This is a genomic window from Enterobacter sp. SCRI0065 (assembly GCF_059766475.1).
This window is the reverse complement of record NZ_JCBAJB010000006.1, coordinates 171,616-227,706: the sequence shown is the minus strand read 5'-3', so window position 1 is coordinate 227,706 and position 56,091 is coordinate 171,616. Positions and strand designations below refer to the sequence as shown.

Annotated in this window: 60 protein-coding genes (1 of these 60 only partly in view); 17 read left to right on the top strand and 43 right to left on the bottom strand. The window is 53.5% G+C overall.

Annotated elements, in window-relative coordinates; all coding sequences use genetic code 11:
* Positions 1 to 317 precede the first annotated feature (317 nt).
* Positions 318 to 791: a prepilin peptidase gene (locus tag AC6EMZ_RS16995; RefSeq protein ID WP_498403888.1), complete on the top strand. Its 474-nt coding sequence runs from the start codon at positions 318 to 320 to the stop codon at positions 789 to 791.
* Here AC6EMZ_RS16995 and bfr read toward each other — a convergent pair.
* The 11 genes from bfr to fkpA form a co-directional block, all read right to left on the bottom strand.
* Positions 775 to 1,251 carry a bacterioferritin gene (gene bfr, locus AC6EMZ_RS16990; RefSeq protein WP_498403886.1) on the bottom strand — a complete coding sequence of 159 codons (477 nt, stop codon included), beginning with the start codon at positions 1,249 to 1,251 and terminating at the stop codon, positions 775 to 777. The genes AC6EMZ_RS16995 and bfr overlap by 17 nt on opposite strands.
* A 72-nt stretch (positions 1,252 to 1,323) precedes the next feature.
* The gene (bfd, locus tag AC6EMZ_RS16985; protein ID WP_059180778.1) at positions 1,324 to 1,518 is read right to left on the bottom strand and encodes a bacterioferritin-associated ferredoxin; all 195 of its coding nucleotides are present in this window, start codon (positions 1,516 to 1,518) and stop codon (positions 1,324 to 1,326) included.
* A 191-nt stretch (positions 1,519 to 1,709) separates the two neighbouring features.
* The gene (tuf, locus tag AC6EMZ_RS16980; RefSeq protein WP_498403884.1) at positions 1,710 to 2,894 is read right to left on the bottom strand and encodes an elongation factor Tu; all 1,185 of its coding nucleotides are present in this window, start codon (positions 2,892 to 2,894) and stop codon (positions 1,710 to 1,712) included.
* 66 nt (positions 2,895 to 2,960) lie between these two features.
* Complete coding sequence (gene fusA / locus AC6EMZ_RS16975; RefSeq protein ID WP_498403883.1) at positions 2,961 to 5,075, bottom strand: elongation factor G; 2,115 nt, start codon at positions 5,073 to 5,075, stop codon at positions 2,961 to 2,963.
* A 94-nt stretch (positions 5,076 to 5,169) separates the two neighbouring features.
* Positions 5,170 to 5,640, bottom strand: coding sequence for a 30S ribosomal protein S7 (gene rpsG, locus AC6EMZ_RS16970; protein ID WP_015960721.1), 471 nt, complete (start codon positions 5,638 to 5,640; stop codon positions 5,170 to 5,172).
* A 95-nt stretch (positions 5,641 to 5,735) separates the two neighbouring features.
* Positions 5,736 to 6,110 (bottom strand): 30S ribosomal protein S12, encoded by a 375-nt coding sequence (gene rpsL / locus AC6EMZ_RS16965; protein ID WP_498403882.1) that lies wholly within the window; start codon positions 6,108 to 6,110, stop codon positions 5,736 to 5,738.
* 124 nt (positions 6,111 to 6,234) lie between these two features.
* Complete coding sequence (gene tusB / locus AC6EMZ_RS16960; RefSeq protein WP_498403880.1) at positions 6,235 to 6,522, bottom strand: sulfurtransferase complex subunit TusB; 288 nt, start codon at positions 6,520 to 6,522, stop codon at positions 6,235 to 6,237.
* Positions 6,523 to 6,529: 7 nt separating this feature from the next.
* Entirely contained in the window at positions 6,530 to 6,889 is a 360-nt protein-coding gene (gene tusC / locus AC6EMZ_RS16955) for a sulfurtransferase complex subunit TusC (protein WP_498403878.1), read from the bottom strand.
* Positions 6,889 to 7,275, bottom strand: a complete 387-nt coding sequence (tusD, locus tag AC6EMZ_RS16950; RefSeq protein ID WP_498403877.1) for a sulfurtransferase complex subunit TusD — start codon at positions 7,273 to 7,275, stop codon at positions 6,889 to 6,891. Before tusD ends, tusC begins: the two co-directional genes overlap by 1 nt.
* Positions 7,275 to 7,997, bottom strand: a complete 723-nt coding sequence (locus AC6EMZ_RS16945) for a helix-turn-helix transcriptional regulator (RefSeq protein ID WP_498403875.1) — start codon at positions 7,995 to 7,997, stop codon at positions 7,275 to 7,277. Before AC6EMZ_RS16945 ends, tusD begins: the two co-directional genes overlap by 1 nt.
* Positions 7,998 to 8,162: 165 nt before the next feature.
* Positions 8,163 to 8,984, bottom strand: coding sequence for an FKBP-type peptidyl-prolyl cis-trans isomerase (gene fkpA, locus AC6EMZ_RS16940; protein ID WP_498403873.1), 822 nt, complete (start codon positions 8,982 to 8,984; stop codon positions 8,163 to 8,165).
* 238 nt (positions 8,985 to 9,222) lie between these two features.
* Between fkpA and AC6EMZ_RS16935 the strand changes: the two genes are divergently transcribed.
* Positions 9,223 to 9,441, top strand: a complete 219-nt coding sequence (locus tag AC6EMZ_RS16935; RefSeq protein WP_498403871.1) for a protein SlyX — start codon at positions 9,223 to 9,225, stop codon at positions 9,439 to 9,441.
* A 51-nt stretch (positions 9,442 to 9,492) separates the two neighbouring features.
* On the opposite strand, the gene slyD is transcribed toward AC6EMZ_RS16935, so the two are convergent.
* The 4 genes from slyD to kefG form a co-directional block, all read right to left on the bottom strand.
* Positions 9,493 to 10,086 (bottom strand): peptidylprolyl isomerase, encoded by a 594-nt coding sequence (gene slyD, locus AC6EMZ_RS16930; protein WP_498403870.1) that lies wholly within the window; start codon positions 10,084 to 10,086, stop codon positions 9,493 to 9,495.
* A gap of 94 nt (positions 10,087 to 10,180) precedes the next feature.
* Positions 10,181 to 10,381, bottom strand: a complete 201-nt coding sequence (locus AC6EMZ_RS16925) for a YheV family putative zinc ribbon protein (RefSeq protein ID WP_498403869.1) — start codon at positions 10,379 to 10,381, stop codon at positions 10,181 to 10,183.
* Between the two features lie 10 nt (positions 10,382 to 10,391).
* Entirely contained in the window at positions 10,392 to 12,197 is a 1,806-nt protein-coding gene (kefB, locus tag AC6EMZ_RS16920) for a glutathione-regulated potassium-efflux system protein KefB (protein WP_498403868.1), read from the bottom strand.
* Positions 12,197 to 12,751 (bottom strand): glutathione-regulated potassium-efflux system ancillary protein KefG, encoded by a 555-nt coding sequence (gene kefG / locus AC6EMZ_RS16915; protein ID WP_498403866.1) that lies wholly within the window; start codon positions 12,749 to 12,751, stop codon positions 12,197 to 12,199. The genes kefB and kefG overlap by 1 nt, the downstream gene beginning before the upstream one ends.
* Before the next feature lie 122 nt (positions 12,752 to 12,873).
* Between kefG and AC6EMZ_RS16910 the strand changes: the two genes are divergently transcribed.
* Together AC6EMZ_RS16910 and AC6EMZ_RS16905 are read left to right on the top strand one after the other, a co-directional pair.
* Entirely contained in the window at positions 12,874 to 14,778 is a 1,905-nt protein-coding gene (locus AC6EMZ_RS16910; protein ID WP_498403864.1) for an ABC transporter ATP-binding protein, read from the top strand.
* 15 nt (positions 14,779 to 14,793) lie between these two features.
* On the top strand, positions 14,794 to 15,732 hold the full coding sequence (locus AC6EMZ_RS16905; RefSeq protein WP_498403863.1) for a LysR family transcriptional regulator: 939 nt from the start codon (positions 14,794 to 14,796) through the stop codon (positions 15,730 to 15,732).
* Here the strand turns inward: AC6EMZ_RS16905 and mdcH are convergent.
* The 8 genes from mdcH to mdcA form a co-directional block, all read right to left on the bottom strand.
* Entirely contained in the window at positions 15,722 to 16,618 is an 897-nt protein-coding gene (mdcH, locus tag AC6EMZ_RS16900; RefSeq protein ID WP_498403861.1) for a malonate decarboxylase subunit epsilon, read from the bottom strand. The genes AC6EMZ_RS16905 and mdcH overlap by 11 nt on opposite strands.
* Positions 16,618 to 17,235, bottom strand: a complete 618-nt coding sequence (locus AC6EMZ_RS16895) for a malonate decarboxylase holo-ACP synthase (protein WP_498403859.1) — start codon at positions 17,233 to 17,235, stop codon at positions 16,618 to 16,620. Before AC6EMZ_RS16895 ends, mdcH begins: the two co-directional genes overlap by 1 nt.
* Positions 17,236 to 17,237: 2 nt before the next feature.
* Complete coding sequence (locus tag AC6EMZ_RS16890) at positions 17,238 to 18,197, bottom strand: AEC family transporter (protein WP_498403857.1); 960 nt, start codon at positions 18,195 to 18,197, stop codon at positions 17,238 to 17,240.
* Between the two features lie 130 nt (positions 18,198 to 18,327).
* Positions 18,328 to 19,128, bottom strand: a complete 801-nt coding sequence (gene mdcE, locus AC6EMZ_RS16885) for a biotin-independent malonate decarboxylase subunit gamma (RefSeq protein WP_498403981.1) — start codon at positions 19,126 to 19,128, stop codon at positions 18,328 to 18,330.
* Positions 19,128 to 19,961, bottom strand: a complete 834-nt coding sequence (locus tag AC6EMZ_RS16880) for a biotin-independent malonate decarboxylase subunit beta (RefSeq protein WP_498403855.1) — start codon at positions 19,959 to 19,961, stop codon at positions 19,128 to 19,130. The genes mdcE and AC6EMZ_RS16880 overlap by 1 nt, the downstream gene beginning before the upstream one ends.
* Positions 19,954 to 20,253: a malonate decarboxylase acyl carrier protein gene (gene mdcC / locus AC6EMZ_RS16875; protein ID WP_498403853.1), complete on the bottom strand. Its 300-nt coding sequence runs from the start codon at positions 20,251 to 20,253 to the stop codon at positions 19,954 to 19,956. The genes AC6EMZ_RS16880 and mdcC overlap by 8 nt, the downstream gene beginning before the upstream one ends.
* A 9-nt stretch (positions 20,254 to 20,262) precedes the next feature.
* Positions 20,263 to 21,120, bottom strand: a complete 858-nt coding sequence (locus AC6EMZ_RS16870; protein ID WP_498403851.1) for a triphosphoribosyl-dephospho-CoA synthase — start codon at positions 21,118 to 21,120, stop codon at positions 20,263 to 20,265.
* A complete protein-coding gene (gene mdcA, locus AC6EMZ_RS16865; RefSeq protein ID WP_498403849.1) occupies positions 21,120 to 22,775 on the bottom strand; it encodes a malonate decarboxylase subunit alpha in 1,656 nt (551 codons plus the stop codon). The genes AC6EMZ_RS16870 and mdcA overlap by 1 nt, the downstream gene beginning before the upstream one ends.
* Positions 22,776 to 23,004: 229 nt before the next feature.
* Here mdcA and AC6EMZ_RS16860 point away from each other — a divergent pair, with 229 nt between their 5' ends.
* From AC6EMZ_RS16860 to AC6EMZ_RS16850, 3 genes are read left to right on the top strand one after another with little or no spacing between them, the layout of a single operon-like run.
* Complete coding sequence (locus AC6EMZ_RS16860) at positions 23,005 to 24,027, top strand: hydrolase (RefSeq protein WP_498403848.1); 1,023 nt, start codon at positions 23,005 to 23,007, stop codon at positions 24,025 to 24,027.
* Complete coding sequence (locus tag AC6EMZ_RS16855; RefSeq protein ID WP_059180263.1) at positions 24,024 to 24,242, top strand: YheU family protein; 219 nt, start codon at positions 24,024 to 24,026, stop codon at positions 24,240 to 24,242. The genes AC6EMZ_RS16860 and AC6EMZ_RS16855 overlap by 4 nt, the downstream gene beginning before the upstream one ends.
* 30 nt (positions 24,243 to 24,272) lie before the next feature.
* Positions 24,273 to 25,142 (top strand): phosphoribulokinase, encoded by an 870-nt coding sequence (locus AC6EMZ_RS16850; protein ID WP_498403847.1) that lies wholly within the window; start codon positions 24,273 to 24,275, stop codon positions 25,140 to 25,142.
* 46 nt (positions 25,143 to 25,188) lie between these two features.
* On the opposite strand, the gene AC6EMZ_RS16845 is transcribed toward AC6EMZ_RS16850, so the two are convergent.
* On the bottom strand, positions 25,189 to 25,593 hold the full coding sequence (locus AC6EMZ_RS16845; protein ID WP_498403979.1) for an OsmC family protein: 405 nt from the start codon (positions 25,591 to 25,593) through the stop codon (positions 25,189 to 25,191).
* A gap of 308 nt (positions 25,594 to 25,901) precedes the next feature.
* Between AC6EMZ_RS16845 and crp the strand changes: the two genes are divergently transcribed.
* Positions 25,902 to 26,534, top strand: coding sequence for a cAMP-activated global transcriptional regulator CRP (gene crp, locus AC6EMZ_RS16840; RefSeq protein WP_139879030.1), 633 nt, complete (start codon positions 25,902 to 25,904; stop codon positions 26,532 to 26,534).
* Between the two features lie 58 nt (positions 26,535 to 26,592).
* Positions 26,593 to 28,680, top strand: a complete 2,088-nt coding sequence (locus AC6EMZ_RS16835; protein ID WP_498403977.1) for a YccS/YhfK family putative transporter — start codon at positions 26,593 to 26,595, stop codon at positions 28,678 to 28,680.
* Here the strand turns inward: AC6EMZ_RS16835 and argD are convergent.
* The 5 genes from argD to ppiA form a co-directional block, all read right to left on the bottom strand.
* Positions 28,677 to 29,897, bottom strand: a complete 1,221-nt coding sequence (gene argD / locus AC6EMZ_RS16830; protein WP_498403845.1) for a bifunctional acetylornithine/succinyldiaminopimelate transaminase — start codon at positions 29,895 to 29,897, stop codon at positions 28,677 to 28,679. The two genes, AC6EMZ_RS16835 and argD, sit on opposite strands and share 4 nt — an antisense overlap.
* 86 nt (positions 29,898 to 29,983) lie before the next feature.
* Positions 29,984 to 30,547, bottom strand: coding sequence for an aminodeoxychorismate synthase component 2 (gene pabA / locus AC6EMZ_RS16825; protein ID WP_498403843.1), 564 nt, complete (start codon positions 30,545 to 30,547; stop codon positions 29,984 to 29,986).
* A gap of 31 nt (positions 30,548 to 30,578) precedes the next feature.
* Entirely contained in the window at positions 30,579 to 31,181 is a 603-nt protein-coding gene (locus AC6EMZ_RS16820; protein WP_498403841.1) for a putative adenosine monophosphate-protein transferase Fic, read from the bottom strand.
* On the bottom strand, positions 31,171 to 31,338 hold the full coding sequence (gene ficA, locus AC6EMZ_RS16815; RefSeq protein ID WP_498403840.1) for a FicA/YhfG family antitoxin: 168 nt from the start codon (positions 31,336 to 31,338) through the stop codon (positions 31,171 to 31,173). Before ficA ends, AC6EMZ_RS16820 begins: the two co-directional genes overlap by 11 nt.
* Positions 31,339 to 31,445: 107 nt before the next feature.
* Complete coding sequence (gene ppiA / locus AC6EMZ_RS16810) at positions 31,446 to 32,018, bottom strand: peptidylprolyl isomerase A (RefSeq protein WP_498403838.1); 573 nt, start codon at positions 32,016 to 32,018, stop codon at positions 31,446 to 31,448.
* 274 nt (positions 32,019 to 32,292) lie between these two features.
* Here ppiA and tsgA point away from each other — a divergent pair, with 274 nt between their 5' ends.
* Positions 32,293 to 33,477 (top strand): MFS transporter TsgA, encoded by a 1,185-nt coding sequence (tsgA, locus tag AC6EMZ_RS16805; protein WP_498403836.1) that lies wholly within the window; start codon positions 32,293 to 32,295, stop codon positions 33,475 to 33,477.
* Positions 33,478 to 33,481: 4 nt separating this feature from the next.
* On the opposite strand, the gene AC6EMZ_RS16800 is transcribed toward tsgA, so the two are convergent.
* Positions 33,482 to 34,798, bottom strand: coding sequence for a cytosine deaminase (locus tag AC6EMZ_RS16800; RefSeq protein ID WP_498403834.1), 1,317 nt, complete (start codon positions 34,796 to 34,798; stop codon positions 33,482 to 33,484).
* A gap of 240 nt (positions 34,799 to 35,038) precedes the next feature.
* Between AC6EMZ_RS16800 and nirB the strand changes: the two genes are divergently transcribed.
* The 5 genes from nirB to AC6EMZ_RS16775 all read left to right on the top strand — a co-directional run bounded on the left by nirB (position 35,039) and on the right by AC6EMZ_RS16775 (position 40,524).
* A complete protein-coding gene (gene nirB, locus AC6EMZ_RS16795; protein ID WP_498403833.1) occupies positions 35,039 to 37,582 on the top strand; it encodes a nitrite reductase large subunit NirB in 2,544 nt (847 codons plus the stop codon).
* Positions 37,579 to 37,905 carry a nitrite reductase small subunit NirD gene (gene nirD / locus AC6EMZ_RS16790; RefSeq protein WP_498403832.1) on the top strand — a complete coding sequence of 109 codons (327 nt, stop codon included), beginning with the start codon at positions 37,579 to 37,581 and terminating at the stop codon, positions 37,903 to 37,905. Before nirB ends, nirD begins: the two co-directional genes overlap by 4 nt.
* Before the next feature lie 98 nt (positions 37,906 to 38,003).
* Complete coding sequence (nirC, locus tag AC6EMZ_RS16785) at positions 38,004 to 38,813, top strand: nitrite transporter NirC (RefSeq protein WP_498403831.1); 810 nt, start codon at positions 38,004 to 38,006, stop codon at positions 38,811 to 38,813.
* Positions 38,814 to 38,824: 11 nt separating this feature from the next.
* Positions 38,825 to 40,198, top strand: a complete 1,374-nt coding sequence (cysG, locus tag AC6EMZ_RS16780; protein ID WP_498403830.1) for a siroheme synthase CysG — start codon at positions 38,825 to 38,827, stop codon at positions 40,196 to 40,198.
* Between the two features lie 155 nt (positions 40,199 to 40,353).
* Positions 40,354 to 40,524, top strand: a complete 171-nt coding sequence (locus AC6EMZ_RS16775; protein WP_061706941.1) for a YhfL family protein — start codon at positions 40,354 to 40,356, stop codon at positions 40,522 to 40,524.
* A gap of 58 nt (positions 40,525 to 40,582) precedes the next feature.
* Here the strand turns inward: AC6EMZ_RS16775 and trpS are convergent, their stop codons facing one another.
* The 12 genes from trpS to AC6EMZ_RS16715 all read right to left on the bottom strand — a co-directional run bounded on the left by trpS (position 40,583) and on the right by AC6EMZ_RS16715 (position 50,607).
* A complete protein-coding gene (trpS, locus tag AC6EMZ_RS16770) occupies positions 40,583 to 41,587 on the bottom strand; it encodes a tryptophan--tRNA ligase (RefSeq protein ID WP_498403828.1) in 1,005 nt (334 codons plus the stop codon).
* Positions 41,580 to 42,341 carry a phosphoglycolate phosphatase gene (gene gph, locus AC6EMZ_RS16765; protein WP_498403826.1) on the bottom strand — a complete coding sequence of 254 codons (762 nt, stop codon included), beginning with the start codon at positions 42,339 to 42,341 and terminating at the stop codon, positions 41,580 to 41,582. Before gph ends, trpS begins: the two co-directional genes overlap by 8 nt.
* Complete coding sequence (gene rpe, locus AC6EMZ_RS16760) at positions 42,334 to 43,011, bottom strand: ribulose-phosphate 3-epimerase (RefSeq protein ID WP_498403824.1); 678 nt, start codon at positions 43,009 to 43,011, stop codon at positions 42,334 to 42,336. Before rpe ends, gph begins: the two co-directional genes overlap by 8 nt.
* A 41-nt stretch (positions 43,012 to 43,052) precedes the next feature.
* Positions 43,053 to 43,868 (bottom strand): adenine-specific DNA-methyltransferase, encoded by an 816-nt coding sequence (gene dam, locus AC6EMZ_RS16755; RefSeq protein WP_498403823.1) that lies wholly within the window; start codon positions 43,866 to 43,868, stop codon positions 43,053 to 43,055.
* A 67-nt stretch (positions 43,869 to 43,935) separates the two neighbouring features.
* Entirely contained in the window at positions 43,936 to 45,243 is a 1,308-nt protein-coding gene (damX, locus tag AC6EMZ_RS16750; protein ID WP_498403821.1) for a cell division protein DamX, read from the bottom strand.
* Between the two features lie 92 nt (positions 45,244 to 45,335).
* Complete coding sequence (aroB, locus tag AC6EMZ_RS16745; protein ID WP_498403820.1) at positions 45,336 to 46,424, bottom strand: 3-dehydroquinate synthase; 1,089 nt, start codon at positions 46,422 to 46,424, stop codon at positions 45,336 to 45,338.
* A 57-nt stretch (positions 46,425 to 46,481) separates the two neighbouring features.
* Positions 46,482 to 47,003: a shikimate kinase AroK gene (gene aroK / locus AC6EMZ_RS16740; RefSeq protein WP_498403818.1), complete on the bottom strand. Its 522-nt coding sequence runs from the start codon at positions 47,001 to 47,003 to the stop codon at positions 46,482 to 46,484.
* Between the two features lie 297 nt (positions 47,004 to 47,300).
* The gene (hofQ, locus tag AC6EMZ_RS16735) at positions 47,301 to 48,542 is read right to left on the bottom strand and encodes a DNA uptake porin HofQ (RefSeq protein ID WP_498403816.1); all 1,242 of its coding nucleotides are present in this window, start codon (positions 48,540 to 48,542) and stop codon (positions 47,301 to 47,303) included.
* Positions 48,451 to 48,855: a HofP DNA utilization family protein gene (locus AC6EMZ_RS16730; RefSeq protein WP_498403815.1), complete on the bottom strand. Its 405-nt coding sequence runs from the start codon at positions 48,853 to 48,855 to the stop codon at positions 48,451 to 48,453. The genes hofQ and AC6EMZ_RS16730 overlap by 92 nt, the downstream gene beginning before the upstream one ends.
* Positions 48,845 to 49,306 carry a HofO family protein gene (locus tag AC6EMZ_RS16725; RefSeq protein ID WP_498403814.1) on the bottom strand — a complete coding sequence of 154 codons (462 nt, stop codon included), beginning with the start codon at positions 49,304 to 49,306 and terminating at the stop codon, positions 48,845 to 48,847. The genes AC6EMZ_RS16730 and AC6EMZ_RS16725 overlap by 11 nt, the downstream gene beginning before the upstream one ends.
* A gap of 3 nt (positions 49,307 to 49,309) precedes the next feature.
* A complete protein-coding gene (locus AC6EMZ_RS16720; protein WP_498403813.1) occupies positions 49,310 to 49,828 on the bottom strand; it encodes a PilN domain-containing protein in 519 nt (172 codons plus the stop codon).
* The gene (locus tag AC6EMZ_RS16715; protein ID WP_498403811.1) at positions 49,825 to 50,607 is read right to left on the bottom strand and encodes a DNA utilization protein HofM; all 783 of its coding nucleotides are present in this window, start codon (positions 50,605 to 50,607) and stop codon (positions 49,825 to 49,827) included. The genes AC6EMZ_RS16720 and AC6EMZ_RS16715 overlap by 4 nt, the downstream gene beginning before the upstream one ends.
* 120 nt (positions 50,608 to 50,727) lie before the next feature.
* On the opposite strand from AC6EMZ_RS16715, the gene mrcA reads away from it, so the two are divergent.
* A complete protein-coding gene (gene mrcA, locus AC6EMZ_RS16710) occupies positions 50,728 to 53,280 on the top strand; it encodes a peptidoglycan glycosyltransferase/peptidoglycan DD-transpeptidase MrcA (protein WP_498403810.1) in 2,553 nt (850 codons plus the stop codon).
* A gap of 54 nt (positions 53,281 to 53,334) precedes the next feature.
* Here mrcA and nudE read toward each other — a convergent pair whose 3' ends face one another.
* Positions 53,335 to 53,895, bottom strand: a complete 561-nt coding sequence (gene nudE / locus AC6EMZ_RS16705) for an ADP compounds hydrolase NudE (protein WP_498403808.1) — start codon at positions 53,893 to 53,895, stop codon at positions 53,335 to 53,337.
* A gap of 322 nt (positions 53,896 to 54,217) precedes the next feature.
* Here nudE and AC6EMZ_RS16700 point away from each other — a divergent pair, with 322 nt between their 5' ends.
* Positions 54,218 to 56,091: the 5' portion of an intracellular growth attenuator family protein gene (locus tag AC6EMZ_RS16700; protein ID WP_498403806.1), read on the top strand. It continues 265 nt past the right edge of the window; 1,874 of the gene's 2,139 nt are visible here — the first part of the coding sequence; its start codon is at positions 54,218 to 54,220; its stop codon lies off the right edge, out of view.

The following is a 56,091-nucleotide window of genomic DNA, read 5'->3' as shown; positions in this document are numbered from 1 at the left end:
AGAGTGTAACCGTTCTTACGTAGCCCCCCAATTGGGAGCATTGTTAGGTAACTAAAATGCTGTTACCCAGGTTCAGATTGAACCAGCTGTCAATTACGACAAGCCCGCGCATTATACGTAAATCTGACCACAACGCAAGTGCCGTTTATAAAACAAGCGCTGGTGTGCTTGTTTGCGAAGTGGTTCGACATTCTCACGTAACGTTGTATGCCTCAGTCGATTTGTTTGAAGGCGCTTCGCAGAACTGCCTTTCACTGTTTGTTATGAACAGGCCCAGAGGAAGAGGATGCCGCAGTGATAACTGATGAGGCTGACGCATGCTAACCACTCTTCCCTTTTTGATTGCCTATGCCGGATTAACCTGTCTTCTGGTTCGCGAAGATATTCGTTCCGGGCTCTTACCGGATAAATATCTTTGTCCGCTCTTATGGGTAGGGCTTCTCTACCATCTCATCTTTCATTCCGGGTTTTTGGCCAGTGCGGTTGTCGGTGCCATGGCGGGATATGCTAGTTTTGCCTGCATTTATTGGGGGTATCGATTGATTTGCAAAAGTGAAGGGCTTGGCTACGGGGATGTGAAGTATCTTGCAGCTCTTGGAGCGTGGCACGGCTGGTGCATATTGCCATCGATGGTTCTGTCAGCGGCTCTGATGGCCATCATATATGTGCTCATCCGAATGCTGCTGCATCCTGATAAACAGGCACAAAAAAACCCACTACCGTTTGGTCCATTTATGGCGGCAGCAGGTTTATTGACAGGCTGGCAAACTCTTATCAATCTTCCACTTTGATTTGCGACTGAAGATAGTTTTGCAAACCAATTTTTCCGATGAGGTCCAGTTCGGTTTCAAGCCAATCAATATGGCCTTCTTCATCTGCCAGGATCTTAATCATCATATCCCGGCTGACGTAGTCATGGACGCTATCTGCATAAGCAATCGCTTCCCGAAGATCTTTAGCACCATCGAGTTCAAGTGTCAGATCCGAACGTAGCATCTCTTCAACGTCTTCACCGATGCCAAGTTTGCCGAGATCTTGCAGGTTAGGAATGCCTTCAAGAAAGAGGATACGCTCAATATATTTATCGGCGTGTTTCATTTCATCGATGGATTCATGGTATTCGACATCATTGAGGCGCGTCAGGCCCCAGTTTTTGAACATTCTTGCATGGAGAAAATACTGGTTGATCGCGACAAGCTCATTTCCCAATAATTTATTGAGATAACTTATGATTTTAACATCACCTTTCATTATATAGTCCCTCCGCTTCCACTTATTGAAGCGTAGATGGGGCTACAGGGATGTCAAAAAAAAGATAGTGTCTTAAGCGATCTCTTTGTATTCCGGGATCTGCATCAATTCGTCCTGCATAATTTCACGTGCCGCACGTACGCACTTACCGCATTGATTTCCTACCGGAACAAACTTGCGAAGCTGCTGGAAAGATTGAGGATGAAATTGTCGAACGGCCTGACGTATTTTTTTATCACTCACGCCATTACACAAACAAACGTACATAGAAACTCCCGTTCAATTTATGCACAAAGTGTAAGTGAGAATAATTATGATTACAATAGCAGATACGCTAGAAAACGCGTTATGGAAGGTCAAAAAATGCGAAAGAGTGTGACAAACAATAAACTTTAAATAGCAAAAAGGGCATCAAATGATGCCCTTTTAATACGCATTGCGTTAAAGGTTAGCAGCGATTAGCTGATAACTTTAGCAACAACGCCAGCGCCAACAGTACGGCCGCCTTCACGGATTGCGAAACGCAGACCGTCATCCATCGCGATTGGGTGGATCAGGGTAACAACCATCTGAATGTTGTCGCCAGGCATAACCATCTCAACGCCTTCTGGCAGTTCGATGGTACCGGTCACGTCAGTTGTACGGAAGTAGAACTGTGGACGGTAACCTTTGAAGAACGGAGTATGACGGCCGCCTTCATCTTTGGACAGGATGTACACTTCAGATTCGAACTTGGTGTGTGGCTTGATAGAGCCTGGCTTAGCCAGAACCTGGCCACGCTGGATTTCTTCGCGTTTGATACCACGCAGCAGAACACCACAGTTCTCGCCTGCACGACCTTCGTCCAGCAGTTTGCGGAACATTTCAACGCCAGTACAGGTAGACTTAGCAGTCTCTTTAATACCAACGATTTCAACTTCTTCGCCAACTTTAACGATACCGCGCTCTACACGACCGGTAACAACAGTACCACGGCCGGAGATAGAGAATACGTCTTCGATTGGCAGCAGGAATGGCTTGTCGATAGCACGTTCTGGTTCTGGGATGTAAGAATCCAGGTAGCCAGCCAGCTCAACGATTTTAGCTTCCCACTCTGCTTCGCCTTCCAGCGCTTTCAGAGCAGAACCACGGATGATTGGAGTATCATCGCCTGGGAAATCGTACTGAGACAGAAGTTCACGAACTTCCATTTCTACCAGTTCCAGCAGCTCTTCGTCATCAACCATGTCGCACTTGTTCAGGAACACGATGATGTAAGGAACGCCTACCTGACGACCCAGCAGGATGTGCTCACGAGTCTGAGGCATAGGGCCGTCAGTCGCAGCAACAACCAGGATCGCGCCGTCCATCTGCGCAGCACCGGTGATCATGTTTTTAACATAGTCGGCGTGGCCTGGGCAGTCTACGTGTGCGTAGTGGCGAGACGGGGTGTCATACTCAACGTGAGAAGTGTTGATGGTGATACCACGAGCTTTTTCTTCTGGTGCGTTATCGATCTGATCGAATGCACGAGCAGAACCACCGTAGGTTTTAGCCAGAACGGTAGTGATTGCAGCAGTCAGGGTAGTTTTACCATGGTCAACGTGGCCGATAGTACCGACGTTGACGTGCGGTTTTGTACGTTCAAATTTTTCTTTAGACACGGCTATATTCCTTACTATAGTACCCCCTCACCGAGGGGGCACGGGATTTTGTTTTAACCCTACGGCTTATTTGCCACGGGCTTCAATTACGGCCTGAGCAACGTTGTTCGGCGCATCATCATACTTCAGGAATTCCATGGAGTAAGATGCACGACCTTTGGTCAGTGAACGCAACTGAGTTGCGTAACCGAACATTTCAGACAACGGAACTTCAGCATGAATCTGAACACCAGTAGCGTTAGATTCCTGACCTTTCAGCTGACCACGACGACGGCTAAGGTCACCGATAACGTCACCAGTGTTCTCTTCTGGAGTTTCAACTTCAACCTTCATGATAGGTTCAAGCAGAACTGGTTTTGCTTTCTTAAAGCCATCTTTGAAGGCAATAGAAGCGGCCAGTTTAAACGCCAGTTCAGAGGAGTCAACGTCGTGGTAAGAACCGAAGTGCAGACGCACACCGAGATCTACTACTGGGTAACCCGCCAGAGGACCAGACTTCAGCTGCTCCTGGATGCCTTTATCAACAGCAGGGATGTATTCACCAGGAATTACACCACCTTTGATGTCGTTGATGAACTCATAACCTTTCGGATTTGAGCCCGGCTCCAGTGGGTACATGTCGATAACAACATGACCAAACTGACCACGACCACCAGACTGCTTAGCGTGTTTACCTTCGATATCAGTAACTTTCGCACGAATCGCTTCGCGGTAAGCAACCTGAGGTTTACCCACGTTAGCTTCAACGTTGAATTCACGCTTCATACGGTCAACGATGATGTCGAGGTGCAGTTCACCCATACCAGCGATGATGGTCTGGTTAGATTCTTCATCAGTCCATACGCGGAATGATGGATCTTCTTTAGCCAAACGACCCAGAGCCAGACCCATTTTTTCCTGGTCAGCTTTGGTTTTCGGTTCTACAGCGATAGAAATTACCGGTTCAGGGAATTCCATACGCTCCAGAATGATCACGTTGTCCGGATCACAGATGGTGTCACCAGTAGTCACGTCTTTCAGGCCGATTGCAGCAGCAATGTCGCCCGCGCGAACTTCTTTGATCTCTTCACGCTTGTTAGCATGCATCTGAACGATACGACCAAAACGCTCACGAGCCGATTTAACTGGGTTATATACGGTATCACCAGAGTTAACCACGCCAGAATAAACGCGGAAGAACGTCAGGTTACCCACGAATGGGTCGGTAGCGATTTTGAACGCCAGCGCAGCAAACGGTTCATCATCGGTAGCATGACGTTCAGCTGGGGTATCTTTACCGTCGTCCAGCATACCGTTGATTGCCGGTACGTCAGTTGGTGCTGGCAGGTAATCAATTACCGCATCCAGCATTGCCTGTACGCCCTTGTTTTTGAATGCAGAACCGCAAGTTACGAGAATGATCTCGTTAGCCAGCACTCGTGCACGCAGCGCAGTTTTGATTTCTTCTTCGGTCAGCTCTTCGCCGCCCAAATATTTATCCATCAGCTCGTCAGAAGCTTCAGCTGCGGATTCAACCAGGTTCTGGTGCCATTCATTGGCCAGCTCAACCATGTCAGCAGGGATGTCTTCGTATTCGAAGGTCACGCCCTGATCGGCATCGTTCCAGTTGATGGCTTTCATTTTCACCAGGTCAACAACACCGGTGAAACCTTCTTCAGCGCCAATCGCCAACTGAAGCGGAACAGCTGTCGCGCCCAGACGGGATTTAATCTGGCCTACAACTTTCAGGAAGTTAGCACCCATGCGGTCCATTTTGTTAACGAACGCAATGCGTGGAACTTTATATTTGTTAGCCTGACGCCATACGGTTTCAGACTGTGGCTGAACACCACCAACTGCGCAGTAAACCATTACAGCACCATCAAGAACACGCATGGAACGTTCAACTTCGATAGTGAAGTCAACGTGGCCCGGGGTGTCGATGATGTTTACGCGATGCGGTTCATACTGCTTAGCCATACCTGACCAAAATGCAGTAGTCGCTGCGGAGGTGATAGTAATACCACGCTCCTGCTCCTGTTCCATCCAGTCCATGGTAGCTGCGCCGTCATGAACTTCACCGATTTTATGGTTTACACCGGTGTAGAACAGAATACGTTCGGTAGTAGTGGTTTTACCGGCGTCGATGTGCGCACTGATACCGATGTTACGGTAGCGTGCGATGGGTGTTGTACGAGCCATTTGATTCCTCGTTTGTTTCTTTGGCGTTCAGTTAAGTAACCCAGACGGGCAACTTCTAAGAAGTACCCGTCTGGTGACTACGACTCCGAAGGGATTACCAACGGTAGTGTGCGAACGCCTTGTTGGCTTCTGCCATACGGTGAACGTCTTCACGTTTCTTAACTGCAGTACCTTTGTTGTCTGCAGCATCAGAAAGTTCGTTCGCCAGACGCAGAGCCATGGATTTATCACCGCGTTTACGAGCAGCTTCAACGATCCAACGCATTGCCAGGGCATTACGACGAACCGGACGAACTTCAACTGGAACCTGGTAAGTAGAACCACCAACGCGGCGAGACTTAACTTCTACAGTCGGGCGTACGTTGTCGAGAGCGACTTCGAAGGCTTCCAGCGCATTCTTATCAGAACGTTGAGCCAGGGTCTCAAGCGCGCTGTATACGATTGCTTCTGCGGTAGATTTTTTACCATCTACCATCAGGATGTTTACAAATTTTGCCAGCAGTTCTGATCCGAACTTAGGATCTGGAAGGATTTTACGCTGGCCAATGACGCGACGACGTGGCATGGGAATACTCCGTTGTTAATTCAGGATTGTCCAAAACTCATAGAGTTTAGTTTGACATTAGTTAAAACAGTTTGGCCTTACTTAACGGAGAACCATTAAGCCTTAGGACGTTTCACGCCATACTTGGAGCGAGACTGTTTACGGTCTTTAACGCCGGAACAGTCGAGTGCACCACGAACGGTGTGATAACGAACACCCGGAAGGTCTTTTACACTACCGCCACGGATCAGGATCACGGAGTGTTCCTGCAGGTTGTGACCTTCACCACCGATGTAGGAGGTCACTTCAAAACCGTTGGTCAAACGCACACGGCATACTTTACGCAGTGCGGAGTTTGGTTTCTTAGGGGTGGTGGTATATACACGGGTACATACACCACGTTTCTGCGGGCAGGCTTCCAGCGCAGGCACGTTGCTTTTTGCAACTTTGCGAGCGCGTGGTTTGCGTACCAGCTGGTTAACTGTTGCCATTAAATAGCTCCTGGTTTTAGCTTTTGCTTCGTAAACACGTAATAAATCGACCTCATACAATATGAGGACGCGAAATTCTAGGGCTACGCCGAAAAGGTGTCAAGAAATATACAGCGATCTCGGGTTACCAACTCATTTGAGTTGGATGCTTAACCGCTAGTTTGACGAAATCAGTATAGCTAACGACGTCAATTTTGGTGGAAATTTGACCAACAAGACCGCGGGCATCAACGTCTTCTCTTAGCGCAAAGACATTAATGGGGGCATTGTTGAGAATTTCAACAAAGCGATTCCCTTCGATGGCCGCCAAAACACCATCCTGGATGAGCAACAGGTCGTCGCCATCACGCAGCATTCTGAGCATGCCTTCGATATCACACTGCCACGGTGAATGGCGCAAAGTATGGAGCATAGCGGCCTCAGAAAGTCAGAACAGTATCGAATTGGGAAAGTTGTTCGCGCAGGGCGTCGGATTCAAGCACGGTGACATTTAGCACAAAAGGTACGTTTTTATCCAGGCCTCGCTCTTTTAAAGAGGCTGCACAGACCCAGAAAGTGTCGATGTCATACAGTGGCAGCACTTTAAACGTCGAAATGTAATCGCGCGACAGCACTGCCTGCGGCTGCTGGCCGGCAAGAATTTGAAACACACCATCGCCGATAAAGAAAACGCCAATATCTTCGGTAAGGGCTGACGTAGCCAAAAGCGCATCCAACCCTTCCCTACCGGCAGCATTACCGTGAGGGGCCGATGCAAAAACATAAGCAACGCGATTCATCAGAATTGTACCATTCGATCGCAGGTTAACGCCGCTTGCGCCAGCGCACCTAGCCCACTAAGAGAAAATCCAGGCTGTAGGTTTGCCCCTACCAGCCCAAGGCGTTCTGCTTCTGCATGATCCGTTACACCACGACGCAGCGCCGCAGCGACGCAGATATGCAGCTCAACGCCGTTCTTTTCGCTTAGCGCTTGCCATGCGCGAACCAGATCGAATTCATCAGAAGCCGGAGAGGTCAACTGATTGGCGTTATACACGCCCTCACGATAGAAGAAAACGCTTTCCAGCTCATGACCTGCATTCAACAACGCCTCTGCGAACTGCAACGCGCTGCTTGCCTGCTGAGTACCGTAGGCCGGGCCTGTGACCATCAGGGCAAAACGCATTACTTGTCTTGTCCCTGGAAATCACCGCTTTTGAACTGGCGAATATAGAGATAAACCGTGTGCTTGGAGATGTTCAGGCGATCGGCGACCTGGTTAATGGCATCTTTGATATCAAAAATACCTTTTTCATAGAGATTCAGCACGATCTGACGATTCTTAGCATTGTTGGACACGTTGCGATCGGCATTCACCTCTTCAATCGTGAATTCCAGCGTTTGGGTGACCAGATCTTCCACGGATGAAGCAAAGTTCACCGAAGAGTTAACTTCCGGCGTCTCAGGAGGAATGAACGTACTCATAATTTGTGAAAATGGCACATCAAGGTTCATGTTGATGCACAGCAATCCAATCACGCGATGATCGCGATTACGAATAGCGATCGTTTCTGACTTCATCAGTACGCCGCTTTTGGCACGGGTGAAATAACATTTCGAGACGCTGCTGTCCGCGCCGGTCATGTCGTGCAGCATACGCAATGCAAGGTCGGTTATTGGCGAGCCAATTTTACGGCCAGTGTGCTCACCATTCGCGATTCGGATGGCGGAACATTTTAGATCTTGCAGGGAGTGCAATACGATTTCGCAGTGGGAGCCTATGAGCATCGCTAACCCGTCCACCACCGCTTCGTAAGATTTCAGAATATCGAAATCGGTCTGATCGAAAGGACGTTGATCCAGTAAATCAAGTTCACTGGTTTCATTGGTTAAAAGCGACCTGGACATGAAAAAAACACTCCTTTTCAGGAGCCTGTCATTAGGTTGTCAGGGCAGGCTCATATTTACACGGACAACTAAATTAATACAGCGTAGGTAACGCTTTCCAGTGTTAATTATATCTGCCCCACAATAAAAAAAACCGCCGCCTTAAAGGCGGCGGTTTTTAGCGTTTTACTTCTTCGCTGCGTCGGCAGCTTTATCATCTGCCGCAGCTTCAGGCTTAGCATCTGCTTTCGGTGCTGGTTTGATATCCAACAACTCTACAGAGAAGACCAGAGTGGAGTTCGCAGGGATACCTGGAACGCCCGTTTTGCCGTAAGCCAGATCCGGTGGAATGACCAACTGGATTTTGCCGCCTTTCTTGATATTTTTCAGACCTTCAGTCCAGCCAGGGATAACGCCGTCCAGACGGAAAGAAAGAGGCTCACCACGGGTGTAAGAGTTATCAAACTCTTTACCGTCGATCAGAGTACCTTTGTAGTTAACAACAACGGTGTCGCTATCTTTAGGCGCATCGCCAGTACCTTCTTTCTCTACTTTGTAGAGCAGACCGGTAGAAGAGGTTTTTACGCCCTTCTCTTTAGCAAAAGTATCGCGGTAGGTTTTACCCTTCACTTCGTTGTCTTTTGCATCTTTTTCCATCTTGCCCTGAGCTGCGCCTTTCACGCGAGCTTCGAACGCCTGCAGGGTCTGTTCAATTTCCTGATCGGACAGTTTGCTCTTATCTGCAAACGCATCCTGAACACCGGCGATCAGCTGATCTTTATCCAGCTTGATGCCCAGCTTTTCTTGCTCTTTCAGAGAGTTTTCCATGTAACGACCCAGAGAGGCGCCCAGCGCATAGGCTGATTTCTGGTCGTCGTTTTTGAACGCCGCATTGCTTTGTGCAGTCGCAGCAGGTTTCGCAGCGGTATCAGCAGCGAATGACAGCGGCGCATTCAGAGCGACAGCCATAGTCGTCGCCAGCAGCGTTACTTTAAACAGTGATTTCATCCATATCTCCAGGACCTGAGGCCTCTCGCCCCAGTATTAAACGTAAATGAGAAGCGTACTATAGAACGTTGCAGAAGAAATCTACAGACAGACTCCCCCTAATCTCTCCACTTTTCAGACTATTTTTGTGTAATTAAGTTTCGCGCCAAAGGGATGGATACTGCATAAGGGTACAAACTCGGGTAAAATCTGGCTCCGCCAATGTCTGATGGCACACGAGATAACGAGGAGGTCAATCATGCAAGAGACGACTATTGAAGCGCGGCTGGCCGAGCTGGAAAGCCGCCTGGCATTCCAGGATGTGACTATTGAAGAACTCAACCAGACCGTGACAGCTCACGAACTGGAAATGGCAAAACTGCGCGATCTTCTGCGCCTGCTGACCGAGAAAGTGAAGGCGACACAGTCGTCACACATTGCCTCAATGTCGGAAGAAACACCGCCACCACATTATTGAGACGTAAAAAAAGCGGGATATTCCCGCTTTTTTATTTTCCGAGATTCGGAATTAGTGGCAACCGCAACCGCCGTTACCGCCACAACCGCCTTTGCCATGCTCATGACCGTGGTCATGGTCGTGGCCGTGACCACCGCAGCAACCGTCATGGTCGTGATCATGGTCGTGGTCGTGACCGTTAGCGCCGTGAACGTGGCCATGAGCCAGTTCTTCTTCGGTCGCTTCGCGGATTGCAATCACTTCAACGTTGAACTTCAGGTTCTGGCCAGCCAGCATATGGTTACCGTCAACCACAACGTGCTCGTCTTCCACTTCGGTGATTTCAACCGGAACTGGACCCTGGTCGGTCTCCGCCAGGAAACGCATGCCAACCTGCAGTTCGTCAACGCCCATGAACACATCTTTAGGAACGCGCTGAACCAGGTTTTCGTCATACTGACCGTAAGCGTCGTTCGCGCCTACAGCAACGTCAAATTTATCGCCAACATCGTGACCTTCCAGCGCGTTTTCCAGGCCGGAAATCAGGGAACCGTGACCGTGCAGGTAGTCCAGCGGCGCACTCACCGGAGACTCATCAACCAACACACCGTCTTCTGTACGTACCTGATAGGCCAGGCTGACCACCAGGTCTTTTGCTACTTTCATGATATCTCCTGAGCGTGGGAAAATTGCTGGCGCAGATTGTAACGGAAATCTGCACCCGTGTACCCTTTAGCTTAAAAAAACTCGGGGCATATCGCTAGTCCGGATGAAAAATGCCGATCACTTGCTCTTCTTTGCGAACATGCTCGCGAGCCTCTTTATCGGCCTCACGCATCTGGTGCCCACACTTAACACACTCAACAATATCAATATTATTTTCGCGCCACATCGCCAACGAATCTTGCGCCTGACAGGACGGGCATTTTGCTCCGGCGATAAAACGTTTACGAACTGCCATACTTTTCCCCCTATTCAAATTCGTCCCAACCGTCCATTTGACGTCGTTCCTGCTGCATTTCACGCTGGAAAATCTCTTCAAGCTCGCGACGCGCTTCCCGCACGCGGGAAATCTGCACCGTATCGGTATTCATCGGCATGAGCTCTCGCAGCATCCGCATATCGAGGCGACGAAAGTGCATTTGCGCACGTTGCGCCTGATGCGGATGCATCCCCAGCGATACCAGCGCTTTACGCCCTAACTCAAGCGCACTGGAGAACGTCTCACGCGAGAAATGCGTCACGCCCGCCTGCAACAATTCATGTGCCTCCACGCGTCCACGCGCTCGCGCCAAAATATGCAGATGCGGAAAATGCTGCTGACACAGTTCCACCAGCTTCATCGTATCCTCTGGCTCATTGCAGGTGATCACGATAGATTCTGCCGCCTCGGCACCTGCGGAACGCAGCAGTTCCAGTTGGGTAGCATCGCCGTAATAGACCTTATAGCCATATTTTCGCATCAGGTTGACCGCGCTGATATCACGCTCAAGCACCGTAATTCGCATTTTATTGGCCATCAGCAGGCGGCCAATCACCTGACCAAAACGACCAAAGCCAACCACAATCACCTGAGGTTTATCGTCCTCAACCCACGGCGTTTCATCCTCGTCTTCCGATTGATTAAAGCGACGTGAAAGCGATTTATCGATAAGCTTCATCAGCAACGGTGTGGTCATCATCGACAGCGTGACCGTCACCAGCAGCAGCGCCATCTGATCGTCCTGGAATAAGCGCTGCGATGATGCCGTGGAGAAAAGCACAAACGCAAACTCGCCCCCCTGACTCAGCACGCCAGCAAACTGCATTCGCTCTGAACTACGCAAACCGTAAATTCGCGCCAGCGCATACAATACGCCCGTTTTAACGGCCACCAGCACCGCGACGCTCACGACTACCCACAGCAGATGGGTATAGAGCACACCGAGGTTAAGCGCCATACCAACGGAAATAAAGAACAGGCCCAGCAGCAGTCCTTTAAAGGGATCTATCGCAATTTCAAGTTCGTGACGATATTCACTTTCCGCCAGCAGCACGCCCGCAATAAAGGTCCCCAGCGCCATCGACAGCCCCAACGCATCCATAAACAGCGCAGAGCCTAAAACCAGCAGCAGCGTCGCGGCGGTAAACACCTCGCGCACGCCCGAGGCGGCAATAAAGCGAAACACCGGGCGCAGCAAAAAGCGGCCGCCAATCAGCATACCGGCAAAGGCCAACACCTTCATGCCAACCTTCATCCAGTCGAAATGATCGTCTCCTGGGCCAACCAGCAAAGGTACAAGCGCTAATGCAGGGATCACCGCCAGGTCCTGGAACAGCAGCACCGAGAAACCCAGCTGTCCCGACTCGTTGCGATTCATACCTTTGTCGCGCATCAGCTGTAACGCCATTGCCGTCGAGGACATCGCCAGGCCAATCCCACCGATGACCGCCGCCTGCCAGCGGAAATCGGTCAACATCAGCAATCCGCCGAGGATCGCCGCACTAAACACAACCTGCGCGGCTCCCACGCCAAAAATGGAACGGCGTAATTGCCAGAGCTTCGCCGGGTTTAGCTCCAGCCCGATGATAAACATCAGGAATACCACGCCCAGTTCTGAAAAGTGCAGGATTTCATCCACGTCGCTGATAAAACCAAGCCCCCACGGGCCGATAGCAATACCCGCCAGCAGATAACCCAGCACCGCACCGATCCCAATCCGTGAGGCCACCGGCACCGCGACCACGGCGGCGAACAGAAACAGCACGCCCGCCAGTAATAAATCGGAACCTTCCATCAGCGGCCTCCTGCTAAAATCGGTGAGGCCAGCCAGTCACCATAAGCTTTGGCGTGGTTTGCCAACTCCTGCGGCTGCTGGCGTCGCGCCCAGTAGACAATCATTGGGCTCATCCAGTGCATACGGCACATCCCCGCCGTCAGTTCAAAAGGGCGCAGGATGTCGCTCATAGGATAACGATTTAGGCTTTCGTGGCGGTACGCGCTTTCCGGTTCACCGGTCGTCACGACACTCCGCCAATACTTTCCCGCCAGTTGGTTTCCTCCCACGCCGCTGGAAAAGCCTCGGCTTAATACGCGGTCCATCCACTCTTTGAGCAGTGCCGGACAACTGTAGGTATATAGCGGATGCTGGAACACAATCACGTCATGCTGACGCAATAGTTCCTGCTCGTGCGGGATATCAATAAAAAAGTCAGGATAGTGCGCGTAAAGATCGTGCACCGTTACGTTGCTCAGCCGTTGAGCCGGTTTAAGCAAAACCCGGTTTGCGACCGAGTCCTGGGATTCCGGATGGGCATACAACAGCAGCACTTTTGCTGTCTGGGACATCATTCCCCTCCCGGGTCGTCATCATCGCCATTTTGGGCTAACATGGCACACCCCACGCAGCGCGTGGCGGTACATTTAACCTGATTATAATGACAACTTAACATAGTCGGAACACACGGCGCTCTATGATTGTTTTCTCCTCCTTACAAATTCGACGCGGCGTGCGGGTCCTGCTGGACAACGCGACAGCCACCATTAATCCAGGTCAGAAAGTCGGCCTGGTCGGCAAAAACGGCTGCGGCAAATCAACTCTGCTATCGCTGCTTAAAAATGAGATGAGCGCTGATGCCGGTAGCTTCACCTATCCGGGTAACTGGCAGTTGGCCTGGGTCAACCAGGAAACGCCCGCGCTGACCGTTCCGGCACTCGACTATGTCATTGATGGCGATCGCGAATACCGCAGGCTAGAAGCCGAACTGAACGCCGCAAACGAGCGCAATGACGGTCACGCCATCGCCACCGTTCACGGTAAGCTCGACGCCATCGACGCGTGGACCATTCGCTCGCGCGCTTCCAGCCTGCTGCACGGTCTGGGCTTTAGTAATGAACAGCTGGAACGCCCGGTCAGCGACTTCTCGGGCGGCTGGCGTATGCGCCTTAACCTGGCACAGGCGCTGGTGTGCCGTTCAGATTTACTGCTGCTCGATGAACCAACAAACCACCTCGATCTCGACGCGGTTATCTGGCTGGAAAAATGGCTGAAAAGCTATCAGGGCACCTTGATCCTGATTTCCCATGACCGCGACTTCCTCGATCCGGTGGTGGATAAAATTATCCATATCGAACAGGAATCACTGTTCGAATATACCGGCAACTACAGTTCTTTCGAACGTCAGCGCGCCACCCGACTTTCTCAGCAACAGGCGATGTACGAAAGCCAGCAGCAGCGCGTGGCGCATCTGCAAAGCTTTGTCGAACGCTTCAAAGCAAAGGCCTCAAAAGCCAAGCAGGCGCAGAGCCGCGTGAAGATGCTGGAACGCATGGAGATGATTGCTCCTGCGCACGTGGACAACCCGTTCCACTTTAGCTTCCGTCAGCCCGAAAGCCTGCCGAACCCGCTGTTGAAGATGGAAAAGGTCAGCGCGGGCTACGGCGATCGAATCATTCTGGATTCCATTAAACTCAATCTGGTACCGGGTTCCCGCATCGGTCTACTTGGGCGCAACGGTGCCGGTAAATCCACGCTAATCAAACTGCTGGCGGGTGAGCTTAATCCGGTAAGTGGTGATATCGGTCTGGCAAAGGGCATTAAGCTTGGCTACTTCGCCCAGCATCAGCTGGAATTTTTACGCGCAGATGAATCGCCTATTCAGCACATGGCGCGACTTGCTCCGCAGGAGATGGAGCAGAAGCTACGCGACTATCTCGGCGGCTTTGGCTTCCAGGGCGATAAAGTAACGGAAAACACCGAGCGCTTCTCCGGTGGTGAAAAAGCGCGTCTGGTCCTGGCATTGATCGTCTGGCAGCGTCCAAACCTGCTGCTGCTTGATGAACCCACCAACCACCTGGATCTCGACATGCGTCAGGCGCTGACCGAAGCGTTGATCGAATTTGAAGGCGCACTGGTGGTGGTCTCTCACGATCGTCACCTGATCCGCTCGACGACCGACGATCTCTACCTGGTCCACGACGGCAAAGTCGAACCTTTCGACGGCGATCTGGAAGACTACCAGCAGTGGCTGACCGACGTGCAAAAGCAGGAAAACCAGCCCGCTGACGACGCACGAGATAACGCCAACAGTGCGCAATCACGTAAAGATCAGAAGCGTCGCGAAGCGGAACTGCGCACCCAAACACAGCCTTTGCGTAAAGAAATTACCCGTCTCGAAAAAGAGATGGAGAAGTTCCAGAATCAGTTGGCCACCGTTGAAGAGAAGCTCGGCGACAGCGAGCTTTACGACCAGACGCGCAAAGCCGAACTGACCGAGTGTCTGCAAATTCAGGCAAAAGCCAAATCGGGTCTTGAGGATTGCGAAATGGCCTGGCTTGACGCGCAGGAACAGCTGGAAGAGATGCTGCAAAGCGATTAACGCACCGGGAGGGTTATGAGTATCGACATCACCAGCGAAATCACTTTTCGCAAGCTCAGCATATTCATGACCTTCATGGACAAGGGCAATATCGCGCGCACCGCCGAGGCATTAGGCCTTAGCGGTGTGAGCGTGCATCGCGCCCTGCACACGCTGGAAGAAAACGTCCGCTGCCCGCTGTTCACCCATAAGGGCCGCAATCTGATTGCATTGCCCTCCGCCTGGACGCTGCTGGAATATTGCCAGGAAGTGATGCAGGTGATGGATCGCGGTCTGGATGAGGCGCGTAAAATCGCCGGTATCGGGCAGGGGCGCTTGCGTGTCGGTACGCTCTACTCGCTAACGATGGAAACGGTGCCGCGTCTGATTATGGGCATGAAGCTGCGTCGACCGGATCTGGAAATGGATCTGACGATGGGCTCCAACGAAACCCTGCTACACCTGCTGGATGAAGGTTCGCTGGACGCGATTCTGATTTCCATCTCCGAGAGCGATATCGATCGCAATAGCCTTGAAGTTTTACCGCTGTTCCATGACGACATCTTTCTTGCCGCCCCCGCCTCGGCCAAGCTCAACAGCGGCGGCCTGGCCGATTTGCGCGACTACAGAGATCAGAAGTTTGTCTCCCTGGCGGAAGGATTTGCCACCTACGCAGGCTTTCAGGAGGCGTTCCATATCGCAGGTTTCGAGCCTGAAATTGTGACGCGAGTGAATGATATTTTCTCGATGCTAAGCCTGGTCCAGGCGGGCGTCGGCTTTACGCTGATGCCGGGCAGAATGAAAAAGGTTTACGAAAACTCCGTGCAGTTACTGAAGCTGGCGCAGCCGTATCAAATGCAGCAGTTGATCGCCATCGTCTTTGCCCGTAACCGCGAGCAGGATCCGAGCCTGCGCGCACTGGCCGCCGAGGGGCGGATGTATGCCCGCAGCCTGGAGCAAAACATTACGCCTTAAGGCGCTTCGCCAGATGTACCGCCACGTCCACTCCACTGCGTTCCAGTGAAATCGATTCACCTTCCCATGCGGCCTGTCGCGTCAGACACGTCAACACCCCGCCGGGTGGCATCTCTATCGCCAGCCGCGCTTCGCGCTCGTTGGCGGAAATCACCGCCTCCTGCCAGCGCACTGTGCGCGCCATGTTCATTGCCAAATCATCGGCAATTTTTTCCGGCTGCCATAAAACGCGTCCGGTGCTGCCGCTGAGATACGCGCAGCGTGGGCGAGAGAGCGTGACGTGGCTAAACGCCTCAGCCAGCTTTTGCGCCGGTTGTGCCAGCAGCTCGCAGTGCGACGGCACGCTGACGGTTAATCTGCGCGCTTTGCTTGCCCCTCTTTCCAGCGCCCGCGTCGCCACCTGCGCCATACTCTCGTCAGTCCCGGCGATCACTATTTGCGTTTCAGCATTGAGATTCGCAACGTAGGTGCCAGTGCCTGCAATCAGGTTTTCAACCTGCGTCAGCGTCAGCCCCATGATTGCCGTCAGGCCGTAGCCGTGCGGATAGGCCTGCTCCATGAGATCACCACGTAGAGCAACCAAGCTGAGTGCATCGGTAAAATCCAGCGCCCCGGCTATGACAGCCGCGGGATATGCGCCGATGGACAGCCCGCTGACGATATCCGGCGAAACACCACGCCGCACAAGCTCACGCGCCCAGGCCACCCCGGCAATTAACAGTGAGAGCTGTACCGCGCGGGTATGCTGTAAAGATTCAGGTGAATCCAGCAGATCGACTTCTGCACCAAGCACTTCTCGCGCCAACGCCATCTCCGTTCCCGGCAGATCGTTCAGCATGCCTGCATGCTGCGTCCCCTGTCCTGGAAAGGTAAACAGAATTTTCATTACGCCTCCCTGTACCACGGGTCGGCCACCAGACGCGGCCCACGGCTCGTTTTCAGTAATGTTTTCCCGTCGCGTAGCCACTCTGCCAGTGCGAACCCCCCTTCTGGCGTCTCGACCTGCGTATCGGCGCGGCACAGCGCGCTACCAAGCTGAGACTGCCAGAGGTTAAAGGCGTCAGGTAAAAGCGGCTGCGGGGCGCGAATCACCAGGTCGAGATCGCTATCGGCATGGATAACCGGAATACCGGTCGCCAGGGCATAGCCCGTGCTTCCGGTCACTCCCCACCCCCACGGCCACGCCTGCTGGGCAAGCTGTAGCGCCACCTGAACCGGCGGCTGGGTGATAAAGGGTGAGCGCAGCAGATCGGCCAGTAGGTGAAGATCTTCAGGGGAAACCACCCGCGTCATGTTCGCGGCATTCACCCACCCCGCCGCACGCTGGTCGCGACGAAGGCCACGCACGCCGACGGGGATACGCCCTGTACTATCAACATCACGCCGCACCACCACCGGCAGGCCGGTATGCCACGCGCTATCTACCCAAGATTCAGTAATATCTTCCAGCGCGTCGCGTGCGTTGAGCCAGATAAGATCGTGTGGGCGTAATGTTGTGGTCATGATTACATTCCTGAAGTCAGCGAGATAAACAGCGGTAGCGACAGGATACACAGGACCGAGCTTAACAGCAGCACCGCTTCTGCATCAGGCGACTGCACGCCAAAACGGTTGCCAAAGACCACACCGAAGAAACCCGCAGACAGCGCAATCATCAGGATCGCGGTAATCGCCACGGAGCCGTGCAGACCGAAAATCAGCACAATACCCCATGCGATCGCAGGCTGGATCAGCAGCTTGGTGATCGTGGCGCTGATGACCATGGTGTTGATCTGTAGCTTACGGGCCGACAGAATCACGCCGGTCAGGAACAGCGCGGCCGCCGTCGCCGCCAGACCCAGCGGTTTAATAGCCGCCAGCACCAGCTCCGGCATTTTGATGCCGATGGCAGACAGAATCACACCCAACAGCGGGCCCATCACAATCGGTTTTTTAATCGAACGCCACATCAGTACCGGCAGCATCGCCAGCGTAGAGCCACTGTTCCCGCCCTCTGCACGCGCTTTTTCACGTTCCAGAATCAGCAGGCAGAACGGGGTCATCAGCACAGAACCACAGGCAATAGACACCGCCACGGAAAGTGACGTCGCAGAGCCTTCACCCAACACGCTGCCCAGAATGGGCAAACCGAGCGCCGCATAGTTTGGCAGCGCGACGGTCAGCGTCAGTACCGCCGCATCCTGCGGTGATTTCTTAAAGACCTTAGTCGCGGTGAAGTAAATAGCGGCGTAGGTAACCCACATCGCCAGCGTCAGCACCAGAATCAGCGGCGACTGCGCCACAATCCCTGACCACGCCGTTTGTACCGTCGCGCTAAACAAGGCGGCGGGCAGTGCAAAATCCATCACGAAAATATTAAGCAGGGAAACATTTTTGTTATCGACCATCTTTGCTTTACCGGCCCAGAATCCCAGCAGCATGATGATAAAAATCGGTGCAAGAGCATGAACAATTACGTAAGTCATAAATCACCTGTATTAAATATAAAAAAACGTTTAGCACTGGCGCGATGATTATTATTTTTCAGGATGCACATTCCCGCGTGGGCGCAGCGATTGCGCCCACGGGGATATCCATCTGGCAGGTCTTTTTTATTTACCAGCTTGCTCGCATGCGTTCGCGAACGAGAGCAGAGCTGCGGCGGTTGTCAGCACCGAGGCGACTTTTGAGTGTGGTGTCCTGACGTGCGTCGTGGATGGCTTGTTGCAGTGTGGTTTCCACCTGCGCCAAATCGTTGGCGGATGGGGCATCAGGATTGCTGATATCCAGCAGGTTTTCGAGCAGCCCCAGCGTGGCATAGTTGCTGATGTCGTAGGCCATTGGCGGGATCGTTGCCGCCAGTTTTTCCAGCGCCTCGACGGTACGCAGGGTGATGCGCGCGGCGGATTCTTTGCCCATCGCATGAATCAATACGCCCTTATCGTTGAAGGCAATCAGACGGTTGGCCTGATAACCGTGCGCCAGAAACGCACCGGACATGGCTTTGCCGACGATAAGCCCAATCACCGGATGCCCCGCCAGACGCGCGTTGGCATACGCCGCTGCTGCACCGGCCAACGCCTGATGAATACCAAACGCTTCTTCACGGCGACCGTACGCCTGGCTTGGCACATCAATGACCGCCACAATCGGGCGCTTCACGGCTTTATCGGCATCGGCGGCAACGGTTTCACTCACGACTTTCGCGAGCGTCCAGCCTTCAAGCAGCCCTACTTCGCCCTGCGCGGCGCGCGGGAAGTGGTTGTTGGCATCGGGTACCACGGCGATAAAACGCACCGTTTCACCGTTGATTGCGCCATCTGCGGCCTGCACTGACGGGCATAAACCTTCAAGACGTTTTGCATGAGGGGCAAGGGTGTCGAGCCATAATTCCCCACGGCTAACTGAGCGAGTCATCATTTCACCTCCCGGGCAAAAAGCGCGTGAATTTGTTCGGTATCAGCCTGTTTGCGCGTGTCGAAATTCGACAAACGATCCAGATACCAGTCGTAGTTATCGGTGCGATGTTTAGCCGGAACGCCTTTCGCAATCGCGTCATTCATGGCTTGTTTCACCGCATTCACGCCGTCACCGACCAGCGCATCCACCAGTCCGCTCTGAGCGCGAATCTCGCCCCCGGTCATGCTCCAGATAAACGGACGGTCGCGGGAGTCGTACTCTTCAATTCCCGCTTCCTGTTCGATAACCTGCGGGCCGTTCAGACCGAGGCGCGCTTCGCGGGTGACAATCAAATAGCTGCACAATGCGGCGGCAATAGACATCCCGCCGAAGCAGCCCACGGTTCCCGCCACAATGCCGACCACAGGGGTGTAACGGCGCAGGTCAACAATCGCAGCATGAATATCAGCAATCGCCGCCAGACCGAGGTTCGCTTCCTGTAAACGCACGCCGCCGGTTTCGAGGCACAACACCGCCTGAGTCGGGATGCCGTTGCGGTTATCTTCTGCTGCCAGCTCCAGCGCGGCCGCCATTTTGGCACCGGACACTTCGCCCATGCTGCCACCCTGGAATGCCCCTTCAATGGCGACAACCACCGCCGGTTGACCGTTGATGGTGCCTTTGGCAACCACCATGCCGTCATCCGCCTGCGGCACGATACCTTGCGCCGCCAGCCACGGAGAGGTGATGCCTTCAAACGGGTCCAGCAATTCGCGATAGCTGCCGTCGTCCAGCAGCGCGTGGGCACGTTGACGCGCTTTTAATTCGATAAAACTGCGATCATCACGCATAGCTCACCTCTTCAAATACCTGTTCGATACGAATGCGCGCCACACCGGGCGTTGCGCCAAAATCGTGGATCGTCAGCGTACCGGCAGGCAGGCTGCTCACGGTTTGCAGACGATTGAACAGCGCTTCCCAGCGGCTACGGCTGTTGTCGACAGAAGTGGTGATTTCGATAGTTAACGTCTGGCTCTGGTCGGCGGTGAATAACACCTCCATATCACCGGAACCGACGACCCCTGCCAGCGCTTTACCGCTTAACGTGCGGCTGGCGGGCAGAGTTAATGTGATTTTTTCCATAACATCCTCTTAATGCTGTGAATAAGGCGTGTCGATGCGGTCAAGGAAAAGCGTGGCAGCGAGCAAATCAGCGGCACCGCCGGGCGACGCATTGAGTGCCAGCATCTGGCGATCGAGCGCTGCCAATGCCCGCTGCCCGTCAGGGTGAGCGCAACCGCCAGCGTCGAGTACGGCACGAGCGCCGTCCTGCATGGCGTCCAGCCCTTCCATCCCGGCGCGAGACAGCACGCAGGTGTCGGTGAGCGAGGTCATAATGGCCATCAGCGCGTCGAGCCGGCAGTGCGCTTCACTGCTGCCGTTTAACCGGCTCAAGCGAAGCTGCGGCAATGCCCGCTGTAAAATGTGCGGAAACGCCTGTTGAGCTTCTTCGCGCGCACCGGGAACACGATAGCGATGAGTGGCACGAAGCCCTTTACTGAACACTTTCGGTGCCGCATCGTCGGGCAGCGTGGCAAGCTGAGCGGCGATTTTAGCCACCGCGTCGGCTTTGGCTTCACCGCCCAGCATGGCCACCGCGCTCACCAGCAATCCCAGCGCCCAAATCGCGCCGCGATGCGTGTTCACACCCTGGGTGGCCGCCATCATCTGCTGCTCGCCCTCGCGACCGAGTCGCCCTACGGTTTGTCTGAGGGCAATATCTGCCGGACGCTGCCAGCTTTGCTGCGCCAGCGCCTGGAAAGTGGGGGTCAGGCTGTGCGCGGAACACTCCATTAACGCGAGCGTGAGATCGTGATGCGCACCGTTCCCCCGACTGTCCACCAGACCGGGTTTCGGGCTTAATCGTGCTTCGTCAATCAGACACTGCGTGGCGGTTCGCGCCAGCCATTCGGCACCGCCTTCAACCTGAATCTGGGGCAGAAGTTTCATTACCAGCTCCGGAATTTCGCAGGTGGGTTATAAAGACCGCCAGACCAGTCCACCAGATCCGACACGCTACCGGCTGCCAGCAGAGAACGCGTGGCGTCAGTGCGGCGAATACCCATATCTTCCGGGTACACGACTTTGCCGCTTTGACGCAGCGCCGCGACGCGTTTGGCGTCAACGCCCAGGCCGATATCGGTGATACCCGCAACCGCCGCAACCATCGCACGGCGTTCTTCCAGGCTTTCGGCACGATAGAGGTAAGCGATACCCTCTTCAGTTAATACGTGGGTAACGTCATCGCCGTAAATCATGACCGGCGCCAGCGGCATCCCGGAGGATTTCGCTACTTCAACGGCATCCAGTTTTTCGACGAAGGTCGGTTTCACGCCCGCCTGGAAGGTTTCAACCATCTGTACCACCAGCTTTTTACCGCGCTGCATCGGGTCTGGTTCGGTTTTCATGTTCAGCCAAGCCGGGGTCGCATGACGACGACCGTGCGGATCGTGGCCCATATTTGGCGCACCGCCGAAACCAGACAGACGACCGCGTGTGACGGTAGAAGAGTTGGCATCACCGTCCACCTGAAGCGTGGAGCCGATAAACATGTCTACCGCGTACTGGCCTGCCAGTTGGCAGAACGCGCGGTTAGATCGCATCGAGCCGTCGGCACCGGTAAAGAACACATCCGGACGGGCGCGGATGTACTCTTCCATCCCCAGCTCACCGCCGAAGCAGTGCACGCTTTCCACCCAGCCGCTTTCAATCGCCGGGATCAGCGTCGGATGCGGGTTCAGGGTCCAGTGCTTACAGATTTTGCCTTTCAGGCCAAGCTGTTCGCCGTAGGTGGGCAGCAGCAGCTCGATGGCGGCGGTGTTAAAACCGATGCCGTGGTTAAGAGACTGCACCTGATGTTCCGCGTAGATGCCTTTAATCGCCATCATCGCCATCAGGATATGTTCTTGCTTGATCAGACGCGGGTCGCGGGTGAACAGCGGTTCGATAAAGAACGGCTTGTCTGCGACCACCACGTAGTCAATCCAGGAGCCGGGGATATCCACACGCGGCAGGTCACATTCGTCGTCGACCAGCTCATTTACCTGCGCGATGACGATCCCGTCATGGAATGCGGCGGCCTCCACCAGCGCAGGGGTGTCTTCGGTGCTGGCACCGGTGTACAGGTTGCCTTTGCGGTCGGCCTTAAAGCCAGCAATCAGCGCCACGTTCGGCGAGAGGTCAACGTACAGACGGGAATAGAGTTCGATGTAGGTGTGGATAGCGCCGATTTCGAGTTGACCGTCTTCCAGCAGCTGCGAGATGCGCAGGCTTTGCGTGCCGGAGAAAGAGAAATCAAGCTTGCGGGCGATGCCCTTTTCAAAGATATCAAGATGTTCGCTACGACCGACGCTCGGCATAATCATATGCAGGTCGTGAACGATTTGCGGATTCACTTCGGCCAGCATGCGAGAAAGAAAATCTGCCTGTTTCTGGTTGTTACCTTCCAGCACGACTTTGTCGCCTGGGGCGATCAGTTTTTCCAGCATGGCGACAAGATCGCCGGTTGGCAGGACCTTGCCTTGCACCGGGACAGAAGCCAGACGGCGCGCTTTCTCAGTGCGTCGCGTGTTCCAGACCCGGGTGGGTGTTTGCCCAGATAACATTATTAACCTCCTGATTCAGCACATCATTTTGATTTGCTTAACGCTGAGTAAAGTGTGCGCTCTGGTGAGAAAGGCATCAATTAAGCGTAGAGGTGAATCATTAGCCTGAGAGTAACAATCGTTGTAAAACTTTGTGATCAAGATCAGTTCACGTTTCGGAAAAACAGGCTAAACGGGGTACACTTCGGCAGGTATAGTAGAAACTGATAAGAATTGACATCACAACGTTATGACTCAAATTATCCCGTCGGACTTCGACATCGCGTGTGAACAGAGCGCTGAATTTATTCCCATGCGCGGCGTGGCGAATCCGCATCTGCAAACCATGCTGCCACGATTACTTCGTCGCAAACTGCAATTTACACCGCACTGGCAGCGCCTTGATCTGCCGGATGACGACTTTGTGGATCTCGCCTGGAGCGAAGATCCCGAACAAGCCAAACACAAGCCGCGCCTGGTGGTCTTTCATGGCCTGGAAGGCAGCCTGCACAGCCCGTATGCGCATGGTTTGATCCATGCGGCAAAAGCACGCGGCTGGCTGGGTGTGGTGATGCATTTTCGCGGATGCAGCGGTGAACCTAACCGCCAGAAGCGTATTTACCATTCGGGTGAAACCGAAGATGGCACCTGGTTCCTGCACTGGTTAGCGCAGACCTATGGCCCTGCACCGACCGCAGCGGTAGGGTATTCATTGGGCGGCAACATGCTCGCCTGCCTGCTGGCAAAAGAAATCGACAACGTTCCGCTGGATGCAGCGGTGATCGTCTCGGCACCCTTTATGCTCGAACAGTGCAGCTACCATATGGAAAAAGGCTTTTCACGGGTCTATCAGCGCTATCTGCTCAATCTCCTGAAAGCCAACGCCGCCCGTAAGCTCAAAGCCTATCCGGATACGCTGCCGATCAGTCTGCAACAGCTAAAACGCATGCGCCGTCTGCGCGAGTTTGACGATTTGATCACGTCGAAGATCCACGGCTTTGCCGATGCGCTAGACTATTACCGTCAGTGCAGCGCCATGCCGCTGCTGAATCAGATAACCAAGCCGACGCTGATTATTCATGCGAAAGACGATCCCTTTATGGATCATCACTCCATTCCGGCACCGGAGCATCTGCCCGCTAACGTGCAGTATCAGCTCACCGAACATGGCGGTCACGTTGGCTTTATCGGCGGCACATTAACACGCCCTAAAATGTGGCTGGAAGCGCGCATCCCCGACTGGTTAACCCCCTTTCTGGAAAAAATACGATGATGATTCCCTGGCAGGATCTGGCTCCCGAAACGCTGGATAGCCTGATCGAAAGCTTTGTATTACGCGAAGGCACAGATTATGGTGAACATGAACGTTCGCTTGAACAAAAGGTCGCCGATGTGAAACGGCAGCTACAAAACGGCGAGGTGTTGCTGGTGTGGTCTGAACTGCACGAAACGGTCAACATCATGCCCCGCAATCAGTTTCGCGGTTGATTGCTTCATCTTTCCAGTCAGGGAGTTGCTATGTCCGCCAGACATCCGGTTATTGCCGTTACGGGATCGAGTGGTGCGGGAACCACCACCACCAGCCTCGCTTTTCGTAAGATTTTCGCTCAGCTCAATTTACGGGCGGCAGAAGTCGAAGGCGACAGCTTTCATCGTTTTACCCGCCCTGAAATGGACATGGCCATTCGCAAGGCCCGCGATTTAGGCAAGCACATCAGTTATTTTGGCCCCGATGCCAACGACTTTGGTCTGCTGGAACAAACCTTCGCGGAATATGGGTTAACCGGAACAGGGCAGTCACGCAAATATCTGCACACCTACGATGAAGCCGTGCCGTGGAATCAGGTTCCTGGCACGTTTACGCCGTGGCAGCCGCTGCCGGAACCGACCGACGTGCTGTTCTATGAAGGGCTACACGGCGGCGTGGTGACGCCCCATCAGGACGTAGCGCGGCACGTGGATTTGCTGGTCGGCGTGGTGCCAATTGTGAATCTCGAGTGGATCCAAAAGCTCACGCGCGACACCAGCGAGCGCGGCCATTCCCGCGAGGCGGTGATGGATTCGGTCGTGCGTTCTATGGAAGATTACATCAACTTTCTGACCCCACAGTTCTCGCGCACGCATATCAACTTCCAGCGCGTTCCAACGGTTGATACCTCCAACCCGTTTGCGGCCAAAACGATTCCGTCACTGGACGAGAGCTTTGTGGTGATTCATTTCCGCAATCTGGAAGATATCGATTACCCGTGGCTGCTGGCGATGCTGCAAGGCTCGTTTATTTCACACATTAATACGCTGGTGGTACCTGGCGGGAAGATGGGTCTGGCGATGGAGTTAATCATGATGCCGCTGGTACAGCGACTGATGGAAGGCAAGCAGATCGCATAACGTTTTATGCCCGGCGGCGCTGTGGACAGCGCCACCGGGCGTATTTTTACGCCTCGATCACTTCATACGAATGCGTAATCTTCACCGCTTTTTCCAGCATCAGTGCTACGGAGCAGTATTTTTCCGCAGACAAATCCACCGCACGTGACACCGCTGCATCTTTTAGCTCTTTACCAGTCACAATGAAATGCAAATTAATATGCGTAAACAGACGCGGCGCTTCTTCGCGGCGCTCTGATGTCAACTTAACTTCACAGTCAGTCACCGCAAGACGGCCTTTTTGTAAAATAGACACCACGTCGATCGCGCTGCATCCGCCAGCGGCCATTAACACCACTTCCATCGGGCTAGGGGCTTTATCACCGGAGTTACCGTCCATCAAAATTTGGTGTCCTGAAGCGGATTCGCCGAGGAACGTTAAACCTTCAACCCATTTCACGCGCGCTTGCATTTTATTCACTCCGAAGTTGCATTTTTTCGTACAGATTAGGTGTGCGTGACAATTCTCTCATTGGAAGGCGACCTGCATCATGCTGAAGCGAGACACCAGGAGACACGCGGCAAAAGCTATGCTAAAACAGTCTCGATGCTACAGTAATACATTGACGTTACACATGTATGCAGAGGACATCAAACTTTACTGGCTGCAAATATTTGTGACAGCCAAATCCCAGGTACGGGTAAGAATTCGATTGCAACCCCAGAGTCAGGATGCAACTTATGACTCTGGTGACAGCTTATAACAGAGGATAACAGCGCATGGTGCTTGGCAAACCGCAAACAGACCCGACACTCGAATGGTTCTTGTCTCATTGCCATATTCATAAGTACCCATCGAAGAGCACGCTGATTCACCAGGGTGAAAAAGCGGAAACGTTATATTACATCGTGAAAGGCTCAGTGGCCGTGCTGATTAAAGATGAAGAAGGGAAAGAGATGATCCTTTCTTATCTGAATCAGGGCGATTTCATCGGTGAGCTGGGCCTGTTTGAAGAAGGCCAGGAACGTAGCGCTTGGGTACGTGCAAAATCGGCCTGTGAAGTGGCTGAGATCTCTTACAAGAAATTCCGTCAGCTCATCCAGGTCAATCCGGACATTCTGATGCGTCTTTCTGCGCAGATGGCTAACCGCCTACAGGTCACGTCTGAGAAAGTGGGTAACCTCGCCTTCCTGGATGTAACGGGCCGCATCGCCCAGACTCTGCTCAACCTGGCGAAACAGCCAGACGCCATGACCCACCCGGACGGTATGCAAATTAAAATTACCCGTCAGGAGATTGGTCAGATCGTCGGTTGTTCTCGTGAAACCGTTGGCCGTATTCTGAAGATGCTTGAAGATCAGAACCTGATCTCCGCTCACGGCAAAACCATCGTGGTTTACGGAACCCGTTAACCCCGGTTAAAACGGCGTGCCATCGCAAGATGTCACGCCGTTTTTGTCTCTCTCACCCATGTGGCGCAGACTGATTTATCACCCAGAAGTTAACTACGCACTACGACAAACGTTGGTGTTATGTCTTCCCGTGGCTGTCGGTTTACTTCTCGGCCACCTGCAACACGGTCTGCTTTTCTCGCTTGTTCCTGCCTGCTGCAATATCGCGGGTCTGGATACTCCGCATAAACGTTTTTTCAAACGTCTGATTATCGGTGGCTGCCTGTTTGCAGGATGTAGCCTTGCCGTTCAGCTTTTACTGGCTCGTGATATTCCGCTGCCACTGATTTTGACGGTGCTGGCCATGACGTTAGGCGTCACGGCAGAGATCAGCTCTCTGCATGCCCGATTACTGCCTGCATCACTGATTGCCGCCATTTTTACGCTTAGCCTCGCCGGAAATATGCCGGTGTGGGAGCCGCTTTTAATTTACGCCCTCGGCACGCTCTGGTACGGGCTGTTCAACTGGTTTTGGTTCTGGATGTGGCGGGAACAGCCCCTGCGGGAGTCGCTGAGCTTGCTCTACCGACAGCTCGCTGACTATTGCGAAGCAAAATACACCCTGCTGACACAACATACCGATCCGGAAAAAGCGTTGCCGCCACTGCTGGCTCGTCAACAAAAAGTAGTCGATTTGATTAGCCAGTGTTACCAACAGCTTCACATGCTCGCGGCCAATAAAAACCACGAATACAAACGGCTGCTACGAACTTTTCAGGTTGGGCTGGATTTGCAGGAGCATATCTCCGTTAGTCTGCATCATCCTGAAGAAGTACAAAAGCTGGTGGAGCGTAGCCACGCCGAGGCGGTGATCCGCTGGAATGCCCAGACCGTTGCGGGACGCCTGCGCGTGCTGGCTGACGACATCTTGTACCACCGATATCCCACGCGCTTTACGATGGATAAACAGCTGGGTGCGCTGGAAAAAATTGCCCACCAGCATGCGGATAACCCGGTTGGGCAGTTCTGCGCGTGGCACTTTAGCCGCATCGCACGCGTGCTGCGAACACAGCGTCCGCTCTACCCGCGCGACCTGATGGCCGATAAGCAAAAACGCCTCCCGCTCTTACCCGCGCTGAAAAGCTATCTGTCGTTCAAGTCTTCAGCACTGCGCAACGCGGCACGTATTAGCGTCATGTTAAGTTTCGCCAGCCTGATGGGTGTGGCGTTGCATCTGCCTAAGCCTTACTGGATTTTAATGACCGTGCTGTTCGTCACGCAAAACGGCTACGGTGCAACGCGGGTACGCATCCTTCATCGGGCAGGAGGCACTATCGCCGGGTTAGTCATAGCCGGGGTCACGCTGCACTTTCACGTCCCGGACGGGTACACCCTCGCGGGTATGCTGGTTATCACCCTGGTCAGCTATCTCTTCATCCGCAAAAACTACGGCTGGGCGATGGTGGGGTTTACGGTCACAGCGGTATACACCTTACAGTTGCTCACCCTAAACGGCGAACAGTTCATTGTGGCACGCCTGGTCGATACGCTGATTGGCTGTCTGATCGCCTTTGGCGGCATGGTCTGGCTGTGGCCGCAATGGCAAAGCGGCTTATTACGCCAAAACGCCCACGATGCACTGGAAGCTGACCAGCAGGCTATTCGGTTGATTTTGAGCGCCGATCCGCAGCCTTCACCGCTGGCGTATCAGCGTATGAAGGTGAACCAGGCGCACAACGCCCTGTTTAACTCGCTGAATCAGGCCATGCAGGAGCCGGGCTTTAATTCGCACTATCTGGCAGACATGAAGCTATGGGTGACGCACAGCCAGTTTATCGTCGAGCATATTAATGCGATGACGACGCTGGCACGCGAGCATACGATGCTGACGCCAGATCTGGCTCAGCGATATTTAGAATCGTGTGAAATTGCACTGCAACGCTGTCAGCAGCGCCTGGAGTACGATGCGCCGGGACAATCGGGCGATACTAATATTCTGGAAGCGCCAGAGACGCTCACCTACGGCCCGATGAGCACGCTGGAGCAACATTTACAGCGCGTGCTCGGGCATCTGAGCACCATGCACACCATCTCGTCGGTGGCATGGCGTCAACGCCCACAACATGGCATTTGGCTCTCGCGCCGCTTAAAGCGCGAGCCATATTAACCGTTTACGACCCTCGCGACCGCGCTGGCGAAGCGGATCATCCCTTCGTCGATATCCTGTCTTTCTACTACCAGAGACGGCGCAAAGCGCATCACGTCCGGCCCGGCATTCAGCACCATCACGCCTTCTTGAGCCGCAGCGTGCAGGAAATCACGCGCACGCCCTTTGTACTGCGGCTTCAGCTCTGCACCAATCAATAGCCCCATGCCACGAATATCGCTGAACACATCGAACTGCGCGTCGATCTGCTGAAGCTGCTTAACGAACTGTTCGCGTTTCGCGCTCACCCCGTTGAGTACCTCAGGCGTATTGATGATATCAAACGCCGCCCCGGCAATCGCGCACGCCAGCGGGTTACCGCCATAGGTTGAACCGTGGGAACCCACGTGGAAGGCAGACGCGATATCCTGGGTAGTCAGCACGGCACTAACCGGGAAACCGCCGCCGAGCGCCTTGGCGCTGGTCAGGATATCTGGCGTGACGCCGTAATGCATATAGGCAAACAGATCGCCGGTACGCCCCATTCCGCTCTGGACTTCATCAAATACCAGCAGCGCCTGATGCTCATCACACAGTTCTCGCAGACCTTGCAGGAACGCAGGCGTTGCCGCCATCACGCCGCCTTCGCCCTGGATTGGCTCAACCACTACCGCACAGGTATGATCGTCCATGACGGCTTTTACAGCATGCAGGTCGTTGAACGGCACGTGGATAATGTCTGCCGGTTTAGGGCCAAATCCGTCGGAGTATTTCGGTTGCCCGCCGACGGAAACCGTAAACAGCGAACGCCCGTGGAAAGCGTTATGGAAAGCGATAATTTTGGTTTTGTACGGGCTATGACGGGTCGACGCGTAGTAACGCGCCAGCTTGAACGCCGTTTCGTTGGCTTCGGTGCCGGAGTTCATGAACAGCACGCGCTCGGCAAAGGTGGCGTCGATAATCTTACGTCCCAGACGCAGCGCAGGCTCATTGGTGAAGACGTTGCTGGTGTGCCACAGGGTTTCGCCCTGGGTTTTTAATGCTTCAACCAGTGCAGGATGGCAATGCCCCAGCGCCGTCACCGCAATACCGCCCGCGAAATCCACGTACTCTTTGCCCTGCTGATCCCAGACCCGGCTGCCTTTCCCTTTTACCGGGATAAACTCGGCCGGTGCATAAATCGGCAGGATCACTTCATCGAAAGTTGCGCGCGTAATTGCAGATTGTTCAGTTGCCATGTCATGCCCATCCATTTTATGTCACATTCATTGTGAAAATATAATCACAAAATATGCATAAAAAATCACAACAAGGCAATTAAAATTCAGCGATTGAGGAAATTAGCCAGCAGTTGATGGCCCTGCTCACTGAGAATGCTTTCCGGATGGAACTGCACGCCTTCCAGATCCCACTCGCGGTGGCGTATCCCCATGATCTCCTGAGTATCGCTCAATGCAGTGACGTCAAAGCACTCGGGCAGTGTAGGAGGATCAATCACCAGCGAATGATATCGCGTGACGGTGAGGGGATTGTTCAGGCCATGAAATACGCCGGTTCCAGAATGGGTGACGGGTGAGGTTTTACCGTGCATCACCTTCGCGGCCCGCACGATCGTCGCGCCAAAGACCTGGCCGATTGCCTGGTGACCCAGGCAGACGCCAAGAATCGGCAACTTTCCCGCGTAGTGGCGTATCACATCCAGTGAAATACCCGATTCAGAGGGCGTACAAGGGCCGGGAGAGATAACGATTTTTTGCGGAGCCAGCGCATCTATATCCGCCAACGTAATCTCGTCGTTGCGACGGACAACCACTTCGGCACCCAGCTCGCAAAAATACTGGTAAAGATTCCAGGTGAAAGAATCATAGTTATCAATCAGCAAAATCATGGCGGCTCCCGAACAAAATGGCCGCCCTATTCTACTCAGTTTCCCGCGCTTCTTTCACTACTTTGGCGAAGATGACAGTGAGCTCGGTTAAATCGCCCATTGCCCCGCTCTGATTGGCCGCAGACCATGCATCCGGTTTGATGTCCCGCCAGCTGAGCTGATAGCCCGCATGGATTGCCAGTTGTTCAAAGAAGATGCGCTGGGCAATGCCATTACCAATCCGGAACGGATGCAGTACGTTTATTTCGCAATAATAGTGGCTGAGCCTGGCAATAAACGCTTCGCGTTCAAGCCCTGAAAGATAGCCCTCTTCTTCCAGATCCTGCATCAGGCCATTGCCCTCTTTCTCGATATAGGCAAAGTGGCAAAACCGCGTATCGCCTTTATAGATATCGACTTCCCGGATATCCCCCGCCCAATCAAAGATATCCTGATAAAGATGGCGATGTATGGCGCACAGATGCGGCAACCCACGGGCCGGTGGCCCCAGGGGAAGGGTTGCTGCGCGAAGCGCGGTAAGCTCGTAGGATGCCTGCGCCAGCCGCTCGGCCTGGCGGATGTTCAGCAGATTGCGCATCACATTCAGATCAGGATAGAGATACGGGTCGCGATCGTCGCCAATTTTATCGCTCATAGTGCCTCCTGAGTTCTTCAAGACGGGCTTGCGCCTCTTCTGCACTCAGCGTCACTAAGGCGCTTTCCACCCCTTCGAGACGGCGGTTGGCCTGAAAATTCGCGTTGCGTTGATGTTCCCAGAGTCGGGATTTTTGTTTGTCGGTGAGTTTTTTCACTTCGCGCCTCCCTGAATGTGTCCGTTTGCCACAAGTATAAGCAGCAAAACGCGCTTTCGCAGGGAGACGCAAGCAAAGCGGGCGAGGACCGCCCGCAGAGGAAAAGGTTAAGGCAGAACTTTTGCGGACAGGATAACGACCGGTTTTGTCGGCACATTCTGGTAAGGACCAACGTCGTGCGTCTGGACCTGAGAAATCTTATCGGCCACATCCATCCCTTTCACCACTTTACCAAATACCGCATAACCAAAGTCACGCTGGCCATGATCGAGGAAGGCATTGTCTGCAACGTTCAGGAAGAACTGGCTGGTTGCGCTGTCTTTGTCTGCGGTGCGCGCCATTGAGATGGTGCCACGAGTATTGCGCAGGCCGTTGTCCGCTTCGTTTTTAATTGGCGCGTTCGGCTGCTTTTGCTGCATCTGCTCGTTAAAACCGCCGCCCTGCAACATAAAGCCTGGGATCACGCGGTGGAACGTGGTGTTGTTATAAAAACCACTGTTCACATAATCGAGGAAGTTTTTCACAGAAACGGGAGCTTTCTGGCTGTTGAGTTCCAGCTCAATATTCCCGGCGGAGGTGGTCAGCAGGACGTGAGGGTCGCCTTTAGCTGCCAGCGCAGCAGGGGAAACGGCAGAGAGAGCAAGCACAGCTGCGACAGCCGCCAGTGTGGATTTGAGCATGAGAATTCCTTAACAAAGCGCAGTAACGAAAGCGAATGGCTTGATTCTAAAGAGCAGTATGGACGGAGACCAGTCTTTTACCTAATTTTACCAATTTGAAACATTTGTAACCGCGCAAACGGTTGGTTGGAGGATAATTATATGTGATCAAGATCACACAAAATCCTGCAAACGAGATCTAATTACCGTCAGAAGATATAAATGGATCACTTTAAAGTCTAAAATCTGCCCGCCCGAGCGCAGCCATTGCGCTCCAATTTTACGAAGACAAGACATGACTAACAGCAATCGCATTAAGCTCACATGGATCAGCTTCTTCTCCTACGCCCTTACCGGTGCGTTGGTGATCGTCACCGGGATGGTGATGGGAGATATCGCAAACTACTTCCAACTGCCCGTTTCCAGCATGAGCAACACGTTTACCTTCCTGAATGCCGGGATCCTGATCTCTATTTTCTTGAACGCCTGGCTGATGGAAATCGTGCCGCTGAAAACCCAGCTGCGCTTTGGCTTTGTGCTAATGCTTGCCGCCGTCGCCGGTTTGATGGTCAGCCACAGCATCGCACTGTTCTCCGCTTCCATGTTTGTACTGGGTCTGGTCAGCGGGATCACCATGTCGATTGGTACCTTCCTGATAACCCATATGTATGAAGGCCGTCAGCGCGGGGCTCGCCTGCTGTTTACGGACTCCTTCTTCAGCATGGCTGGGATGGTCTTCCCGATGGTGGCCGCCGTTCTGCTGGCTCGCAGCATTGAGTGGTACTGGGTGTATGCGTGTATCGGCCTGGTGTACGTTGCCATCTTCATTCTGACCTTCGGCTGCGACTTCCCGGTCCTGGGCAAAAAAGCACAGCAAACCTCAGAGCCAGTGGCGAAAGAAAAATGGGGGATTGGTGTGCTGTTTCTGTCCGTTGCCGCCCTGTGCTACATCCTCGGCCAGTTGGGCTTTATCTCCTGGGTTCCGGAATACGCCAAAAGCCTGGGCATGAGTCTGAATGACGCGGGCAAGCTGGTCAGCGATTTCTGGATGTCTTACATGTTCGGGATGTGGGCGTTTAGCTTCATTCTGCGTTTCTTCGATTTGCAACGCATCCTGACCGTGCTGGCGGGTCTGGCGACCGTGCTGATGTATTTGTTCATCAACGGTTCTCCAGAGCATATGGTGTGGTTCATTCTGACGCTTGGTTTCTTCTCCAGCGCAATTTATACCTCCATTATTACGCTCGGTTCCCTGCAAACCAAAGTGGCCTCTCCGAAGCTGGTTAACTTTGTTCTGACCTGCGGCACCATTGGCACCATGCTGACCTTCGTGGTCACTGGCCCGATCGTGGCGCACAGCGGCCCGCTGGCGGCGCTGCAAACCTCTAATGGTCTGTACGCGGTGGTATTTGTGATGTGTCTGGTGCTGGGCTTTGTGACCCGCCACCGTCAGCACAACACGGTAGCGGCTTCACAGTAAGCCTCTAGGCCCCTTTGCGCTCAGCGAAGGGGCTATTGCTGGTAAAACTCACCTCTTCTCCCCCGCTATCCGTCTGAATCCACGTTTGCGCCAGCTGCGTTGTCGCAATCACCCTTCCCTGACGAATCGACCAGCGCACCGGCACCTGACAACGGACCGCTTCAAAGCCATTTTCCACCGGAAGGATAATCAGGTTCGCCGGGTTGCCCTTTTCAATGCCGTAATCAGTCAGGCCGAAAGTACGCGCGCTGTTGTGGGTGATCAGATTGAGGCCACTGTCGATCTGCTGATAACCCATCATCTGACAAACGTGCAGCCCCATATGCAGCACCTGTAGCATGTTGCCGGTGCCCAACGGATACCACGGGTCAAAGACATCATCATGACCAAAGCAGACGTTGATACCCGCCTCCTGCAACTCCTTCACGCGAGTGATGCCCCGACGCTTCGGATAATCGTCAAAACGTCCCTGCAAATGAATGTTCACCAGCGGGTTAGCGACAAAGTTAATGCCGGACATTTTCAGCAGGCGGAACAGCCGTGAGGTATACGCGCCATTGTAGGAGTGCATCGCGGTGGTGTGGCTGGCCGTCACGCGCGAACCGATGCCAGCTTCATAGGCCAGCGTGGCGACCGTTTCGATGAAGCGCGATTGTTCATCGTCAATTTCATCGCAGTGAATATCCAGCGGACGGTCATATTTTTTCGCCAACTCAAAGGCGATATGCAGCGACTGCACGCCGTATTCGCGTGTGAACTCAAAGTGGGGAATGGCTCCGACCACGTCCGCGCCCAGGCGTAAGGCTTCTTCCAGCAACGCTGCGCCGTTGGGGTAGGAGAGGATCCCCTCCTGCGGAAAGGCCACGATTTGCAGGGTGACCCACGGAGCGACCTCTTGCTTCACTTCCAGCATCGCCTTCAGGGCCGTCAGCGTTGGATCAGAAACGTCTACGTGGGTACGAACAAACTGGATCCCGTTGGCAATCTGCCACTTCAGCGTCTTCCACGCCCGCGCTTTAACATCTTCGTGGCTCAGTAACGCCTTACGTTCCGCCCAGCGTTCGATGCCCTCGAACAACGTCCCGGATTGGTTCCAGTTCGGCTCACCGGCAGTTTGCGTGGTATCGAGGTGGATATGAGGCTCAATAAACGGCGGTATTGCCAGGCCACCGCGCGCGTTCAGAACCTCATAGCTCTCGTCGCGCCCCTCTCCCATCGGGATAATTTCGCCAAAACGCCCCTGCTCAATGGCAATTTGCCAAAGCCCTTCTCGACCTGGCAATCGAACATTTTGAACCAGCCAAAGCGGTGTTGTAGACATCTCTTTCCCCTGAAAAACGCTGCTGAAATTTAGGAGTACGCCATTTTAAAAATTAGCGCTCTATTTTGTACACAAAATCGACGCTCACGAAAAGCGAGCTATTTCCGTTACTTATAAAAAACCCGACAAATCAGTGATCTACCCACTAGGGAGTAGTTGAAGGCGTATTTGATTTGCATCAATAAGTACCTTTGCTGAATCGTTAAGGTAGGCAGTAATAGAAAAGAAATCGAGGCAAAAATGAGCAAAGTCAGACTCGCGATTATTGGTAACGGCATGGTCGGCCATCGCTTTATTGAGGACCTTCTCGATAAAGCTGACGCCGCTCAGTTTGATATTACCGTCTTCTGTGAAGAACCCCGTAAAGCATACGACCGTGTGCACCTTTCCTCCTACTTCTCCCACCACACCGCTGAAGAACTTTCTTTGGTCCGTGACGGTTATTACGAGAAGCATGGCGTAAAAGTGCTGATTGGCGAGCGCGCTATCACCATCAACCGTCAGGAAAAAGTGATTCACTCCAGCGCCGGACGCACGGTGTTTTACGACAAGCTGATCATGGCGACTGGCTCATACCCGTGGATCCCGCCGATCAAAGGCTCAGAAACACAGGATTGCTTCGTATATCGTACCATTGAAGACCTTAAAGCGATCGAGTCCTGCGCACGCCGCAGTAAACGCGGCGCCGTCGTGGGTGGTGGTCTGTTAGGACTTGAAGCCGCTGGCGCACTGAAAAACTTAGGCGTCGAAACCCACGTCATCGAATTTGCCCCGATGCTGATGGCCGAGCAGCTCGACCACATGGGTGGCGACCAGCTTCGTCGTAAAATCGAAAGTATGGGTGTGAAAGTTCACACCAGCAAAAATACCAAAGAGATCGTGCAGGAAGGCACTGAAGGGCGCAAAACCATGCGCTTTGCCGATGGCAGCGACCTGGAAGTCGACTTTATCGTCTTTTCGACCGGTATCCGCCCGCGCGACAAACTGGCGACCCAATGTGGTCTGGCCGTGGCTCAGCGCGGCGGCATCATGATTAATAATTCCTGCCAGACCTCTGACCCGGACATTTACGCTATCGGCGAATGCGCCAGCTGGGACAACCGAGTCTATGGCCTGGTCGCACCGGGTTATAAAATGGCGCAGGTCACCGCTGACCACATCCTCGGCCATGAAAACGCCTTTACCGGTGCAGACATGAGCGCCAAGCTTAAGCTGTTGGGCGTGGATGTGGGCGGGATTGGTGATGCACACGGTCGCACGCCAAACTCCCGTAGCTACGTTTACCTGGACGAAAGCAAAGAGGTCTACAAACGTCTGATCGTCAGCCCGGACAACAAAACCCTGCTGGGCGCAGTGCTGGTCGGCGATACCAGTGATTATGGCAACTTGTTGCAACTGGTGCTGAATGCTATCGAACTGCCGGAGAACCCGGACGCGCTGATTCTGCCTGCCCATGCCTCTAACGGTAAGCCTTCTATCGGCGTCGATAAACTGCCGGACAGCGCGCAGATTTGCTCCTGCTTTGACGTCACCAAAGGCATGCTGGTTGCCGCCATTAACAAAGGCTGCCATACCGTTGCGGCACTGAAAGCGGAAACCAAGGCCGGAACTGGTTGCGGCGGCTGTATCCCACTGGTGACTCAGGTGCTGAACGCCGAACTGGCGAAACAAGGCATCGAAGTAAACAACAACCTGTGCGAACACTTTGCTTATTCGCGTCAGGAGATCTACCACCTCATTCGCGTCGAAGGCATCAAATCCTTCAACGAGCTGCTGGAAAAACACGGCCAGGGTTATGGCTGTGAAGTCTGTAAGCCGACCGTCGGTTCCCTGCTGGCCTCGTGCTGGAATGAATATGTTCTCAAACCAGAACACACGCCGTTGCAGGATACCAACGACAACTTCCTGGCCAATATCCAGAAAGACGGAACCTACTCGGTGATCCCACGCTCTGCCGGTGGTGAAATTACCCCCGAAGGCCTGGTCGCAGTCGGTCGTGTGGCGCGCGAATTTAACCTGTACACCAAAATTACCGGTTCCCAGCGTATCGGCCTGTTTGGCGCGCAAAAAGACGACCTGCCAGAAATCTGGCGTCAGCTGATTGAAGCGGGCTTCGAAACCGGCCACGCGTATGCCAAAGCGCTGCGTATGGCAAAAACCTGCGTCGGCAGCACCTGGTGCCGCTACGGTGTGGGCGATAGCGTCGGCTTCGGCGTGGAGCTGGAAAACCGCTACAAAGGTATTCGTACCCCGCACAAAATGAAGTTCGGTGTCTCCGGCTGTACCCGCGAATGTGCGGAAGCGCAGGGTAAAGACGTGGGTATCATCGCGACTGAGAAAGGCTGGAACCTGTACGTTTGTGGTAACGGCGGGATGAAACCGCGTCACGCTGACCTGCTGGCAGCAGACCTCGATCGCGAAACGCTATTGCAGTATCTCGATCGCTTTATGATGTTCTACATCCGCACTGCCGACAAACTGACTCGTACCGCGTCATGGCTGGATAATCTGGAAGGCGGCATCGAGTATCTGAAGTCAGTCATCATCGATGACAAGCTGGGCCTGAACGAGCATCTGGAAGAAGAGATTGCACGCCTGCGTGAAGCGGTGATTTGCGAGTGGACCGAGACCGTCAATACGCCAGCGGCACAGGTTCGCTTCAAACACTTCATCAACAGCACCCAGCGCGACCCGAACGTACAAATTGTTCCTGAACGTGAACAGCATCGCCCGGCGACGCCATATGAACGCATTCCGGTGACTCTGGTGGAGGAAAACGCATGAGCCAGTGGGTAAATATCTGCAAAATTAACGACATCATTCCCGCCACTGGCGTTTGCGCGCTGCTGGGTAAAGAGCATGTTGCTATCTTCCGTCCTCGCCACGATGAGCAGGTTTTTGCCATCAGCAATATTGACCCGTTCTTTGAAGCCAGCGTGCTGTCTCGCGGCTTGATCGCGGAGCACCAGGGCGAACTGTGGGTGGCTAGCCCACTGAAAAAACAGCGTTTCCGTTTAAGCGACGGACACTGCATGGAAGATGAAAGCCACTCCGTGAAACACTACGACGTGCGTGTAAAAGACGGCAACGTGCAGCTGAGAGGTTAATCGTAATGGGAGGCGCAATGCCTCCCATTGTTTTATCCAGGTCGTTATTTTATTTTTCTTTTTTTCTATTTATATTTTAAAAACTTACGGGTAATCACATGTTTGCAGACACCATTAATAAGTGTGCGGCTAACGCTGCGCGCATCGCACGCCTCAGCAAAAATAATCCTCTTGGTTTTTGGGTCAGTTCCGCCATGGCGGGGGCGTATGTGGGCCTGGGGATTATTTTAATTTTCACTCTCGGTAATCTGCTCGACCCGTCAATTCGTCCGCTGGTGATGGGGGCGACCTTTGGCATCGCCTTAACCCTGGTGATTATCGCCGGTTCTGAACTTTTTACCGGTCACACCATGTTCCTGACGCTGGGCGTTAAAGCCGGGACCATCAGCCAGGGGCAGATGTGGGCAATTCTTCCGCAAACCTGGGTGGGGAATTTATTGGGGTCAGTGTTCGTTGCTTTGCTGTATAGCTGGGGCGGCGGCGGGCTTCTACCGATTGACACCAGCATCGTGCATACCGTTGCGCTGGCAAAAACAACGCAGCCTGCGATGGTGCTGTTCTTTAAAGGTGTGCTGTGTAACTGGCTGGTTTGCCTGGCAATCTGGATGGCAATCCGTACGGAAGGTGCCGCGAAGTTCATCGCTATCTGGTGGTGTTTGCTGGCGTTTATCGCCTCCGGCTACGAGCACTCCGTTGCCAACATGACCCTTTTTGCCCTCTCCTGGTTCGGTCACCACAGCGAGGCTTATACCCTTTCCGGTATTGGACATAATCTGTTGTGGGTAACCCTGGGTAATACCCTTTCGGGTGCAGTATTTATGGGCTTAGGATACTGGTATGCTACTCCGAAAGCGGAGCGTCCGACTCCAGTAACCATCGCAACTGCACAGGCGAAAGCCAATTCTTAAGAGGTAATGTCGTGAATCACCTGCCGATTTTCTGTCAATTACGTCATCGCGACTGCCTGCTTGTAGGCGGTGGGGATGTGGCTGAACGCAAAGCACGACTGCTGTTAGAGGCAGGTGCCCGACTGACCGTAAACGCCCTCGCCTTCGACCCACAGTTTACCGTATGGGCGAAGGAAGGGATGCTGACCCTGGTGCAGGGTGAGTTTAACGAAACCCTGCTTGATACCTGCTGGTTGACCATTGCCGCCACGGATGACGATGAAGTTAACCAGCGCGTTAGCGATGCCTGCGAAATCCGTCGTATTTTCTGCAACGTGGTCGATGCGCCAAAAGAAGCCAGCTTTATCATGCCGTCGATTATCGATCGCTCACCGTTGATGGTGGCAATCTCATCTGGCGGCACTTCGCCAGTGCTGGCACGTTTATTACGCGAGAAGCTCGAATCCATACTGCCCCAGCATTTAGGGCAGGTTGCACAGTATGCAGGGCAACTCCGCGCCCGGGTGAAGCAAACCTTTGGGACGGTTGGCGAGCGCCGTCGTTTCTGGGAAAAATTCTTCGTCAATGACCGTCTGGCGCAGTCGCTGGCAAATCAGGACCAAAAGGCCGTCGAAGAGACAACCGAACGCCTGCTGAGCGAACCGCTAGACCTTCGCGGTGAAGTGGTGCTGGTGGGCGCAGGACCGGGAGACGCTGGTTTGTTAACGCTTAAAGGCCTACAGCAAATTCAGCAGGCAGACATTGTGGTTTACGACCGACTGGTCTCTGATGACATCATGAATCTGGTCCGTCGCGACGCGGACCGTATCTTTGTCGGAAAACGCGCGGGCTACCACTGCGTTCCGCAGGAGGAGATCAACCAAATCCTGCTGCGCGAAGCGCAAAAAGGGAAGCGAGTGGTGCGTCTGAAAGGCGGCGATCCCTTTATTTTCGGGCGGGGCGGCGAGGAGCTAGAAACCCTGTGCAACGCGGGCATTCCGTTCTCCGTGGTGCCAGGCATTACCGCAGCCTCTGGCTGTTCTGCTTATTCAGGTATTCCACTGACCCATCGCGACTACGCGCAAAGCGTTCGCCTGGTGACGGGCCACCTGAAAACAGGCAGCGAGCTTGACTGGCACAATCTGGCAGCAGAAAAACAAACCCTGGTATTCTATATGGGGCTGAATCAAGCCGCCACGATCCAGGCAAAACTGCTTGAACACGGCATGAATGACGATATGCCCGTTGCCCTGGTTGAGAATGGTACGGCCATTACACAGCGTGTCGTTAGCGGCGTGCTCACTCAGCTTGGAGAACTGGCGCAACAGGTAGAAAGCCCTGCGCTCATCATTGTCGGTCGCGTCGTCGAGCTGCGTGAAAAGCTAAACTGGTTCTCGAACCACTAATTCCCCCCCCGCACAATACCCTTATTAAGAGTAGTCCTTAACTGGACTACTCCCTTCTTACGCCTGTCGTTAACATACCTCCCGCGAAATGGATCTTTTCCATTTATTCCCTCGTGTTACATCCAAAGAAAGTTTGTCAAAGACAAGGAAAGAGTATGTTTAAACTGGCAAAGGCCGCTCTTGTAGTGGGTATGTTATCGACCCTGACCGCGTGTACAGGTCACGTTCAGAACACTAAAAATAACTGCAGTTACGATTACCTTCTGCACCCGGCGATCTCGATTTCTAAGATCATCGGTGGTTGCGGTCCAGCAGCACAGCAGTAAGCTTTTTGCAGGCATAAAAAAACCGGGAATTTCCCGGTTTTTTTATATGTGATGCTAATTAAGGCTTAGCCACAAAACCAATCGCTTCATACACCGCTTTCAGCGTTTCAGACGCGCGCGCGCTGGCTTTATCCGCCCCGTCTCTCATCACCTGTTGCAGGAAGGCTTCGTCATTACGGAAACGGTTATAGCGCTCCTGTAGCTCCACCAGCATGCCAGATACGGCGTCAGCGACTTCGCCTTTCAGGTGACCATACATCTTGCCTTCGAAGTGCTGTTCCAGCTCAGGAATGCTCTGACCGGTAACACCGGAAAGGATATCCAGCAGGTTCGACACGCCCGCTTTATTCTGCACGTCGTAACGCACCACTGGCGGCTCATCGGAGTCAGTGACCGCACGTTTCAGCTTCTTGACCACCGCTTTCGGATCTTCCAGCAGGCCGATAACGTTATTGCGGTTATCGTCAGACTTGGACATCTTTTTGGTCGGCTCAAGCAGGGACATCACGCGTGCACCTGATTTCGGAATGAACGGCTCAGGCACTTTGAAGACGTCACCATAAATTGCATTGAAGCGCTGCGCGATATCGCGGCTCAGCTCCAGGTGCTGTTTCTGGTCTTCGCCAACCGGAACCTGATTGGTCTGGTACAGCAGAATGTCAGCCGCCATCAATACCGGATAATCAAACAGTCCGGCATTAATATTCTCGGAGTAACGAGCGGACTTATCTTTGAACTGAGTCATGCGGCTCAGCTCACCAAAGTAGGTGTAGCAGTTCAATGCCCAGCCCAACTGCGCGTGTTCCGGCACGTGAGACTGGACAAAAATAGTGCTTTTCTCAGGATCGATACCGCACGCCAGATAAAGTGCCAGCGTATCCAGCGTAGCTTTACGCAGCTTCTCAGGATCCTGGCGAGCCGTTATCGCATGCAAATCTACGATGCAGTAGATGCAGTGATAGTCATCCTGCATGCTAACCCACTGACGCAGCGCACCCATGTAGTTACCAATGGTTAATTCACCTGAAGGCTGTGCGCCACTAAAAACGATGGGCTTAGTCATTTTTCGATTCCTGATTTTCACTGTGCGGAAGCCCAAGTGCGGGCAATAAATCTTTAAAGCTATCGAACACCACGTCCGGCTCACTTAGCGTGATGGATTCACCGTAGTTGTAGCCATAGGTTAAGCCGACAGAAGGTGATCCTGCGGCTTTAGCAGCCAGAATATCATTACGCGAATCACCGACAAAGAGCAGCTGTTCAGGCGTTAAGGATAATTTTCCTGCCACTAACAGGATCGGTTCCGGGTGTGGCTTTTTGTTCTGCACATCATCGCCACCGACGATAACGGAAAAATACTTCGCGATATCCAGCGCTTCCAGCAGGGGCGCAACAAATGGCGTAGGCTTGTTAGTCACCAGCGCAAGCGGCATCCCTTTAGCATGCAGCGCGCGTAAAGTTTCCACCACGTCCGGGAACAGAAAACTGCCCTCTTCCACGGTCTCTTCATAGTAGCGGTGGAACAACTTACGCAGAAGGCGCAACTGCTCATCCTGCGGGATATCAGCATGATCCACGCCAGGTATACCCTGCGAGGAACGCAGAATGGCTCGCTCTTGACGCGCCCATGTAAGCGCCCGCTCCATGAGTACGTCAGCGCCATTACCAATCCAGGTGATGACACGATCTTCACCCGCAACGGGCAACTCAAGCGCATACAGCGCCCGATCGACGGCGCTGGTTAAACCCGGCGCGCTGTCGACCAGCGTACCATCGAGGTCGAACGCTACCCCTCGAATTGCCTGCAATTTATTCATGACTTACCTTTGCCAGTTCACCGCGCATTTCATCAATGACTTTTTTGTAATCCGGCTGATCGAAGATTGCCGAGCCTGCCACGAACATATCTGCGCCAGCAGCAGCGATTTCACCGATGTTATTGACCTTAACGCCGCCATCCACTTCGAGACGAATATCATAGCCAGACTCATCAATACGACGGCGTACTTCGCGCAGCTTATCCAGCGTTTGTGGGATAAAGGATTGCCCACCGAAGCCTGGGTTGACGGACATCAGCAGAATCACGTCCAGCTTGTCCATCACGTAGTCAAGATAGCTCAGCGATGTCGCGGGGTTAAAGACCAGGCCCGCTTTACAGCCATTTTCTTTGATGAGCTGCAACGTGCGATCGACATGCTCGGAGGCTTCAGGATGGAAGGTAATGATGCTGGCACCGGCGGCGGCGAAATCAGGCACGATGCGATCGACCGGTTTGACCATCAGATGAACGTCAATCGGTGCCGTGATTCCATAGTTACGTAACGCTTTTAGCACCATCGGACCGATGGTCAGATTCGGAACGTAGTGGTTATCCATCACATCGAAATGAACCACGTCTGCACCGGCCGCCAGGGCGTTAGCCGTATCTTCGCCCAGACGGGCAAAGTCGGCTGACAAAATTGAGGGAGCAATCAAAAACTGTTTCATCCGCATCTCCTTGAAATGTGTTTACCGGCGGGCGAAACGGCTCAGGGGCGATAAAGAGCCAGCAGTTCGTCCACCTTCTTACGTGTGCCGCCATTGCTGCTGATGCTGCGCCGAACTTTGACGACATGCAGTTTGGTCGCTAACTGATACCACTCTCGCGTCATCACCGTATCATGATTAGAAATCAGCACGGGAATACGCCTGTTCACAAGGCCTTCGGCAATTTCTGCCAAATGTACCTGCTCTTTCAAATTGAAACTGTTGGTGTGATATGCCGTAAAGTTTGCCGTTGCCGTCAGCGGAGCATACGGAGGATCGCAGTACACGACCGAATTGTTGTCTGCTCGCGCCATGCTATCGGCATAAGACTCACAGATGAAAAGCGCATTCTGCGCCTTTTCAGCAAAGTGGTACAACTCCGCCTGCGGGAAGTAAGGACGCTTATAGCGACCAAAAGGCACGTTAAATTCCCCACGCAGATTATACCGGCACAGGCCATTGTAACCATGTCGGTTCAGGTACAAGAATAACAACGCCCGCCGGAAAGGATCCTGGCTTTGGTTAAACTCGACGCGAAACTGGTAGTAAACATCCGACTGGTTCGTCTCAGGCGTGAAGAGCTTACGCGCTTCTTCGACGTATTCGTCGGTACGCAGTTTGACGATGTTATAGAGGCTAATAAGATCGCTGTTGATATCCGCGAGGATATAGCGAGAAAAGTCGGTATTGAGAAACACAGACCCTGCGCCCACGAAGGGCTCGATAAGACACTCGCCATTCGGCAGGTGTTTTTTAATATCGTCGAGCAGGGGGAATTTTCCCCCCGCCCATTTTAGAAAAGCGCGATTTTTTTTCATGCTGACTGACTGATTACACCTTCTCCGGCTGTGGAGAAAGCTCCGACAGCAACCTGCGCTTTATACATTACTTCAAATCGGCCTGAACCTGATGAATCGGTTTCGCCCATGGGTTCTTCGCTTGAACATCAGCAGGTAACGTAGAAACAGCGCGCTTAGCTTCGTCTTTAGAAGCGTAAACACCGCTTACCAGCACGTACCAAGGCTGTCCGTTACGCGTCGACTGATAAACCACATAGTTTTTCAGATTCGATTTTTTCGCCCAGTTGTTCAGGTTGTCGTAGTTAGACGAACTGCTCAGCTGAAGCGTGTAGTTGTTGGATGGCGCAGACTTCAACGAACCGACGTTACCCGCAGACTTAGCTGCCGCACTGCTGGAAGCCGTCGCAGCAGGAGCCGCTGTAGCAGTGGGTGCCGTCGTTGTTGCCGTTGCCTTCGGTGCAGTTGCCGTAGCGACTGGGGCTTTAGCTGGCGTACTTACAACGGCCGTTTCGGTCTGCTTAGGCTGAGAAACGGGTTTCGCTTCAGGCGCTTTCGCAACGGTCTGCGGTTTGGTTTCGCGCTTAGGCTCAATCACTGTCTGCTTGCGTTCCGGACGCGGCGTCGCTGTTTGAGTTTGTGTCTGACGCGGCTTAGTTTCCGTTGCAACGGTTTGCGGCTGGGCATTGCCACCGCGAATCGGTGCCACGGTTGCAGGTTCAGTTGGCAGCGTGGAGTTAGCCACCACGTTGTTCACCTGCTCCTGGCTCTGCGGCTGGGTCAGCGCATTGTTAAGATCGCCCTGAACCTCTACACGCTGCTGACCTTCAGGGGTGGTCATTGCCTGACCCTGAGTCGGTGTTGAGGAAACTGGCGGCAGCGAGACTTCCTGCGGCGCATTCGCAGGATTACCCGCGGTCTGTTCGGCAGACGTCGTGCCCGGCGCAGGTTGCGCACCGTTGGCTTGATCCGCAGCATCGTTACCCGAAAGCGCAATACTCTTTTCGGCAGACGGCGTTGGTTCATTTGAATTCGTTGATGGTGCTTTCAGCGCAGAGCCGATACCAATAATCAACAGCAGCAGCACAAAGACGCCAAGTCCCATCATGATGTACTGACGAGAGGCTGGTTTTTTAGCCACCACTTTTTTACGTTTGCGAGGGCGAGGCTCTACAGGCTCTTCGTCCATTGAATCATCATCCGACTCGTAAACCTCTTCTTCTCGCTCATCACGCGCATTGCGGCTACGTGGAGGGCGACGATCGTCAGCGTCTAAATCAACATCATCAAAGTTGATTTGTGGCTCATTATCACGTTCTGAAGATTGACGAGTACGACCAGTACGACGATCGCTGGGATCGGGTTTCAGCTCGTCTTCTGGTTTGAATTCATCCATTTAACACCCCACTCAAAGGCTCATGCTTACGACGTTGCATGTCACCTGAAGCAAATTAGCTGTCTTTTACGACAGCCTGACCTTTCTAGTTGTTACGCCTGCTGACAGTCAGCAATCGCGCCAAGAACGACATCATGCGACACTCCGCCGCGTACTTCACTCTTCCCTATAGCAAGCGGGAGCACCAGGCGCATCTCACCAGCCAATACTTTTTTATCGCGCATCATGTGAGGTAAATACGCCTGCGCAGACATTTCACGTGGGCCCGTAACCGGTAAACCCGCACGTTCAAGCAGCGTAATGATGCGCTGAGTCTCTTCTTTCTTAAACTGACCCAGGCGCACTGATGTGCGAGCGGCCATCACCATGCCCGCCGCCACTGCTTCGCCATGAAGCCAGTTGCCATAACCCATTTCAGCTTCAATGGCATGGCCAAACGTGTGCCCCAGATTCAGTAAAGCACGTAAGCCGGTTTCACGCTCGTCGGCTGCGACAACTTCTGCTTTCAACTCACAACAACGACGGATGCAGTAAGCCAGCGCTTTACCATCAAGGCTTAGCAGCGCATCCATATTCTCTTCCAGCCAGTTAAAGAACGCGCTGTCCAGAATAATGCCGTACTTGATCACTTCAGCCAGCCCAGAGGCCAGTTCACGCTTCGGCAGCGTGTTCAGACAGTCGAGATCCACCACCACCGATGCGGGCTGGTAGAACGCGCCAATCATATTTTTGCCAAGCGGATGGTTGACGGCTGTTTTGCCACCAACCGAAGAATCGACCTGCGACAGCAGGGTCGTAGGAACTTGAATAAAGCGAACACCGCGTTGGTAGCTCGCCGCAGCAAAACCCGTAAGATCGCCAACAACACCACCGCCTAAGGCGAGCAGTGTAGTATCACGACCATGCGGTTTTTGCAGTAGTGCGGTAAAGACGGTGTCAAGCACCGCCAGGCTTTTATACTGCTCGCCATCAGGCAAAATCACACTGTCGACATTCACACCTGCTTGTTCCAGCAAATGACGAATTTTGTCGAGATAAAGCGGAGCCAGAGTCTCATTGGTGACCAACATTGCCTGGTCACCCGCTTTCAGTGGTAAGAAGGAAGCTGGGTCGTTAAACAATCCAGCCGCGATGGTGATAGGGTAACTACGTTCCCCGAGAGTAACTGTAATCCTCTCCATGACGCGACATCCACCTTAAATGCTTTTACCCGCAGGCGAGTGTATGTAAAGCCAGAATCAGTTGCTTTCCAGCATGTTAATAATCTGGTTTGCAACCACTTTAGCGCTTTGATCATCAGTACGAATGGTCACGTCGGCAATTTCCTCATACATAGGATTGCGTTCGCCGGCCAATGCTTCCAGAACTTCGCGAGGAGGCGTTTCAACTTGCAGTAACGGGCGCTTTTTATCACGCTGCGTACGTGCCAGCTGTTTTTCAATGGTCGTCTCAAGATAGACCACAACGCCTCGGGCGGAGAGACGGTTACGAGTTTCGCGAGATTTTACAGAGCCGCCGCCAGTAGCCAGCACAATGCCCTGTTTTTCCGTAAGTTCATTGATAACTTTTTCTTCTCGGTCACGGAAACCTTCTTCGCCTTCTACATCGAAGACCCAGCCCACATCAGCTCCGGTTCGTTTCTCAATCTCTTGATCAGAATCGTAAAATTCCATATTGAGTTGTTGAGCTAACTGACGCCCAATAGTGCTTTTGCCGGCACCCATAGGCCCAACCAGAAAGATATTGCGTTTCTCTGCCATTTTTTCGGTACTACTAAGACTATTCGTTAATGGTAATCCCCGCTTCGCAAAAACTTGGCGTAGCAGGACATGAACTGAAACCTCATATGCGATAGTGCGAGAGTCAGACTGAAAATTATCTCAGTAGTCCTGCTTGTTTGGCAACTGATTAAATCATCAAGCCAGATGCTTAAGGCAACAAGAGGTAAGATTGGATAAGCTGAAACTCAAATCGGTACTCCTTGTATGCTAATTCATGCCCCACGTCAAACATCTGCAACAAACTGGGTGCAAAATCCTTACGGAGATCGTTGCCCATTACTGAATATTGACCAGCCGTGGCGTAATAAACACCACCAGCTCGCGCCGCTCGTTATCCTTCCCATCATGGCGGAATAGCTGGCCTATCCAGGGAATCTTGCCAAGGCCGGGAACGCTATCACTGCCGGTTTTGTTCTTTTGCGAGAAAATACCACCCAGCGCCAGCGTTTCTCCACTTTTGACTTCAACCTGAGTTTCGATTTCTTGCTTATCAATGGCCATTGTTTCGCCATCGGCCTGCTGTAAAACCTGCCCGGGCATATTTTCGCTGATATGAATTTTCAGGCGCACCCGGCCATTGGGTAGCACAACCGGCGTGACATCCATACCCAGCACCGCCTCTTTGAACTCTACCGATGTCGCCCCGCTCTCACCGCTGGAAACCTGATAAGGGATTTCGCTACCCTGCTTGATACTGGCAGGTTGCATGTGCGAGGCCAAAAGCCGGGGACTGGCAATAATTTCAAGCTGCTGCTGTTGTTCAAGCGCTGAAAGCTCGAGATCCAATAGCCTGCCATCAATACGCCCAATGTTAAAACCCACATGCGTGGTGGCATTTGCCACCGACAGATCGGCTCCCAGTGTGGTCACTTGCCCTGGCGACCCCGCTCCTGTGGCCTCAGCAAGGTTCCATTTCACACCAAGCTCGCGCAGACTTTTTTCATTAATCGTGACGATATGGGCCGCCAGTTCGACCTGCGCGACAGGTAAATCCATCTCTTCAACCCAGCGCTGCACGCCATCCATCACGCCGGGGATATCGCGCACCATTAGACGATTTGTGCGTTTATCTACCGATAAACTCCCTTTTGGACTCAGCAATTTCTCTGCTGCCTTCTGAAGCTCACCCGCATCGGCGTAAGCCAGAGAAAAACTGCGCGAGGTGAGCGGTACGTTAAGCTGCCTTCTGCTTTGCTCTTCTTCATTACGCGTCTGTTGCTCACGCTGCCAGGCAACGGTATGCACGTAAAAGATACCGCTCTCTTCCCTGAGAACGAGCCCGGCACTGGTGACGACCGTTTGCAGTGCCTGACGCCAGGGTACCTGCGACAGATGCAAAGAAAGTGTACCGGTCACATCAGGAGAAATGATTAAGTTGCGATTTTCAAGCTCCACCAGTGATTGCAGGACCTGTGCAACCGGCACGTCATCGACCGCCAGGGTGACTTTCTTTGCCAGACTGGCCCACGCGGGGCTGCTGAGCATCAGCAGCAGAACGACTATCCTTGCTCTTTTCATTTTTCGATCCTTCTCGTTGCCATCGCCACGCCTTCGGCTCACATCCTTCACCGACATCGACGATAAGCTCTGTTTCTTTGATGGACAGCACGCGCCAGCCGGCAGGAAAGCGCTCGTCTTCCCTGACCCGACGCCAGTGATTCTGCCCATCTTGTACAATTCCGACGCTATTCGCGCCGCCGACCATCCCCAGATAGCGCCAATGGGACAGCTGCCCACTCGCGCAACGATCGTCCGGCGGGCGAAAGGGATCGCGCATCCCGGTCAGTAAAAAAAGGGAACCCACCAGCAGCCAGTGACATTTACTTCGCATGTAGGCTCTCCACGCGCACCACGACGACCAATCGAGATTTACCGGGCTCGACAGAAAACGTCATTACCCCCATCCCCCGCTGCGCCAGCCTGTTGAACAGAACGGGAATGTTTATCCATTCTGCATCCAGCGTTAATTCACCCCCGTTGGCATCGGGCTGCCATCGAATCAACTGCGTACCGCCAGTTTGAAAATCCAACGGGGAAAATGGGAGCACGGCAGCGCTCTCATGCTCCACTTCTCCTGCGTGATGCTGCCTGGCGCTCACCCATAAAGTGCCTATGGCCGTTATCGCGCGTTCGTGGTCGACACTAAGGCTTGCGGTCTGCTGCGAAGCCGGGCGCACCACTATCCAAAATGCGCCCAGCAGAACGGCGAAAGTGCTTATGCTCCAGCACAGAAATCGCGTGCGAAAACGGCACTCGCACCAACGCTCATAAATTATTTGCACCCTTCACTCCTGATTCTGGAGCTTAAAACTGAACATCCACTGCCCCTGGGCATCCTGCTGTAATTCTCCCGCCTTTCCAGGCGTAAAACCTGGCAAGTGCTTTAAGGATTCTGCCAGTTTGGTAAGCGCTGAAAGCGTCGCGGTATATCCTGTCAGCGAGAGGCTGGATTGTTGATAACGCAGTTGTGTTAGCCACGCCTTCTCCGGCATCACCGACGCTAAAGCCATTAACGCAGGCTGCCAGGCCTGCGTTTTAGCCTGTAATACCAACGTTTGCTGTCTTTGCTGAAACTTCTCATTTAACTCTCGCCACTGCGCATGGCGCATCTCAAGCTCGTGTTGAATGAGCGTATCGCCTGTCAGATGCATCTGTAACACACGGACATTGGCAGCATAATTGGCCCGCTGATGTGCCGCTATCGTGAACGAGATCAGCAACGCGCCAACAAAAAGCAAACCCCAAAAACGCCAGCAGCGCTGCTGACGCAGGCGACGCCACGGTAAAAAATTGGTCGTTTTCACTCGTACATCTCCCCCATCGCGAGGGCCAGGGCAACCGTAAAGTCTGCGCCGTTCTCGGGTAACGGCGGATGACAGCAGGTCATTAAACTCAATGGATCAAGACCATCATGGCCAAACAACGCAATCTCTTCGGGGCTGATTGCCAGTAAAGCCGCTAACTCACCACTATTTGCGGCCTCACTGAGCGCCTTTCGCCCCCATTGGTGACGCATCGCCCACAGCCAATGATTGTCGTCGCGCCAGGCGACGCACTGCACGGGATGAGTCAGTGAGGGCAGTAAATTTGCCATAGCCCCGGCATCAGGAGTGATGGATGCCAGATGCAACCGCAGCGTGGCCGCGATATCCAGAAGCACCGCAACCTCTTTGTTTTGCGCCGCCGTGACGTGAAATGACTTGCTAAAGGTGTCTTGCACGTAGTCGAAGCACAGCGCATCGGGTGCCATTTCTAACTCGCGAGACAGCGCAGAGGTAATCCAGGAAACCTGCTCGCTGTCACGCAGGCTCATTGCCGGGCAAGGGAGGACTTTTTGCAGCGTACGCACCGCTGGAAACGCAAGAAATATCCGGTGATGATGTGGCAACGCCTGGCTCCAGCCAAGAAGCGCAATAACCAATTGTTCTGGATGAATAATTTTGGCATCACGCACGATATCGTCGGCCAGCGGGATTTGCCACCAGCGGCGCAGACACCATCCCGATTTTTCCTTCGTTAACGAAACGGCTAAAACGCTATCCTGTTGAATATGAACGCCTGTTCGCCATGTTTTGAAAGCCATGTTTCACGATCTCCTTATCGACCATCAGGTTGACGGCTATATCAATGATTCAGGCTTGCCTTTATACTACCGCGCGATTGTTTAGAAACTGCCCAAGTGAAACTAAATGGGAAATCTCCAGTGAAGTTCGTAAAGTATTTATTGATCCTTGCAGTCTGTTGCATTCTGCTGGGAGCAGGCTCGATTTATGGTTTGTACAAATATATTGAGCCGCAGCTACCCGATGTCGCCACACTGCGTGATGTGCGACTCCAGATCCCAATGCAGGTCTATAGCGCCGACGGCGAGCTGATTGCCCAATATGGTGAAAAGCGTCGTATTCCGTTGACCTTAGATCAAATCCCACCCGTTATGGTGAAGGCGTTTATTGCCACGGAAGACAGCCGTTTTTATGAGCACCACGGTGTCGATCCGGTAGGGATCTTCCGTGCGGCAAGCGTTGCGCTTTTTTCCGGTCACGCCTCTCAGGGTGCCAGTACGATTACGCAACAGTTGGCGCGTAACTTCTTCCTGAGCCCAGAAAAGACGCTAATCCGTAAGATCAAGGAAGTGTTCCTCGCTATTCGCATTGAACAACTTCTGACCAAAGACGAAATTCTTGAGCTGTACCTGAACAAGATCTATCTGGGGTATCGCGCCTACGGCGTGGGTGCTGCTGCGCAGGTCTATTTTGGCAAGCCGATCGAACAGCTTACGCTAAGCGAGATGGCGACCATTGCCGGGCTGCCAAAAGCGCCGTCAACGTTCAACCCGCTGTACTCGCTTGAACGCGCCACCGGACGCCGTAACGTCGTCTTATCGCGTATGTTGAGCGAAGGCTATATCAGCCAGACGCAGTACGATCAGGCGCGCAACGACGTGATCGATGCCAATTATCATGCGCCGGAAATTGCCTTCTCGGCACCGTATCTGACCGAGATGGTGCGTCAGGAGATGGTGGGTCGTTACGGCGAGCAAGCGTATGAAGATGGCTATCGCATTTACACCACTATCACCCGCAAAGTGCAGCAGGCTGCGCAGCAGGCGGTGCGTAATAATGTGATGGATTACGACATGCGTCACGGCTACCGTGGCCCGTCCAACGTGCTGTGGAAAGTCGGTGAAAGCGCATGGGACACGAAGAAAATCACCGATTCGCTGAAAACATTGCCGACCTACGGACCGCTTCGTCCTGCCGTGATAACGGCGGCCGATCCGCAGGAAGCCACGGCGACGCTGGCAGATGGAACCTCGGTGTCGCTGCATATGGACGGTATTCGCTGGGCTCGCCCATATCGTTCAGATACCTCGCAGGGCCCGACCCCGCGTAAAGTGACCGATGTGGTGCAAACCGGACAGCAAATCTGGGTTCGCCAGGTGAATGATGCCTGGTGGCTGGCTCAGGTGCCGGATGTGAACTCAGCGCTGGTATCGATTAATCCGCAAAACGGTGCCGTCATGGCGCTGGTAGGCGGCTTTGATTTCAATCAGAGCAAGTTTAACCGCGCCACTCAGGCACTGCGTCAGGTGGGTTCTAACATCAAGCCGTTCCTCTACACCGCGGCGATGGACAAGGGCCTTACGCTGGCCAGTATCCTCAATGACGTGCCGATTTCCCGCTGGGATGCGGGTGCCGGTTCTGACTGGCAGCCCAAAAACTCCCCGGCGGAATATTCCGGTCCCATTCGTTTACGTCAGGGTCTGGGACAGTCAAAGAACGTAGTGATGGTGCGTGCGATGCGTGCAATGGGTGTTGATTATGCCGCAGAGTACCTGCAACGTTTCGGCTTCCCGGCGCAGAACATTGTGCATACCGAATCACTGGCCCTCGGCTCAGCGTCCTTTACGCCGCTTCAGGTGGCTCGAGGTTACTCGGTAATGGCAAACGGCGGCTTCCTGGTCGATCCGTATTTCATCAGCAAAATTGAGAACGATCAGGGCGGCGTACTTTTCGAAGCTAAGCCGAAAATCGCCTGTCCTGAATGCGATATTCCAGTGATCTACGGCGATACACCAAAGTCGAACGTGCTGGATAACAAAGACATGGAAGATGTCGCGATTTCTCAGGAACAGAAGAATGCCGCCGTCCCTATGCCGCAGCTTGAGCAGGCCAATCAGGCTCTGGTCGCGCAGACGGGCGCGCAGGAATACGCTCCTCACGTCATCAATACGCCATTGACCTTCCTGATTAAGAGCGCCCTGAATACCAATATCTTTGGTGAACCAGGCTGGCAAGGCACGGGCTGGCGAGCTGGTCGTGACCTACAGCGCCATGACATCGGCGGTAAAACCGGGACCACCAACAGCTCGAAAGATGCCTGGTTCTCCGGTTATGGCCCGGGCGTGGTGACTTCGGTATGGATCGGCTTTGACGACCATCGCCGTGACTTAGGTCGGACATCCGCATCAGGCGCGATTAAGGATCAGATTTCCGGCTACGAGGGCGGCGCGAAAAGCGCTCAACCGGCCTGGGATGCGTACATGAAAGCGGTCCTTGAAGGTGTGCCGGAACAACCGTTGACTCCGCCACCAGGCATTGTGACGGTCAATATCGACCGCAGCACGGGTCAGTTAGCAAACGGCGGAAATAGTCGCGAAGAGTTCTTCATCGAAGGTACGCAGCCAACCACGCAGGCGGTGCATGAGGTAGGAACAGAGATTATTGATAACGGCGAGACGCACGAACTGTTCTGATAAAACGCCATAAAAAACCGGCAATGCGCTTACGCTTGCCGGTTTTTTTTTATTCTACAGCCGACCCTGCCCTTTCAGCCATTCACGCAGCAGAAAAAGCGCACTCACATTACGTGCTTCATTGAAGTCCGGCTCTTCGAGCAGATCCATCAAATGCGCCAGCGGCCAGCGCACCTGAGGTAGTGGCTCAGGTTCGTCACCTTCAAGCGATTCTGGGTAGAGATCTTCTGCCACCACGATATTCATTTTGCTGGAGAAATAAGAGGGTGCCATGCTCAGCTTTTTCAGGAACGTGAGGTCCTTCGCGCCAAAACCCACCTCTTCTTTCAGCTCACGGTTGGCGGCTTCAAATACCGATTCGCCAGGATCGATAAGCCCTTTTGAGAAACCCAGTTCGTAAGATTCAGTCCCCACCGCATACTCGTGAATGAGGATCACATGATCGTCAACAATCGGCAGAATCATGACCGCTTCGCGCGTGGACGGGCGCATACGTTCATAAACACGACGTACGCCATTGCTGAATTCCAGATCCACACTTTCCACATTGAACAGGCGCGATTTTGCAACAGTCTCGACTTTGAGGATGGTGGGTTTTTGTAAGGGTTTGCTCATCTTGATGGGTCTTTACAGTGTGAACTCGCGTTATTGTGCGATACGCCGCACGGTTTCGGCAATGCCATTTGCGCTTTATTTACATTTTCGTAACCTATCTTAAATCAATCCTTAATTCAAAACAAAAGTCAAGAGGTTGAAATAATACCAGGAATTTGCTGATATCCCGCTATGATTGCCTTTGCTATTATCTTCGATTACTGGGATGCGCTTCAAAATGCTCAAGTTCGACTCCATACTTGCCGATAGCCAACCACAGACACTCATTCACTGTAAAAGGTGCAACTGACTACACCTGTAAGATATGTAAGATGGGGAAAGCATGAGCACCATTTTGATTTTTTTCGCTGCCTTGCTGGCCTGCGCGTTCGTGGCAGGGTGGTTATTCAGGCGTCGCGCACAGCGTCGATATCGACTGCCATTCTTAAACGCCTTTGCTGGTGCGGCCACCCGTAAGCTCGCGGTTGACGAGCGCAGCGCCATTGAAAGCTACCTTGATACGTTAAATCGCGTTCAGAAAACCCCAGGGCCAACCGGCGCAACAGCCGCTCCCGTATCGCTAAACTTAAACGCGCAAAGCGATACCGTGTTGAGCGTGACCTGCTCGATCACCCGCTATGGCATTACGACCGACGATCCCAATAAATGGCGTTACTATCTCGACTCGGTTGAGGTCCATTTACCGCCGTTTTGGGAACAATATATCAATGATGAAAATAGCGTGGAGCTGGTTCATACCGACGCCATTCCCCTCGTCATTGCGCTCAACGGTCATACTCTGAGCGAATATGCTCAGGAAGCACCACGATTCGCTCTCGAACGAACCAGTTCCACCCAGGCCTCCATCCGCGGTGAAGAGACAGAGCAGATCGAACTGCTGAATATTCGCCAGGAAACGCACGAAGAGTACGTGCTGAATCGCCCGGATGGTATTCGCGAGGCCGTATTAATCGTGGCGTCATTCTTACTCTTTTTCTTCTGCCTGATAACGCCTGACGTTTTTGCGCCGTGGCTGGCCGGTGGTGCCGTACTGCTGCTGGCCGCTGGTCTGTGGGGGCTGTTTGCGCCCCCTGCCAAAACCGCCCTGCGCGAAATTCACTGCTTGCGCGGGACCCCAAAACGCTGGGGCCTGTTTGGTGAGAACGATCAAGAACATATCAACAATATTTCGCTTGGGATTATCGATCTGATCTACCCGCGCCACTGGCAGCCGTGGATCGTTCAGGATTTAGGGCAAAAAACCGACATCGATATCTACCTCGACCGCCATGTGGTCCGTCAGGGGCGTTTTTTATCCCTGCATGATGAGGTGAAAAACTTCCCGCTCCAGCACTGGTTGCGCAGCACGGTGATCGCTGGCGGTGCCGCGGCAGTGCTGGCGATGTTGATCTTCCTGGTACCCCTTGATATGCCCATTAAATTCACCCTCTCGTGGATTAAAGGCGCGCAAACGATCGAGGCCACCAGCGTAAACCAGCTCGAAGACGCGGGTGTACGCGTGGGCGATACGCTGAAATTAAAAGGCACCGGCATGTGTAATATCCATGCTCCAGGAACATGGAACGCGCGTCAGAACTCTCCGTTCATGCCGTTTGATTGTTCGCAAATCATCTGGAATGACGCCCCGCCGCTGCCGCTGCCGGAATCCGATATCGTCAGTAAAGCCACCGCGCTGACGCAGGCCGTTAACCGTCAGTTACACCCAAAACCAGATGATGACTCGCGCGTGAGCCAGTCTTTACGCTCCGCCATTCAGAAATCGGGCATGGTTTTGCTGGACGATTTCGGCGACATCGTAATGAAAACGCAGGACTTATGTTCCGCCGATGATGAGTGTGTACGCCTGAAAAACGCGCTCGTTAATCTCGGCAACAGTAAAGACTGGGACGCGCTGGTTAAACGTGCTGACGCGGGCCGACTGGACGGTGTTAACGTCCTGCTGCGTCCGGTAAGTGCTGAATCGCTGGATAACCTGGTCGCCACCTCCACCGCGCCGTTCGTCATGCGTGAAACCACCCGCGCGGCGCAGACGTTAAATAGCCCTGCCCCTGGCGGTTTTGTGATTGCCAGCGACGAGGGCAGCGATTTGGTCGATCAACCGTATCCACCGGTTGCGCTGTATGATTATCCGGCCCAGGAACAGTGGGGCGAATTTCAGCGTCTGGCACAAATGCTGATGCAAACGCCGTTTAGCGC

Coding starts and splice junctions, on each gene's coding strand:
- AC6EMZ_RS16730 (WP_498403815.1), bottom strand. CDS start 48,855: ATGCGAAGTAAATGTCACTGGCTGCTGGTGGGTTCCCTTTTTTTACTG.
- AC6EMZ_RS16850 (WP_498403847.1), top strand. CDS start 24,273: ATGTCCGCCAGACATCCGGTTATTGCCGTTACGGGATCGAGTGGTGCG.
- AC6EMZ_RS16800 (WP_498403834.1), bottom strand. CDS start 34,798: ATGTCTACAACACCGCTTTGGCTGGTTCAAAATGTTCGATTGCCAGGT.
- ppiA (WP_498403838.1), bottom strand. CDS start 32,018: ATGCTCAAATCCACACTGGCGGCTGTCGCAGCTGTGCTTGCTCTCTCT.
- AC6EMZ_RS16820 (WP_498403841.1), bottom strand. CDS start 31,181: ATGAGCGATAAAATTGGCGACGATCGCGACCCGTATCTCTATCCTGAT.
- nirC (WP_498403831.1), top strand. CDS start 38,004: ATGTTTGCAGACACCATTAATAAGTGTGCGGCTAACGCTGCGCGCATC.
- pabA (WP_498403843.1), bottom strand. CDS start 30,547: ATGATTTTGCTGATTGATAACTATGATTCTTTCACCTGGAATCTTTAC.
- AC6EMZ_RS16905 (WP_498403863.1), top strand. CDS start 14,794: ATGAGTATCGACATCACCAGCGAAATCACTTTTCGCAAGCTCAGCATA.
- AC6EMZ_RS16835 (WP_498403977.1), top strand. CDS start 26,593: ATGTGGCGCAGACTGATTTATCACCCAGAAGTTAACTACGCACTACGA.
- mdcA (WP_498403849.1), bottom strand. CDS start 22,775: ATGTTATCTGGGCAAACACCCACCCGGGTCTGGAACACGCGACGCACT.
- tusC (WP_498403878.1), bottom strand. CDS start 6,889: ATGAATCGCGTTGCTTATGTTTTTGCATCGGCCCCTCACGGTAATGCT.
- bfd (WP_059180778.1), bottom strand. CDS start 1,518: ATGTACGTTTGTTTGTGTAATGGCGTGAGTGATAAAAAAATACGTCAG.
- mdcH (WP_498403861.1), bottom strand. CDS start 16,618: ATGAAAATTCTGTTTACCTTTCCAGGACAGGGGACGCAGCATGCAGGC.
- gph (WP_498403826.1), bottom strand. CDS start 42,341: ATGAATAAATTGCAGGCAATTCGAGGGGTAGCGTTCGACCTCGATGGT.
- nirD (WP_498403832.1), top strand. CDS start 37,579: ATGAGCCAGTGGGTAAATATCTGCAAAATTAACGACATCATTCCCGCC.
- AC6EMZ_RS16925 (WP_498403869.1), bottom strand. CDS start 10,381: ATGGCAGTTCGTAAACGTTTTATCGCCGGAGCAAAATGCCCGTCCTGT.
- mdcC (WP_498403853.1), bottom strand. CDS start 20,253: ATGGAAAAAATCACATTAACTCTGCCCGCCAGCCGCACGTTAAGCGGT.
- aroK (WP_498403818.1), bottom strand. CDS start 47,003: ATGGCAGAGAAACGCAATATCTTTCTGGTTGGGCCTATGGGTGCCGGC.
- AC6EMZ_RS16935 (WP_498403871.1), top strand. CDS start 9,223: ATGCAAGAGACGACTATTGAAGCGCGGCTGGCCGAGCTGGAAAGCCGC.
- AC6EMZ_RS16775 (WP_061706941.1), top strand. CDS start 40,354: ATGTTTAAACTGGCAAAGGCCGCTCTTGTAGTGGGTATGTTATCGACC.
- tusD (WP_498403877.1), bottom strand. CDS start 7,275: ATGCGTTTTGCCCTGATGGTCACAGGCCCGGCCTACGGTACTCAGCAG.
- AC6EMZ_RS16890 (WP_498403857.1), bottom strand. CDS start 18,197: ATGACTTACGTAATTGTTCATGCTCTTGCACCGATTTTTATCATCATG.
- bfr (WP_498403886.1), bottom strand. CDS start 1,251: ATGAAAGGTGATGTTAAAATCATAAGTTATCTCAATAAATTATTGGGA.
- AC6EMZ_RS16860 (WP_498403848.1), top strand. CDS start 23,005: ATGACTCAAATTATCCCGTCGGACTTCGACATCGCGTGTGAACAGAGC.
- rpsG (WP_015960721.1), bottom strand. CDS start 5,640: ATGCCACGTCGTCGCGTCATTGGCCAGCGTAAAATCCTTCCAGATCCT.
- tusB (WP_498403880.1), bottom strand. CDS start 6,522: ATGCTCCATACTTTGCGCCATTCACCGTGGCAGTGTGATATCGAAGGC.
- rpe (WP_498403824.1), bottom strand. CDS start 43,011: ATGAAACAGTTTTTGATTGCTCCCTCAATTTTGTCAGCCGACTTTGCC.
- crp (WP_139879030.1), top strand. CDS start 25,902: ATGGTGCTTGGCAAACCGCAAACAGACCCGACACTCGAATGGTTCTTG.
- AC6EMZ_RS16895 (WP_498403859.1), bottom strand. CDS start 17,235: ATGACCACAACATTACGCCCACACGATCTTATCTGGCTCAACGCACGC.
- nirB (WP_498403833.1), top strand. CDS start 35,039: ATGAGCAAAGTCAGACTCGCGATTATTGGTAACGGCATGGTCGGCCAT.
- slyD (WP_498403870.1), bottom strand. CDS start 10,086: ATGAAAGTAGCAAAAGACCTGGTGGTCAGCCTGGCCTATCAGGTACGT.
- kefB (WP_498403868.1), bottom strand. CDS start 12,197: ATGGAAGGTTCCGATTTATTACTGGCGGGCGTGCTGTTTCTGTTCGCC.
- hofQ (WP_498403816.1), bottom strand. CDS start 48,542: ATGAAAAGAGCAAGGATAGTCGTTCTGCTGCTGATGCTCAGCAGCCCC.
- kefG (WP_498403866.1), bottom strand. CDS start 12,751: ATGATGTCCCAGACAGCAAAAGTGCTGCTGTTGTATGCCCATCCGGAA.
- dam (WP_498403823.1), bottom strand. CDS start 43,868: ATGAAAAAAAATCGCGCTTTTCTAAAATGGGCGGGGGGAAAATTCCCC.
- rpsL (WP_498403882.1), bottom strand. CDS start 6,110: ATGGCAACAGTTAACCAGCTGGTACGCAAACCACGCGCTCGCAAAGTT.
- AC6EMZ_RS16945 (WP_498403875.1), bottom strand. CDS start 7,997: ATGTCCAGGTCGCTTTTAACCAATGAAACCAGTGAACTTGATTTACTG.
- AC6EMZ_RS16715 (WP_498403811.1), bottom strand. CDS start 50,607: ATGGCTTTCAAAACATGGCGAACAGGCGTTCATATTCAACAGGATAGC.
- trpS (WP_498403828.1), bottom strand. CDS start 41,587: ATGACTAAGCCCATCGTTTTTAGTGGCGCACAGCCTTCAGGTGAATTA.
- damX (WP_498403821.1), bottom strand. CDS start 45,243: ATGGATGAATTCAAACCAGAAGACGAGCTGAAACCCGATCCCAGCGAT.
- aroB (WP_498403820.1), bottom strand. CDS start 46,424: ATGGAGAGGATTACAGTTACTCTCGGGGAACGTAGTTACCCTATCACC.
- nudE (WP_498403808.1), bottom strand. CDS start 53,895: ATGAGCAAACCCTTACAAAAACCCACCATCCTCAAAGTCGAGACTGTT.
- AC6EMZ_RS16910 (WP_498403864.1), top strand. CDS start 12,874: ATGATTGTTTTCTCCTCCTTACAAATTCGACGCGGCGTGCGGGTCCTG.
- mdcE (WP_498403981.1), bottom strand. CDS start 19,128: ATGACTCGCTCAGTTAGCCGTGGGGAATTATGGCTCGACACCCTTGCC.
- AC6EMZ_RS16870 (WP_498403851.1), bottom strand. CDS start 21,120: ATGAAACTTCTGCCCCAGATTCAGGTTGAAGGCGGTGCCGAATGGCTG.
- AC6EMZ_RS16880 (WP_498403855.1), bottom strand. CDS start 19,961: ATGCGTGATGATCGCAGTTTTATCGAATTAAAAGCGCGTCAACGTGCC.
- AC6EMZ_RS16845 (WP_498403979.1), bottom strand. CDS start 25,593: ATGCAAGCGCGCGTGAAATGGGTTGAAGGTTTAACGTTCCTCGGCGAA.
- tsgA (WP_498403836.1), top strand. CDS start 32,293: ATGACTAACAGCAATCGCATTAAGCTCACATGGATCAGCTTCTTCTCC.
- argD (WP_498403845.1), bottom strand. CDS start 29,897: ATGGCAACTGAACAATCTGCAATTACGCGCGCAACTTTCGATGAAGTG.
- fusA (WP_498403883.1), bottom strand. CDS start 5,075: ATGGCTCGTACAACACCCATCGCACGCTACCGTAACATCGGTATCAGT.
- AC6EMZ_RS16855 (WP_059180263.1), top strand. CDS start 24,024: ATGATGATTCCCTGGCAGGATCTGGCTCCCGAAACGCTGGATAGCCTG.
- fkpA (WP_498403873.1), bottom strand. CDS start 8,984: ATGAAATCACTGTTTAAAGTAACGCTGCTGGCGACGACTATGGCTGTC.
- AC6EMZ_RS16995 (WP_498403888.1), top strand. CDS start 318: ATGCTAACCACTCTTCCCTTTTTGATTGCCTATGCCGGATTAACCTGT.